The organism is Sphaerisporangium rubeum, from assembly GCF_014207705.1.
GTDB lineage: Bacteria > Actinomycetota > Actinomycetes > Streptosporangiales > Streptosporangiaceae > Sphaerisporangium > Sphaerisporangium rubeum.
The window spans coordinates 6,300,625-6,358,295 of record NZ_JACHIU010000001.1 but is presented as its reverse complement, the minus strand read 5'-3'; the positions used below and the strand labels follow the sequence as shown (position 1 = coordinate 6,358,295).

Sequence of the window (57,671 nt, the reverse complement as noted above, 5' to 3'; positions counted from 1 at the left end):
CTGAGCTGCGCGCCGGAGAACACCGCGACCGCGCGGAACACATTGGCGCGGCTGCAGGCGAGCGAGAAGCTCATGCCGCCGCCGTAGCTGAAGCCCATGGCGAAACGCAGCGAGGGGTCGACACAAAGGTCGGCCTCGACCTGGCGCAGGATGTCGTCCATGAAGACGACGTCCTCACCGCCGTTGTTGGCCCACCCGTTGTTGAAGCCCTGCGGCGAGATGAAGATCGTGGAGTTGTTCGACAACTGCCGCTGACCGTAATAGGACCAGACGGCCCCGCTGCTGCCACCTGAGTCGACGTCGTTCATGTTGCCGTTCAGCCAGTGCAGGCCGATGATCAGGCGGTACGGATTGTTGTTGTTGTAGTTCGCGGGGATCCGCAGGATGTACTGACGATTCTTGCCGCTGGTGGTGATGTTCCGTACGCCGCTGGTCAGCGTCGGATTCTTGCCACAACCCGCGGTTCCGGCGAGCGCGGCGGCCGAGGCGGCCTTCGCGGTCCCGGTCGTGGCGGCGCTACCGCTGCTCAATGCCGCCTGGCTCGTGGCCAGCACGGCGACCGCGGCCAGCGCCACGGCACCGAGGACGGACCTATGCTTCAACATTCGCGATTCCCTTTGCTGGCCGTAGGGGCCGGGCTTGTGATGACGGCATGTTCTGCGTGCCTTTCCATCGGCGGCATCAAAGGCCCGTTTCCGGACGCAAAGCTGATGCGTTAGCGCTAACAGTCGATAGTGAATCTTCAGTACGCCGCTCATGCGCCATGGGGTGTTTGCGAGGGAGCAAATACTCCCGTGATAGCTCCTGTCAAGGTTCGCCGGCCCGCGTCTGCGCCGGATTCACCGCGTCCGTACTCCCTGGCCAGGCAAGGTCCGTGCTCGATCCGACGGCACGGAGATGAAAGTTTCCTCCTCATCCGCCGGTGAGGAACGGGCCGGCGGAACCCCGGTGCGCACGATGATCGCGGCAGGCCATGGTCACCGTACTCCGGCCCGGCACATATGAATTCGGAAAGTTCGCTGATGGCGTCGGACGACATACTGCCGTGCTCTGAGAAGCATGCTTATTCGGTGGTGATTCACGACGCCGGACCCGGGTGGTGATGCCGCGTCCACGCCTCGGCGTGCGAACGGCCGGCCGCGGATTGTTTTCCGAATTCCTCCGGCCCCGGCACGCGGGTGACAGAAATTCATCGAGGAGAACCGCAGGCGCCGTTCGCGAAACCGCCGTCACGCCGCCTCAGGCGCCGTCGGCCGACGTGTGACCCCTCGGCCGACTTGTTTCGGTCCTCGCCAGAAAGTTTCATCAGCCGTGTTCCCCAGGCCACGCCATATCTCCATGGCCTCTGATCAGCCGGAACACGGCCGGCGATCTCCGCGGACAGAGATCATGTTTCCGCGACGTTTCCGAAAGTTGTTGACAGCTTCACTTACTCAGGCGAACACTGTCGCCGTCGGCAGGACGGGCTGCCGGCCCGGGCCGGCCGATCGCGGCCCGGCACACCGGTGGCCGAGCGCACGGCCACCGGAGCACCTTTGCCGCGTCGTACGACGCCGACACGCGGCGGCCTTCTCCCACCCGGCCGCCGGCACACCTGTCGGCTCACGTGACGCCGCCTGTCCTCCCGATCGGCCCTCCGCGAGAAGGAAGCACGGAGATGAACGACGTCCTCGACCACTCGAAACGCCGTAAAAACGGCCGGATCAGGCTGCTCGCGGGCCGGGTGACCGCTGTGGCGGCGGCCGCCGTCCTCGCGATGGTGCCAGGCATCGCCAACGCGGCCATCACGACCAACCAGACCGGCACCAACAACGGCTACTACTTCTCGTTCTGGACCGACAGCCAGGGCACCGTGTCCATGGAGCTCGGTTCCGGCGGCAACTACAGCACCTCCTGGCGCAACACCGGCAACTTCGTGGCCGGCAAGGGCTGGAACCCCGGCACCCGCAGGACGGTCACCTACTCCGGCAGCTTCAACCCCTCCGGCAACGCCTACCTGACGCTGTACGGCTGGACCAGAAGCCCGCTGGTGGAGTACTACATCGTCGACAACTGGGGCACCTACCGCCCCACCGGTACCTTCAAGGGCACCGTGACCAGCGACGGCGGCACGTACGACATCTACCAGACCACCCGGTACAACGCGCCGTCCATCGACGGCAACCAGACGTTCAACCAGTACTGGAGCGTCCGCCAGCAGAAGAAGACCGGCGGCACTATCACCGCGGGCAACCACTTCGACGCCTGGTCCCGCGCCGGCATGCAGCTCGGCAACCACTTCTACCAGATCATGGCCACCGAGGGTTACCAGAGCAGCGGCAGCTCCAACATCACGGTAGGCGGCGGCAGCGACCCCGGCCCCACCTCCTCCCCGAGCAACCCCCCGAGCGGCGGCGGCGGCCAGCTCCGCGGCGTTGCCTCCAACCGCTGCGTGGACGTCCCCAACTCCAGCACCTCCGACGGCACCCGCGTCCAGCTGTACGACTGCCACAGCGGCAGCAACCAGCAGTGGGCCTCCAACTCCTCCCAGGAGATCCGCGTCTACGGCAACAAGTGCCTCGACGCCGGCGGCTCCAGCGCCGGCGCCGGCATCCAGATCTACTCCTGCTGGGGCGGCGACAACCAGAAGTGGCGCCGCAACTCCGACGGCACCATAGTCGGCGTCCAGTCCAACCTGTGCCTCGCCGCCGTCAACAACGGCACCGGCAACGGCACCCAGCTCCAACTGGCCTCCTGCCAGAGCGGCAACACCAGCCAGAGATGGAACTTCTCCGGCTGACCCCGCACGACGACGTCCCCGGCGCGACCCGCGCGCCGGGGACGTTCGCGTCACCCGGTGGACGGCGTGCCGATGACCGAGGTACCGAGGACGAGCTGGACGGCGGGGTCGCAGCCGAGAAGCTCCTCAAGGATCTGGTCACGCAGGGCCGCGGTGAACGTGATGTGCAGCCCCGCCGCGGTGGCCAGCAGGTAGACGGTCTGGCTGAGGTGGCCGACGTCCATCATCAGGCTCCGGTAGACCCGCGGGAAGCTGTACTTCCATTGGTTGCGTGCGATGACGCTCGTGTAGACGATCAGCGCTCCGGCCCTGCCGACCCAGTCCTGGTCGCCGACCGCGGCCACGAGCCGCTCGTCGTCCAGCCGGCGGCCGAGGAATTCCAGCGTGTGGCCGGCGGCGGCGTAATGGTAGGCCCCCGGTGCCAGACCTTCCACGTTACGTGCGTAGAGGTAGATCTCGGTGGGATGGCGCGCGCCACCCGACGGACTGGTCTTGAACACCCTCTGCCAGGAGTCGGTCAGCACCCCGCCGGGGTCGAGCGTGACCCCTTCCTGGGTCAGCGGCCCGTCGACCCGCCGCAGGGGACCGGCCGCCGTCTTGAGCAGCGCCGCGACCGTCTCCAGCGGTAACGCGGCGGTGCCGAAGTACCGCCGGGTACGGCGCCGGTGCAGCACGTCGATCAGGTCCCGATGCCGCCACACACCAGGGTCGGCGTCGGGTAACGCGACCCGGGTGGTGCCTGGCAGTGACCAGAACGCCGGCGGCGGCGGATCGGTGACAACCTTGGCCTCGAGTTCCTCGTTGTCCTGCTCGGCCGTACGCATGGCGGTCCCGGCGTCGGACCGGGTGGAGAAGTGGTACGCGCGCGCCAGCGGCCCCCACGGTCGCCAGGCCTGCTCGACCGCCTGCTCACGCCGATGACGCGGCCCGTCCTCGGCGATCAGGATGTCGTTCTCCGCCAGCACCGTAGCGATCTTGTGCCAGCCGGCGGCCTCGTCCGGGTCGTCCGACATCTCACGCACGGAGTCCAGCTCACGGAACACGGTGAACCACCGCAACACCCGCTCGACCCCCTCGGCCAGAGCGAACTGCCGATGGCCGAGATAGTCGTCCCAGACCAGCTTGCCGGCGTCCCACATGAGCGCGCCGCAAGCAGACAGGCGTACGTTCACCGTGACCTCTGTTCTTCCGTGTGAGCTGTGTCCGTCAGGTTCGCCGATTCGCGGATTCGCCGATTCACCGGATCCGTCAGAGCCATCAGGCGCCGTCGGCGGCGCGATCTGCCGCGAGCCCGGCCGCGGTGGCCGCCTGGCCGCGGCGGGCCGCCGCGAGATGCGGATGATCCGGCGCCACCCGCTCCAGCACCTCGGCCGCACGGCTGTAGCAGGCGTGGGCCCGTCCAGGCTGGTGGAGCGCGCGATGCAGCGCACCGAGATTGATCAGCGTGATCGTCGACTCCGGGTGACCCGGCCCGAGCACCGCGTCCTTGACGGCCAGCGCACGGGTGTAGTGCGCAAGAGCCGTCTCCAGATCACCCCTTCGATGCGCGATGGCGGCGAGATTGTGCAGCGCCGCTGCCACATCATGGTGCCAGGGCCCGTACGCCGCCTCGAAGACCACGAGAGCCCGCCGCAACAGCACCTCAGCCTCATCCGGACGACCGCAGCCGTCCACCAGTGCGGCCCAGGCCGCGAGATCCGCCGCCACCCTCGGATGATCCTCGCCGAGGATCTCGGCACGCACCTCCGCCGCACGCCGTCCCCACGGCTCACCACCGTGATGATCGCCACGAGCGTGAGCGAGCCCCCCCAGGTTGTGGCACACGGTGGCCACATCCTCATGCTCACCCCCGCGCACCGCCTCCAGAATCGTCAAAGCCCGCAGATAAAGCCCCTCCGCCTGCTCGAACCGGCCGGTGTACTTCCCCCATACCCCCCATTCATTGCACACCGTCGCCACCTGCACCGACGCAGCCCCGAAAACCCGCTCCGCCACCGGAAGCGTCAAGGCGAACAACAACCCCGCTCTGCGATAACCCCCACGCATCCGCCACAAACTCGCCAGCTCACACTGCGCGAGAACCCTCCCCCCGTCCGACCCGTCCCGCCGAGCCCGCGCGACAGCGTCGACAAAAGCCCGCTCCGCCACCTCGAAGCGCTTCTCGGCAACCCGCTCACGTCCGTACCGCAGCAACGTCCCCACCGACCCAGAAACCCCAGCCGGCCGAGCCCCACCGCTCACAACCCCTCCTGAACGCTCCCCCCGCACGAGCCCTCCCGTAACACACCCCACCGGACGACGCCACCGGCGATATACCGCCTCCCAGGACCACACTGGCCTGGGAGGCAGGCCTGAAGTCGCACTACGACAGACCTGGAGCGCCACGGTCATCCCGCGGAACCCCGTCCGTCCGCAGGCTCACACCTCGATAAGAACCTCGTTGTGGTTGAGGTTGAGGGCGGACTGCGGCGCGTCGTAGCTGTCCTCGTGGTTCTCGAAGACGGCGCTCTCGTTGTGGTTGGAAGTGAGAGCGGACTCCAGCCTGTCGTAGGTGTCCTCGTGGTCCTCGAAGACGGCACTCTCGTTGTGGTTGTGGTTGAGAGCGGCCTGCGGCGCGTCGTAGGCGTCCTCGTGAACCTCGAACACCTCGGACTTCTGCTGAGACATGACTGTGCCACCTTTCTTAATTGACCGCGCACAGGCAGGGATTGACAGCACGTTCCGCTGCTCCGGCACTGACTTCCGAACGATCTCAAACGCGTGGTCGCCGTTTCAAATGTATTTCGCGTGTTGAGATTGACGGCGAATATACCGGCGTATGTCGTCCTGGATTCGGATGATCGCTGCCCCTATTGCGGCTCACCCAAAAAAGACCCGTCCGCTCGCGATGCGGAATAGCGGCTGGTGACGCCGCCTTATCTGCCGGGGTAAGTGACAAAGCGTTGTGGCTGGTCCAGGACGGCGGCGGCTCCCGCGAAGTCCGCCAGGCGGACGGCCAGAGTCCGCTCGGCCAGGCGAGGCGGCAGCGCGGCGCCGAACTTCAGACCCTCAAGCGCCTTGGCGTCCGGAGTGGGGAGGGTGAGGCCCTGAACCGCGTCGCGGACGGCGGATGACCAGGCCTGCGGGGTGATGTCGGTGCGTAGACGGAGGTAGGCGTCGGTGACCTGCTGTCTCGGGTCGGCGACGGAGGCGAAGGTGCTGCGGAGCGTCACGTTGGCGCGGTACCCGGCCCAGGTCCACCAGCGGACGTCGTCACCACGAGCGATGATCGTGCCGCCAGGGTGGACGACGTCCAGATGGTCGTCCCGGGCCTCGGCCAGGGCCTTCTCGGCACGATGGGTGAGCCGTACAGGAGGGTCGGCGCCGAGCAGAACCTCACGCATGGCCTGCACCAGCGCGTAGGACCCTCCGTAGGACCGGTCGGCCGACTGCCACCGGGCCCGGCCGCCGCGTTCCACCGCCTCGACATGGCACCGGCGTCGCTTCCAGTCGACCCACGTGACCCGCCAGCTACGTCCCGCCAGCAGCAGAAGGCGTGGCCCTTCCTCGCGGTCGCACAGCAACGACGGATCGGTACGGCCGATCTCCGTGCGGCCGTGGAGCACGGTGAACTGCGGTGCGGCGGTGAACACCGTGGTGAGCGCCATGAAGTGCCGCGTACCGAACGCGGCCTCGGCCGCCGGGCCGATGAACATCATGCCGTCGTCGGTGTCGATGTAGCCGGCCGCGACCAGATGGTTCAGGATCGGTGCCGCCGCCGGACCGAACGGTTCCAGTCCGGCCCACCACTCGGCCCAGGAGCGGTCCCCGACCCGGAACTCCTGCAGGCACAACGCGAGAAGCTGCTGAGCGACGATGTGCCGCGGCTCAGGAGGAGGGGTGACCGGTTCCACCCAGTGCCGACCCCACAGCAGCAGCAGGCCCGCCGCCTGGACGAGCCCGGCGTGGTCGAGCGCGAGGAACAGGCAGTTGCGCCTGGAGCCGGGCCGCCTGCCGGTACGGCCGACGCGTTGCAGAAACGCCGCGACCGTGGCCGGCGCGTCGATCTGGATCACCCGGTCGAGGTCCCCCACGTCGATGCCGAGTTCCAGCGTGGACGTCGCGACGATCACGCAGTCGCGTTCCTCGCCGAACGCCTGTTCCGCGCGCCGCCGCTCCTCGGCCGACAGCGAGGCGTGCGACAGGAACGTCGTCACCCCGAGGGCCCGCAGGTGCGCGCCGAGCTCCTCGACCAGCCGCCTGGAGTCGCAGAAGACCAGCCGCTTCTCACCGCGGTGCAGGCTCGCGACGACCTTGGCCGCGTTGGCGACGGAACCGACATGATCCAGCTCGACGTCACCCGGCGGCGGCCGGTCCAGGGCCTGGCCGGACGGCTCGGGCTCGACGACCCGTGCCGCGCGGCGACCGCGGCTCGACCCCTGGAGCCAGTCGAGGAGTTCGACCGGGTTGCCGACCGTCGCCGACAGGCCGACCCGCTGGATGGGTCGCCGTGTCACACGGGTGAGCCGTTCCAGGACGCACAGCAGATGCCAGCCGCGGTCGTCCCCGGCGAACGCGTGGACCTCGTCCACGACGACGGCCCGCACCCCCGCGAAGACGACGGTGTGGTCGACCTTCGTGCTGACCAGCATGGATTCCAGCGATTCCGGTGTGGTGAGCAGGATGTCGGGGAGGTCGCGCAGGATCGCGGCGCGTGCGGCGGAGGTGACGTCCCCGTGCCAGAGGGCCACACGCCGGCCGAGCCATCCCGCGTACCGCTCGACCCGGGGAAGCAGGTTGTTCAGTAGCGCCTTGATCGGACACACGTAGACGACCGAGACGCCGGTCCACTGGTGCCGGGCCATGGCGGACAGCAGAGGGAACAGCGCCGCCTCGGTCTTGCCGCCTGCGGTCGGCGCGAGCAGCACCGCGTCCTCTCCGTCGGCGAGCGGCCGTAGCGCCTCGCGCTGCAGAGGACGCAACGACGGCCATCCGAGAGTGTTCACGACGTGATGCGCGAGCGTCGGATGCAGAAGCTCCAGGTCGCTCACAGGTCCAGCTCCACCGAGTCCGCCGAGGACGGCGAGCCGTGACGTGCGGCGTTACGCTCGACGGCGGTCAGTTCGCCGGCGGCCAACGTGAGCGTGTAGTGCTCACGCGGGACGAAGTCCTCGAACTGGTCCACCCGGTCCAGGACGTCGACGAGCTTGCGCAGGAACAGCCGAGGCGCCACCCCCACCAGCCCGCCAAGTTCACCGCTGACGGCGTGCGCCAGCTCCGCGACGTAGGCGTCGTCCACCACCGCGCCGACGCGCGGGGACACGGCCCGGCCGCTCGCGTACAAGTCGCGCACCTTGATTCCGAGCTCGGTCAGCGAGGCGAGCGTGAACCCCGGCAGCCGGATCTGGATGGCTCTCGGATTGTCGAAACGCGGGTCGGCAAGGAAGTCGGTCGCCAGCCGTTGCGCGAGCGGCGCGAGCCGCGGCACACCTTGCGGGCCCTCGAAGAAGGCCGGCGTGCCGGTGATCAGCAGATACAGCCCGGGGAACCGTCCCGAGTGGACCTCGTCGATGAGTTGCCGCAAGGAGTTGAGTGCCTTGTCGCGAGCGTCGGACCGCACCCGTTGCAGGGTCTCCACCTCGTCGAGGACCAGCACCAGGCCCGGATGGCCGGAGTCCCGCAGCACCGTCAGCAGCCCCTGGACGAACCCGAGCGCACCGAAGTGGTCCAGGTCGCCGCGGACCCCGGCCGCGCGCCGTGCGGCGGCCGCGACGTTCGGCTGACCACCGAGCCACGCCATGATGGCCTCGGCGGTCGCGGTGTCACCGGCACCGGAGGCCTCCCGGTAGCCGCGCAGCGCCGCCGCGAACGTCGGTGCCGACCGGCTCACCTCGGCCAGGCGCTCGTCGAGCAGCTCCTCGACGGCCGCGCCGAGCCCCGCCGGGTCGGCGCCTGCGGCGAGAGCGTCCTCCTCAAGGACGTAGAACCACGCGTCCACGACGGGCCGCAGCGCGCTCGGCGGATAGCTCGACGTGCACAGTCGCTCGGTGAGCCGCCGGTAGACGGTCTCCAGTCTGTGCAGAGGTGTCTCGTTCTCCGACACCTGCACCTCGGCGGTCGCCATGCCTCTGCGCTTGGCCGCCTCGGCGAGCCACCGGGTGAGGAAGGTCTTCCCCGAGCCGTACTCACCTCTGATGGCCTTGAACACCGACCCGCCGGACGCCAGGGTGTCCAGCTCGTCGCTCATGGCCTTCTCGAACCGGCCGAGACCGACCGCCAGCAGGTCGAGACCCGCCTGCGGTACGGCCCCCTGCCGCAGCGCGTCGATCACCGCACGCCTGCGGGCCGCGCTCACCGGCATCCCGGCCGTCATGCCGTGCCTCGCCGTCCCGCGGACCGCAGCCCGAACTGCTCACGCAGCAGATGAGGATTCAGCCGCACGCTGCGGCCGTTGTCGGTGACGGCGAGCACCGGGTAGTTGTCGACGTTGAGTATCCGCTGCAACGTCGCCACCAGCCCCGCCGCGCGCACGGCGGGCTCCTCGGCGCTCTCGGCCACCACCGGCAGCGGCAGCGGGCCACCGGCGTCGAGCAGTGCGAGCAGCACGGAACGGATTTTCACTTTGGGGATCCTGCGCGGCGTCATCTGGTGTTGCGCCGCGAACAGCTCCCCGGCGAGCAACTCGGCGACCAGCGCCTCGTCCGGGCTCACGGCGGCCGCGGCGAGCGGCACCCCCGTCAGCAGAGCGGGATCGGGTTTCTCGTCGAACAGCGTCGGCGCGTCACCGGCCGGTTTCCTGCTCCTGGGCCGCGCCTTGGCCGGTGCCGGAGCCGACGGACGGTCATCGGCGACAGGAGCCGCGAGCGACCACCATTCCGGCTCCTGGTGAGGCAGCGCACGCCACCCCTCCGGCGCCGACGACCCGAGCGGCAGGAACGCCAGCAGGGGGATGGTCACCTCCGCCAGGGACGCGCCGCCGTGATAACCGGCCTTGCTCGGCAGGTAGCGCACCGAGGGGTCCCACAGCGCCACGAGCCGGCCAACTGCCACCCGTGGCCCGGCCAGCTCCACCTCCCCATCACTCACCGAACCCCCCGCTTCCCGGTGCCGCGCCGACAACGCGCCGGGAAGGCCGCGCAGCTCACCGCCGCGTTCGAGCACATGTCCGTGATCGCTGGTCAGGATGACGGCCCGGCCCTGCAGCCGCGCGTAGTGCAGCAAGGTACGCAGCACCCCCACGTCCGCGACGGCCCACACGTCGTCCACACGTCCCCTGCCTTTGTCGAGCGCGTCGTCGATGGCGTTCAGCACCACACCGACGTGGACGGACTCGTCCTCCAGCGCCGCGGTCAGCTCGTCACCGAGAGACCGGCCCGCGTCACCCTCCAAACTGTTCTTATGGAACAGTCTGACCTGCCGTCCCCGCCAGAACGCGTGGTTCTCGAACGCCTTGCGCTCCTCGGCGGGACCACCGGTGGTGAGCCGCGCGGCGAACATGCTGGCGCGCGACACCCGGGTCACCGTGGGGATCGCCGCGACCACCGCGCGCCGCCGAGGCCGTCCCGAGCCGCCAGGCACCGGGTCGTACTCCTCCCAGTTCTGCCGCCGCAGCTCCTCGGCCAGCTCGCACGCCACAGCGGTGCTCATCCCGTCCAGCACCACGAACAGCACCGGACGCGACGGTCCATCGGCCACCAGAGGCGCCACGACGCGCGGCAGCACACTGTCCACGGTCAGCAGGTCGCCGGGCCCGGTGGCGGTCCAGGCCGCGAGCCTCGCGGCGAACGCCTGGTTCAGCCGTCGTCCTCGTTCGCGCACGGACGCGTGGAGTGCCTTGTACGCCTCCTTCAGCGGCTCGTTGTGCGGCTCACCGATCCAGATGTCGTCACGCGCGCGGTCCACCCACCCCCACTCGTCGACCTGCGCCTGTACCGCCGGCCCCACCCCGCCGACCTGCCGCTCGGCGTCGAAGGGACGCACCAGCCACTGCAGGAGCCGCTGCGCCATCTCGGCGCGCCGCACCCGGTGCGCCTGGCTCTCGGCGAGCGCGTGCGCACGCAGCCGCGCGACGGCGCCTGCCAGCACGGCCAGGCTCCGCGGTGACCGTTCCCCGGTGGCGGACGCCAGCGCCGCCGCGACGTCACCGACGCGGTCCTCGAACCCGGAACGCAGCAGGCCGCTGAACCGCGCCGCGGGACGCGCGCCGAACTGCACGACCAGGTCCTCGGCGCGGTCCAGAGCCGCGTGCGCCGTACGGCCGGCGTTCTCGTGCAGCGACCGCGTCACGGTCCGCTCGGCCTCTGCGGCGAAACCGCGGATCGTCGCGTCGTCCAGCGACCCGCGTCCCTGTCCACCGGCGAGCGCGGAGACGTACACCAGCACCCCGCCTTGCGACCGCTGCGCCTCCGGACCCGCCTCCGGGGCCCACAGCGCGCCGCAGAGCAGCCCGAGCGCGAGCGCGTCCCCTGCGCGGCCTCCGTCGGCGAGCCGGAACACGACGTCCGCCGTGCTCCCCGCGACCTCCGCCAGCCACGCGCGAAGGCCCGCGCGTTCCTCGTCACGCAGCGCGCCGAACGCCTCCACGGCGGCCGGGTCGGCGCTCCACAGCAGCAACGCGGCGCCGTCGAGATCGTCGGCGCCGAGGCCGAGCCGGTCCAGGCGCAGCCGCCGCGCGGCGAGCTGCCTGAGCGCCACCTCGCGGGTCAGCACCGCACCGGTGAGCCGCGGCCACCCGCCTGGCGGCATGGCGTCGATCAGCGCCTCGGCGGCCCATCCCTCGGCGAGCAGCCGGGGGTCGGTCTGCTGCGCGCCGAAGCTCTCCTGCACCAGCAGCCACGGCTCCACCACGAAGATCCGCTGCCGGATCACCCTGCTCAGCAGTCCCACGCCGAGTGTGTTCTCGGCGGCGTCGGTGAGCACGACGAGCACCGCGTCGCCGTCCCGCTCCAGATGCCTGCTGACCTGCTCCATCACCGCCAGCGGCGACACGGCCGCCACGACCCGGACCCGCCGGCCGTTCAGCACCGTCTCCTCGGGCCCCGGCCACGCAGGCTCGGCACGCAGCAGCAGCACCCGCTGGTCACTCTTGGCGTACTTGCGCAGCAGCCGTCCGGCCTCCTGTTCCAGCGCGGCGGTGGTCAGCGGCAGGGGCCTCGCCGCGGCGGGGGCCGCGCTCACCGGCGCGGGACCGGTCGGATGGAGATCTCGACGTCGGCCTCCGGCGACGCCTCGGACAGCTCACGCGCGTGGACCAGCAGGTCCGACAGCCTGCGCTCCAGCTCGGTGTCCGGCTCGGGAAGGGCCCGCGCCTCGGCGATCAGCCGGGACAGCCCGTCCTCCAGCAGCGACACCGGCCCGCTGTACACGACCTTGGCCGCAGGTGGCGGCGGAGGTGGCGGCGGCGGTGGCGGTGGCTTCACCGCGTCACGCAGCAACTGCGCCGCCGCCGACGCGGCGCTCGTGAGGGCCGGCGCCAGCGGAAGGGTCAGCTCGTCCACGGCTGCCACCTCGCGGAGGCGGCGCAGGATCAGATCCGCGCGCTCTCTGTACGGCTCCGCCAGCTCGGCGATGATCGTGAAGTTGTCCCACCGCGCGGCCCGCAGCGCGGCCACCACCGAGGCGGCGCTCTTGACGCTTGTGCCGACCCGTTCCGCCGCCTCCCCGAGATCGGCGGTCGCCAGCTGATCGATGATCTCCAGCTTGGCGTGCCGCGAGGTGAGCCCGTCCAGCAGGTCGGCGGCCCTGCGTGCCGTCTGCAGTCGTCCCTCCGCAGCGTCCAGTTCGAGGCCGAGCAGGTCCTTGTGGTTCTCCAGCTCCGCGACGAGCTGGTGCGCAGGGTCGCGGTAGCGGCGCGCGTCGTCGGACAGGGCCCTGGCGAACAGTCCGGCCAGCCGGGCCCGGCGCGCCGCAGGGGGATTGTGGCCGAACACCGTCATCGCACGCGACCGCGCCGTCTCCCACGCCTGCTCGCTCGGCGGTGTCTCCTCGCGCAGCGCCATCTCGTCCCTGATCTGCGAGAGCTCGGGGTTGACCGGCCCGCCGTGCTGCACCCACGTACGGTCGGTCTGCTCGGCGAAACACGCGATCACCAGGTGCACGACGAGCTTGTCCATGCCGCGCGGGTCAGGCCTGCCGTCGATCCATCCGGCCAGCACCTGCACCTTCAGGTCGCCGTCCACCCCGTCCTGCGCCATGCACTGGTGGATGTGCCGGCGCCAGTGGGTGCCGAGCACGAACGCCGCCTCGTGCATCTCGCCGAGCAGCAGCGGGTTGGCGATCCGCCGCACCGTGGCGCGGTGCGGCCGGTCCACCTCGACCCGGTTGTCCGGCGCCTCGACGGCTCTGCGCACGTAGTCGAGCACCAGCCTGGCGTCGGCCGGCTTGACGACGGCCGCGGCCCCCGCGCCGTCGGGGTCGAAGTCGGGGTGCGCGGGGAACTGCGCGGTCAGCATCTGACCGGCCAGCCGGTGCATGGCCTCGGCGAGTGACGCGCCGGACGGCAGCCGGGGCCGCAGCTCCTCCGCCAGCGGCAGCAGATGGTCGTCGAACCCGGTGACCACGTCACCCTGCTGCTTGATCGTCAGCCCGTACGCCTGCCGCAGCGTGTCGGCGAGCCTGCCGTGCAGCACGTCCCGCTGGCCGCTGAGCGTCTGCCGCGCACGGTGCCGGTCGGCCGGGCCGAGGTCCTTGGCCAGCTCCTCGAACCGCTGACCGTGCAAGGCGTACTCGATGGTGACGAGCTTGCGCAGGTCCTGTGTGCGCTCGGTGGACAGCGACGCCGGGACCCAGCACAGCGTGCGGTCACGGAAACCGTTGGCGAACATCATCTGGACGCGGTTGCGGTCGTCGGCCGGGGTGTAGTCCCCCTCGTCGAACGGATAGTCCACGATGAGGCGCCAGCTCGTCGGATCGGCCGGATGGAACGCGGTGTCCCGCAGCTCGTCCTGGTCGCGGACGTTGCCGAAAACCACCTCCACCGACCGCTTGCTGCCACGCCAGGCGAATTCGTACCGGTCCCCGCCGACCTGGCCGGTCTCGGTGACCCCCAGCTCCTTGTACAGCAGCTTCCGCACGAGGTTCTTGCGCGTGCCGGTCGTGTCGGCCCCCGCGTTGCGCGCGTTCTCCAGGATCGAGTCCACGTCCACGCCGACGAGTTCCAGGCCGACACCGGGGTCGTCCCCCTTGGTGAACTTGATCTCGTTGAACCGGCCGGCCCACTCCTCGACCTTGCGCGCGACCTGCGCGACCTCGCCGCCGGGGATGGGACTCGTGACGCTGCCGTGGTTGAGCGCGGCCAGCCGGCCCGCCGTGAGGTTGTGCAGCGCCGGCACCGTCGGCGCGAGCGCGGACAGCAGCAGCGTCTTGACCAGCCGGTCGTCCCCGGTGAAGGCCCGCACCCGCGCCACCACCCGCGCGTCGGCCTCCGCGCCGCGCCGCACTCTGGCGATCTCGTCCTCGCCGAGGTCGCCGTACTGGGACAGCAGGTACGGCCGCAGCTTGGTCGCGTACAGCTTCTGCGCCGCCTCGAACTCCACCTTGAGCTTCTGCGTGAACGGCTCGTCGCCACCCTCGGCGATCACGTCGTACAGATCCCCGAGCGGGATCAGCTCACCGAGCCGCAGGTCGTCACGCCGCCGGATCAGGATGCGCCGCATGAGCTTGAGCGCGGTACGCGACCGCTGGAGCGCGCTGGAGATATGCACCAGCGTGTCCATGAACGCCGGGCTGAACGGGTAGGTCTTGCGGAACGCGTCGATGTCCGCGCCGGTCGCGTCCCCCGTGCCGAGCAGCGTGTCCCACACCTCACGCCGCACCTTGCCGGTCTGCTCGAACGCACGCGCGACCGCAGCCGCGGCCTGCTCGTCCTTCGGCGTGAGCAGCCGCCGCCGCGCGATCTCCGGCAGGTCGCGGTCCTCCAGGGTGATGGTGTCGAACCGGCCCTTGGCGAGGTCCAGGGTGTCCTGGAACCCCAGCTCCACCGCGCCGATCACCTCCTCGCCGACCAGCTCACGCAGGTCCCGCTGCCGCGCGATGAGGCTGACCACCGGCACCGGCCGCGTCGCGTCCCCCGACTCGACGAAGTTCGTGATCTTCTGCACCTCGCGCGCCACGAACTTCGAGTCCCCCACGGAGTTCGCCAGCCACAGGATCAGCTCGTCCAGGAACAACACCAGCGCGTCGTACCCGAGCTCCTTGGCGTGCCGGCTGATCTCGAACAACCCCCGGTCGAGCGAGACGTACCCCTCGGCGTCCTCCTTGGCGTTGGTGAAGAACCCCTTGTTCCAGCTCTGCAGCAGATCGCTCACCAGCCGCCGCCGTAGCCGGTCCCCGTCGGTGAGCACGATCAGATGCTCGTCGTCCCCGTCAGAGTCGTCCGCGTGCGACCCGCCGAACGCAGCGTCCAGCCGCTCCGCGGTCCAGAAGACCTCGGTCTCACCCCATTCATCAGGCTCACCGGGCTCGTCACCCCCCGGCAGCCCTTTGATGAACGCCACGTCGCCTATCTGCTCCCGCAGATGCCGCGCCTGCTCCAGCAACGCGTCCGTGCGGTGGACGGCCGGAATGGGGGCCTCCGGCTCGATGGACCGGACATAGTCGACGTACCGGCCGAGCACCCGGTGCTCCAGCGACTTGGCGTCCAGCAGGTGGAACGGTACAAGCAGGAACCGCCTCCCCACGAGCCAGTCGTGCTTGGCCAGCAGCCCCGCGAACTCCGTACGTTCCCGCGCCGCCTTCTCGCCGCGCAACAGTGCGTGCAGCACCGCCATGAAGTGCGATTTACCGGCACCGAAAGATCCATGCAGATACGCCGCCTTGGAACCGTTCCCAGTGACCGCGGCCTTTATCAGCCCCAGCGCTCGGTCGAAGTTGTCGACCAGGTCATCGGTGATGACGTAGTCCCGGAGGGTCGAGGACGCATCGGTCACCCCCTCGGCGAGTTTCAGCACGAAATCGCTGTCGCTCATCTCCTCCGGGATCTCGATGAACTCCCGGAGTAATGGCTGCCGGACCGGCGTCGTCATGGCTCCCACTCGTTTGACCTGCGACTGACGAACTGTTGAGCTCATCAAGGTAGTCGTGCGGCCGTGCATGACGAAAGTGCGAGCCCACCACTGGAGATGTTGAGTATTAAATGAGCGGTATGTCGGTTTTGTTCGCTTAATGCCTGACGGGTAACCGGAATTTCCCCGTCAACAGCACGAGGCTCGCGTACAGTGGCCGCCGCTCGTTCATGCGGTTCTGCCTCGATCACGAGGTGGAAACCAGGTGTTGAGGGAGGTGGCCAGGACGATGCTGCTGAGTTTCCGCGTTGCCAACCACCGCTCCCTTCGCGCCGAACAGCAGTTGTCGCTCACGCCAGGTGACGGCCTCGACGGCTCGATCGATGCCGGTTACGAGGTGGTTCCGGTGGCCGGCGTCTTCGGCCCCAACGCTTCAGGCAAGTCCAACGTCATCGACGCGTTGATCTACATGCGAGACCTGGTGCGAGGTTCCCTACGGCAAAGCGAGCCGGACGCGGGTATCCGCCGGTATCCCTTCGCCTTGGACACCGTCGTACGTGACGAACCGTCCACGTACGTTGTCGATCTGTTGCTCGGTGGCGTCCGGTACACCTACGGCCTGGCCGTGGACGACACGCAGGTGGTCGAGGAATGGATGTACCGCTATTCAGAGCGGAAGAAATGCACCATCTTCCACCGAAAGCTGGATGTCTATACGTATGGCGAGAAGTCGCGGCCGTCGATGTCGCGGGTAGCGGAGATCACAGCGCCGAACGTCCTCTATCTGTCCGTCGCCGCGAGGTCCAGGCAGGAGCTGGTCCAGCCGGTTCACGAGTGGTTCGACGGAGTCCTTGATCGCGGGCCGGAGGGTATCCGGCCTCCTGGCGGTGCTCTCTCCGGAGACTCGCGACGGCATGCGCCACCTTGAGCGGCTGACGAGGCTACTGCAGGCCGCGGACACCGGCATCGAGTTGGTCGAGTTGATCGAGCGGACGCACGCCGAGCAGGTCGGACAGCACGCCGGAGGGAGAGCCCTTGATGGCCTTCAGGTGTCCCCGAGCGAGTATCCGATCTTCAAGCACCGGGGCCAGGACGGCACGTTCGCTCTCCGATCGCAGGATCAGTCCCTCGGTACCCATGCGCTGTACGAGATGGGTCTGGCTGTCTTCTCATCGCTGGACCAGGGTCGCACTCTGCTCGTGGACGAACTGGACACCAGCCTGCATCCGTACCTGTCCGCGCGGTTGATCCGGCTGTTCGCCGAATCGTCGACGAACCCCCGGAGGGCTCAGCTCATCTTCACCAGCCATGACGCCGCACTGCTCGGACGGATTCAGGGTGAGGAGGTGCTGCACCGAGATCACATCTGGTTCACCGAGAAGAACGAACATGGTGTGACCGAGTTGTTCCCTCTCTCCGATTTCGAGCCGCCTGTGGGTGAGGATCGAGAGCGGAGATACCTGGCCGGCCGTTATGGCGCCGTCCCCGTCATGGTTGAAGTACTCCAGGATCGAGCCGCTACATCCTGACGGTCGGCGTGTCAGGTGTTCTCGGAGGCGTCGACCGTCTGAGGGGACAGATGCCATCGGCACCAGACCGTCTTCCCGTGGCCGTCGGGGAGTGGGATGACGCCGGTGTCGTGGACGAGGGACCTGACGATGGTGAGGCCGCGGCCGTGGACGGCCTCGATGTCGAGGTCCAGGTGGCGGGGGAGGCCGGGGCCGTGGTCGGTGACGCGGACGCACAGGTCGGCGTTGGTCAGCCACAGGGAGAGACGGATCGGCGGATGGCCGTAGGTGACGGCGTTGGCGAGAAGCTCACCTACGGCGAGGATGACGTCGTCGGCGAGGTCGGACAGCGTCCAGGTCGAGAGGACCTCTCTCACCATGGCGCGGATCTTGCCGATCATCGACGGGTCGTCGGTCAGGTCCCAGCAGGCCGTGCGCAGGTCGTCGTGGTGCGTCTCGGACATCGGTGCTCCGTGCGGCGTGAGGTGGGGAGTGTGGGCGGGCCCGGAGACGGGGCTCGCGTCGACGGCCGCGTCCGGGGTGGTGGTGCGGGGGACAAGGAGGTACGGGGCCGTCCGCTCCGCCTCACGCATCAGGTGGCGGAGTTCCTCGGCGGTGCTCGCCGCGAGGAGCAAGGGGTACGGCGACGACCAGGTGGCGACGGCGTAGAAGCGCCGCGAACCGACGCCGTACCAGATCGACCACGCGGGTTCCATCAGGTCCAGCCCCTGAGCCGCGGCCCTCTGGTCCGTGTCCCACGGCCGCGTGGGTGACTGAACACGTACCGTCCCCCGCCGATGCCGTCCTCGTGAGCCGGCCCTTGGAGTGCCGACGACAGGCTTCCTGGAAAGTGATACCTCTGTATCTTGCCGATAGGGCATTCCTGCGAAAGCGACAGAAGATCGCTGTCGATTGATCTTCATCATGCGCCTCCTTGTCCGGATATGTCTGGCATATTTATCCGCTAACTCGCAGCACATGAACGCGTAGAAGGCGGCATCGGTTCTGCGTCGCTCGGTGCTCTTCACAGGTTGCAGGCAGGCAGTTATTTTTTGCGTCCATATCGCGCCACACTGCAGGGACACTTCGTAGCAACGGTGTGCCGGACTCTGTGCCGGTGTAGCTTTCGGCGACGGACGGGGATGACGATGATGACGTCTCATGAGCAGAAGACGCCTAAAGAGACTCTCGACTTCTTTGGTACAGAGCTACGTAAGTACCGGCAAAGAGCCAATTTCTCTCAGGACGAGCTGGCTGCTGCCACCCGATTCAGTCGTAGTCTGCTTGGCTTCATCGAGCGAGGTCAGCGGACGCCGAGCCGTGACCTGGTCGAGCGGTGTGACCAGGTGCTGGAGGCCGGCGGAGAGTTGATACGCCTCTGGGTCCATCTGAGCGGGGACGTGAACCCTCTATGGTTCCGTGGCTGGCTCGGTGTCGAGCAAGAGGCACATACGCTCCACTCCTGGCAACCACTCGTGGTTCCGGGACTACTGCAAACCGAGGACTATGCGCGGGCCATCCTTCGGGGCAAAGCTGGCATACGCGAGCATGAGGTTGAAGGATACGTATCTGCGCGAATGGAGCGGCAGGCGATTCTCGCTCGAGACCTGCCACCGATGCTTTGGATTGTTCTGGATGAAGGGGTCCTGGATCGTCCGGTAGGTGGACATGAGGTCATGCGCCATCAAATGGAACGGCTTCTCGCTGCGGCCATGTCTCCTAGGATCGCCATCCAGATACTCCCGAAGGCTCTGGGGGTCACAACGGGGGTTCTTGGTGGCTTCGTCATCGCGCAGCTTCCCGGTAGCCCGGATACTGTGTACCTCGAATCTGCGCTAAACGGCCAAGTCACTAATTGTCCGGAGGATGTCGAGGCTATCCGCGCCACATACGACACAATTCGGGTGCAGGCGCACCCACGTCACGTGTCCACTGAGTTGATCAGAGAGGCGGAGAAACTATGGACCTAAACGACGAGCTGCGGAGTGCGGCGTGGCGCAAAGCGATCAAGAGTGGCCCCAACGGCGGGGACTGTCTTGAGGTGGCCCCGTTGTCGGGGGGACGGGTGGGGCTGCGGGACACCGAGGCTCCGGAGAAGGCGCCGTTCGTGGTGAGTGCGAGTGTGTGGGACGCGTTCATCGACGGTGCGAAGAAGGGGGAGTTCGACTTCTGACAGCACAGAAGTCGTGCGGAGCGGCCCTTGGTGGGGACGGTGACCAAGGGCTGCTCGGCTGAGGCGGTACGGGTCAGCGTTCCTTGAGGGTTTGCTGCCAGGTGTGGATGGACTGCTTGTATGGGTCCGGCATGGGGAGGGACGGGATGTCGGCGTAGTCGAAGAGGCCGAGTTGCTTGTGTTCGTTGCTGCTGCATGGCTGTCGGCGGCCGGTGTAGGTGGTGCCGTAGGTGACGATGAACGCGTGTCGTAGTGGGGTGATCTCGTAGACCCAGGTGTCGATGATGTCCTCGACGGACACGGTGAGGTCCAATTCCTCGAACACCTCGCGGCAGACGCACACCTCGGGGGTCTCGCCGACCTCCAGCTTGCCGCCGGGGAGTTCCCACTCGTCGCGCTCGTTCATGAGCAGCGGGATCTTGCCGGCCATGTCGATGACGAGCTTCACCGAGATCGGCAGTTGGTACTCGAAGTAGCCGGGGTTGCGCTCGACAAGGTACTCAGGCATGCCGTTGCTGCGGAGGCGGTCAGGACCGTCCATGGTCAACTCCTGTTCTCGTGGTCAAAAGGACGGCCGCCACGTCGTCGGCGCTCTTGAAGTGCGCACCTGTCGCGCCGGCCGGTCGCCGGGCCTCGTGCCGCCGGATCAGGGACGTGACGCTGCCGAGGCCGTCACGCCGCGCGTGCAGGCCGAGGCTCTGCCAGTCGGTGAAGAGCCGGTACTCGTTGACGGCCCGCGCGAAGCCGTCGGTACACAGCAGGACGGTCTCGGCCTGCGAGGACGGGACGGTCCGCCGGTGGACCTGAACGACGCCGGCGGGGTGCGCGGAGAAGACGGACTCCTCGTGGACACCCCTGATGTACTCAAGGCGCCGTTCGAACATGTCGGCCACGACCTGGTCCCGGGTCTGCGCGGCCGACCTCGACCGCTGGACCGCCGCGGCCTCACGCCGGTCGAAGAAATCGGTGCTGACCTCACAGGTAAGGCGATCTCGCCCGAACGCGAGCAGCACCGCGTCACCGATGCGGCCGAGCTCCACGGCCTCGCCGTCGGAAGCGGCCAGGCCGATCGAGCAGCAGGGATGGTGACGCAGGTCGTCGGTGCCGACGGCGGCCAACTCGTCGCGTACGGCCTTGCCGAGAAGACCGAAGACCTCGCTCACGTCGGTGACCTCGCCGAGCGCGCCGATGTCACGCAGAACGCGGTCGACGACGTCCACCAGCCACTGGACGTTGGAACCGCCGGGAAGCGTCATCTCACCGGTGAAATCGGTCGCGCCGTCGATGACCCACGCGAGGTTGCCGGCCGCACCGGCCCTGTCCTCACTGGGCTTGGCGGGAGAGCCGGGGCTCTCGGTGATGTCGAGAACTTCCACCGGGTCACCGTCCGAAAAGGTGCGGGATGAGAATCAGGGCCAGTCCCACGGCGAACGCGGTGAGCACCCGCCACATCGACCGTGACGCCATCAGCGAGAACGCGGCGAACACGACGACGACCGCTCCGGCCATGACCTCGATGAGGACGATGCCGGCGGAGGGTTCGCTCTGGCTCGCGATGTTGGCTCCGGCCGCGATGAGCGCGACCACCGCGGCGAGCAGGCCGAGAAGCTGGAGCTGCTGGTTCTTGAACTCGGTCAGCTCGCGCTTGTTGTTCTCCTGCATCTCGTGCCAGCGCGCCTGCTGCTCGACCAGATCGATGCGCATCCGCGTGGTCTGGTACTGCATGAGACGGCGGTGGTAGTCACGATTGCGGCGCGGCTCCAGCTCGATCGCACGGGTGAGGGCTATGCGTGCGGAATCGAACTCATTCCTCAGCGTAAGAATGCGCGCTTTTGTCTCGTGATAATGGGAGATCCGTCCGTTTGTCGACGTTATCGCCGCGTCCACGCAACGCTCCGCTTCCTCGATCTCATCGACCGTCGGAGGTTCCGCTCTTCGTTCCAAATATTCTGCCATGAAAGCGGCCACCTGATGGACCACACCGGCGACTTCCGGCATGTCGGCGGCGGCACGACGCGAATATTCGACGGCTTTCCTGAGACTTGCCACATCTCCTCGGTTGCGCTCGATTATCGCGAGGAACGTGGGGAAATAAGGCTCTTTCTCGAACCGCTGCGCATGCCGGACGACGGTGTGCTCGTACTCGCTGTGGCGTTCCTCTCTGCGCAGCCGGAGCAGCAATCCGTACAAAGCGCAGAATCTTATGGAATGGTCGAGTCGTGGTAGTTGCAGAATGCTCCGCAGGGTCTCCTCCGGGTCGGAGATCTGCTCGATGACATCCCGGATGGCCTGGGGGAACTCCGGAGAGGTCTGCTCAGGCAGGGCCTCCATCCGCTCGATCAGCTGGGTGTGGCGTCTCGACTCGCGCAATGTCAGTCCTCGATGTCGCCGGTGTGCCGGCGGGTAAGTGGAAGCCTTCGTTCAGGTACGCGTAGCCGGATGACCGGGTGACGGTCGCCAGCACGCGTACCGCGCGGCGGTCGCCGCTGAAGGCACGTCGGCCGTGCAGTACTCGGAGGTTGTGGATCAGGTAGCCCTGGCCGCCGGCGAAGGCGTAACCGTCCGGCGGCGGCAGTTCGTGCAGCAGGTTCAGCAGTGGCTTCGCGCGGACGGTCGCGGCGTGGGGCCGGGCCAGCGCGTCACTGCGGTACCTGATGCGCCACAGCGCCGAGCCGCGGCCGGTCGTGATGACGGGAAGCCACGGATGACCCGGCGCCAGCAGGACGACATTCCCCGCGTCGGCCAGGAGACGCCTCTCCATGGCCGCCTTGATGACGCGCACGCCGTCCAGGAGAAGGGACTCACCACCTGTGCGGGCCTGCGCCGTGTAAAGACAGCCGACGATGGCCGGTTGCGCCGCGACATGAGCGCGATCGGTGTGCAGCGGTAATGATCGGCTGGTGAATCCCGCGTTGTTCTCGCCGTCACGGAAAGGCGTGGAGTGAATGACGGTGATACCAGGGCTGTTCTCGTGCGGATGCCGATACGGCTCGGTCCAATCACGCAAAAAGGACCTGACATCGGCGACCGTGGCTTGATCGAGAAATAGAACACCGGATTTTGCCAGCCGCTCGACCGCTTCCGACGCACTGAGCCGTCGACCGGCCGGTGTCAGCAGTCTCATGCCGCGACCTTCGCCATGGGGGAGTGCCGGATGGGAGCGCTTCCACGACAAGTAGAACGCATATCCGGATCCTTCTCTATGGCGAGAAGGCTCTAAGAAGTACATCGTCGGAATTACGCCTTCCGACGGCCCCGAGAAACTTTCGGCGGACGCCAAGCGATGAGATCGTCATCGGTGAGCCACAGGCGGTCGCGACGTTCATTAAGGAAGCCTTCGTAGGCATCCGCGGGGCTGCCGGTGTACATCGGATCGTCCTCGCCATGCCACTGCCGCACCCACGGCAGCACCTCGCGTAACCCCGCCAGTAACGGAGCCAGTCGCTCCGCCGACCACCCGTGGTTCTGCTCACGATCCACGAACACGGTCGCCAACGCCTGCGCCTGCTCACGGTGATCCCATCCGGCCCAGCCGATCAGCAGCGTGGCGTCACCGTCCCGGTTCGCGTGCGGATAGGAGATGAAACGCTCCTTGGGTACGTCCAGCTTCCCGCGATGACGCCAGTAGGAGTTCTTCAGGAAGTCACCAGAGGTGTATTTCGGCGGCACCGGAATCGCGTCCCTGATCCGAGCGGCCTCCTCCTCGGACTCCGCCGCATCCTCGGCCCGCTGCCGCTCCCACACGTCCTCCCAGTCGGCACGCTTGGCCAGCCCCGAGTCCTTGTACCGAAGCTGAGCGAGATAAGGCACGTGCTCGTCCGCGACCAACTCGGCCACGACGACATCCAGTTCCTTGCCGGGTGAGTACAACTCCGCCACCGAGACGAAGTCCACATCCGGCCGTAGCAAGTCGGTGAGCTGCGCGGTGCTGAGCAGCCGAGGCTGATCTGGTAGTCCGTCCACGTCGTGGAACCACAGGTCCCGGGCCTCACACCTGTCCAGCAACCAGTGCCGTAGAGCTCTCGCCTGTAGCGTGTCCCAACCTTCTGTGACCCATCGCCGCTTGTATTCAGGCCGTTCGATGAGGCCGATGTTCTTGTTCATCTCGATAACAGAGATCCGCGTCTCCACTACAGCTCTGTACTCGGGAGACCAGTGTTCTGGTAACTCAATGATCGGCGTTGAGCCATGTCGCATGAACCACTGGGTCTCAACCTCGCCTTGTGCCACTCTGCGAGCTAATACGATTTCAAAAGCCCGTTCGCCGAGCCGGAGCTCCGGAATAGTATCCACTGGGGCAGTTAGTTGCTGATCTAATAATCCGTAACGATGATAGATGTCCCAGTCGAGTTCTTCTTGAAAGGCTATCATCTTAGCGCGAGTGGAATGCCAGGCCGTGGAGCCCGCGCGTAAGCGATCTTGTATATCTCCGTCTGCGGCCAGGATGCTGTATGGCGTTTGTGAGTCCAACTTCTGGGCTAATTGATCCAGTTGTCTTCCGAGCTTGGCGGGGTATTTTTTCGGTAGTGGGATTCGTGTCAAGTTTGCACTATTGAGTTGATAGAATCGTTCCCATTCGTCGCTGGTTATCCCACCTCCTTCGCCGCGGATGCCTTTGTCGTGACACATCTGCTTCATCCAGAAGCACACGGTAGAGCTGTTCAGGGCACTAAGAAGTTCAAGAGAAAGTTCTTCTGGCGCCTCTTGAGGTAGTAGAACGACGAGAGCCGTGTCTTTAAAAACTCGTCGGTATCGATCCAGAGAAAAATGATTATGGGTAGCCACGGTTGCAGTTGAAATCACATGAGGGTGGCCATAGCGTGAACGAAAGAACATCGAAAACTCGTACCAGGCCAGGCCTCGATTAACCTGTGACTTGCCAAACGCGATACGGCTGGCCAGTATCTGGCGATACGGCCACAGAAGTACTAGCGAAGCTCTATCTTGACGAGCTTCGAGGGTCTCATGATCGTAGGGCCAAAGAGAGACGATAGGATTTGCTATGCCCCAGTCGCGAATAGTTTCGCCTTCAACCAGTGGACGCTGCATTTGATCTGATACACGATGTCTTTGTAAGGTGCGGAAGCCAAGCATGTAGGCAGAGTCTTCTCGTGTAACAGCACCGAAGCCTATGTTGGTCGCAATAGTGCCGATTCGCTCGACTCCTGCTCTTTCGAGTATTTGCAGCAGGTCTCCAGCACCGCCGCCACTAAGGCTCCAGGGGTGGCTGCTTAACCGGGTCCGGGGAAAGTCTGCAACCGACAGCCACTCGGATTCGCTACCGGGTTGGTTTGTCTGTAGCAGAATTGCCTGCCAAACTTTTCCTAGAGCGGCCACTTTGGGTGGACTAGGTTCGCCGCGGACACTCATTACTAATCGAACTGTGTCTTGACGATTCCACTTGCGGTTGCGTCCAAATAGGATCGTGGTTGGTGTCCCGTGGCCGGGAATGTAGGCGCCGGAGCTATCAATTACATGTGTTAACTCCACTTGTTTCGCAAAGAACTCGCCTATTAGACTTTTGCCGAACTCCCGCTTCATGAAGGAGTTCGAAGTGATTTGGCCGACATATCCAGCTCCGCGAGCATCGTTGTCGGCTCGTTGTGCCAGTTCGAAGAATCGTTGGGCGAAGGGTACCGAAAGCGCGTAGGCTCCAGCGCAGGCACTGTACAGTTCGCGATACAGATGGTTTAACCGTCTATCCTTGACGGTGATGTACGGTGGATTTCCTACGACCACGTGATAGCTGCTGGCATTCAGGATTCCCGGGTATGTGTGGACATCCTCGGTATCGTAAGCGAAAGAGGCCAGTTCGTCGATAGTGACGTGACGCTCGACATCCTCGTAGGCATTAAAAAGGTCTGTCTGCTCGGTGGACGTCCCGAAGAGGGTGCCTTGATGATCGGCGCCATAATTTATTGAAGATTCAGACTCCATTCCAGGTAGGGCAAGCTGGCGTGCCTTGATCAAGGAGTCGCCGATAGCAAGGTTTAAGGTAAATTCGTAGTTTTGTGCATCGCTGAAGGTGGTGAAGCTGGAAGCCTTCAAGGCCGCGATGAACAGCCGGAACCGAGCAATGGCAATGGCGAACGGGTTGAGATCAACCCCGTGCACGGACTTCAAGGCACGGCTGACCAGTTCCCGCCTATCCCGTGTAGGCGAGTGCCGGATCCACTCGTCCAGCAGCCGATGAAAGGCCCCCAGCACGAAGTGACCCGAGCCGCAGGTGGGGTCGATCATCCGAAGCTCTTCGTGACCGAACTCGGCGATGGCAGGGGTCAGAGTGTGGTCGAGGATGAATTCCTCGACGAATTCCGGGGTCTGGAGCAGTGCGTACGTCTTGCGGGCCGCTTCGGAAAGGTCCTGGTACAGGTCGCCGAGGAAGCGGGTGTCCCAGTCGTCGGAGACGAAGTCGTGGACGAGGTGGCCGGTCTCGGTGCGGCGGCGCCAGAAGGTGATGAGGTCCTTGGCGGCGTCGTGGGAGACGGGGATCTGGTACAGCGGGTTGTGCTTGCGGTCGAAGAGCAGCGCGCCGGCCTGGGAGGCGGCGATCTCGGCGAAGGCGGCGAGCAGCCAGCCGCGGTCGGTCTCGGCGGGGTTGCGGTGGAAGAACTCCTCCTGCGCCTCTTCGGCGAGCACCATGCGGTCGTGGGTGGGGCCGGCCAGGTACGGCGAGGTCAGCAAGCCGTTGTCCTCGCAGAAGCGGACGAAGACCGTGCCGAGCACCCATGCCACAGCGGCCTGGGTGACGCGTTCGTCGCGCCACGCGGCCCAGGTGGCGGCGGTACGGCCGAGCTTGAACGCCAGGTCGTACTCGGCGCGTAATCGGTCGCGGACCTTGCGCGGGGGAGTGGCCGTGCCGGACGCGGGGGTCGTCTCGACGGCGGTCTCCGCCTGGCTCCTGAGATCCTTCTCCAGTTCCTTGACCTGCTTCTGGAGGTCGGACAGCAGGGCCTTCCTGTCGATCACGATGCTCGCGCTCCACTTCGGTGCTCGTTGGCCACCCAGGCGTCGGGTAGCTTGATCCATTCGTTGGGTAACTGTGCGGGGGTCAGCGTGCCGTCGAGGTTCGGGGAACGGCCGGGGTCGGCCATGGGGCACAGCAGCCAGACCGCGGGGCCGCCGCCTCGGGCCCGGTCGGCGAGGCGGCGCAGCACGCTCATGCCGTCGTACCTGGCGAGCGGCGCCGCGTCGTGCAGCAGCACCGGGCCCTCGGCAGACTCCGTGTCGAGACGGGGGCCGGCGAGCGTCCACGCCTCCCTGACGTACTCGGCGAGCTTCAACGCGCCACGGCTGCCGGGTTCGGCGAGGTCGGCGCCGAGGATCGTCTCCCACTTCGGCAGCGGTTTCGGGTCGATCAGCTCGTGCAGCGCCGCGAGGAACAGGCCGGTGACGTTCACCGAATGCGCGGCGAAGCGGGTCACCAGCTCACGGCGGGCCCGTTCGTACCCGGCCATGCCGACGGTCATGGCACGGAAGCCGCCTCGCGCCGCCGAGGTGAGACGTTCCTCCGCGCGCAGCGCCTCGGCCAGCTCAGGAGTGGCGGCCGTCCACCGGGACGCGGTGGTGCGGGTCGACCGGCGCCGGATGACGGTGCCGGACACCGAGTCGGGGGACTGCGGCCGTACGTACCGGCCGTCGCGCCAGCGGACGTCGAAACCGGCGTCACGCAGCAGCGTGTCCAGACGCGGATGGCCGGGGAGCGGAGCGAGCGCGGGGAAGCGCGCGTGGACCCGTTCGTGCACCTGCTCGGGCCGCAGGCCGCCGGGGACGCCACCGGGGCCGAGCGGGATCAGGCCCGCCTGGGTGAGCCGCAGGGCCCGTACCGGGTCCAGGTCACGCGGGTAGATCTCCAGGCGGGACGTGGCGGCGGCCCGCTGCGAGGCGGCGGCGGCGAGCCACACCAGGCGGCGGTCCTCAAGCGCGGGGACCCGTCCCTGTACGGTCACCGCGCGCAGGTCGGCGAGCACGGTGGCCGAGGTCGGCAGCACCTCCTGGCCGGCGAGCCGGTCGGCCGCCTTGCCGAGCGCGTCGGCGTAGTCGAGCAGCGCAGGCGCGGCCGGGGTGTCGGGGGAGTCGTCGGCGCCGACCTCCAGCGCGACCATGACCAGGTCGCCGTGCCGCCGCAGCGTGAGCCGCGGCTCCTCCGGCTCCTCCACGACGGCGTCGATCTCGACGGCCGCGCGTACGGCGGCCAGCGCGAGCGCGCGGCGCAGCCTCGGGTCGCTGCGGCGGGTGCCGCGCGCGGCGAGCACGGCGTCGGCCAGCTCGGTGACCGCCATGACGCGTCCGCTGTCGGCGAGCAGCCGCAGCACCTCGGCGCGCACGCTGTGCACCACCGGCTCGGCACGCCACCGGGTGCGCTGCCTGACGAGCATCTGCGCGACCCGGCCAGGTGTCACGCCGACCGCCGTGGCGACCAGGGGATGGCGGGGCCACGGCGGCAGGGCCGGCAGCGTGCCGCTCGGGTCCGGCAGGCCCAGCAGGAGCCGGGTGGCCTCCGCCTCGTTGGCGTTGCGGCCGGTGGTGTCGGGGACCAGCAGCGCGGCGATCGTGTCGAGTCCGACGCGTGCGTGCGCCTCCTCGTCGCCGCCGGTCACCGACGCGGCCTCCTCGCGCGCGGCGGCCTTCTCGACCGAGGTGATCGGCTCGTTCTCGCCGAGCCGGAACCGCCAGTCGCGGATGCGGTGCTGCAGCTCCTGCCGGGTCTTGGCGCCGAGCCCCGGCAGGCTCATCAGGGTCTTGGACGGCAGCGCGAGCAGGTCGCCGACGGTGGTCGCGCCGAGCCGGTGGGCCGTGGACACCGCGCGCGGGGTCAGGCCGGCGCTCTCCAGCACGGTCGCGCGGGTCGCGGCCAGCGCGGCGGCGTCGCGTGCCTCGTCGGCGGTGACGTCCTCGGCCGGCAGGTCGCCGGGGTGCGACGGCCGTACCGGTGGGACCGCGTCGGAACGCCGGAACACCTGCGACCAGGCGGTGCGCATGTCCTTCAGCGACTCGAACCGCTGTTTGGCCTCGCGGTGCAGCGCGCGCAGGAAGAACTCGATGAGGCCGTCCCTGATGGCGGGGTCGAATGCCTCTGCCGCCAGGGTCGGCGGCCCCTCGGTGTACCGGGGCTCGGTCGCGCCGTCCCCCCACACGGGAAGCTCGCCGGACGCCATCTCGTGCAGCGTCACCGCCAGCGCGTACCGCTCGGCGTGCGCGTCGTACACCGTGCGTTTCGCCGTGCCGAGGAACGGGTCCAGGTAGTGCGGCGTGCCGGCCTCGATCTCCTTGACCGAGATGCCGGCCAGGGAGAAGTCGAACAGGACGAGCTGCCGGGTGCGGTTGGGCCGGACCCTGATCGCGATGTTGTCGGGTTTGATGTCGCGGTGGGTGACGCCTTCGCCTTCGAGGAAGTCCATCGCGCCGAACAGGTAGTCGCTGTAGGTCTCCAGCTCGTCCGGCGTCAGCGCACCCTGCTCGCGGATCTTGCGGGCCACGGTGTGCTCGCCGGCGTGCTCCAGCACGATGCAGGTGCGTCCGCCGACGCGGATCGGCTCGGGACGGGTCAGCTTGATGACCCGCGAATCGTCCCGTAGGTCACGCAGGACGGACGCCTCGTGGTCGAGCCTTCCGGCCTTCTCGTCCGACAGTGCGACCTTCAGCACCTCCGGCTTGCCGGTCTGGAGGTTCTCCACCAGCAGCGCGCGGGACGTGGAGCCGGTGCCGAGGCGTTTGTCCACGCGCCACTCGCCGCCGACCACGTCGCCGGTCCGCGCGTCCAGCGGGTCGAGGTCGTCGTCGCGGTCCGCGGCCGGGTGGACGGTCTCCGGCGCGGTCGCCTCCTCCTCGACGACCTCCAGCATCTCAAGGAACTCGGCCACGCTGGTCAGGCGCTGCGCGGGGACCGGGGCCGTCGCGGCCTGCACCAGCTCGTCCATGAAGCCGGTGACCGAGTCGGCGACCGTCGAGGGACGCAGGCCGTTCTCCTTGGACAGGCGTGCCAGCAGCTCGGCGCGCCGGTCGCCGGGGGGCTGACCGGTGAGGAGTAGATAGGACAGCGCGCCGAGGCCGAACACGTCGAGTGCCACCGGGTCGGGGCTCGGCGTGGTGAGCTCAGGAGCGAGGTAGGCCTGAGCGGACGCCTCCATGTGGTGGCCGGCGTGGCTGCTCGAACTCATGCGCAACGCGGTGCCGTCGGTGTCCTCGCCGCGTGTCGCCGCCTGCCAGTCGCTGATCTGCAGCTCCGGGACGAGCCAGCCCTGCTCGGGGGCCGCCTTGGGGGAGCGGCCGGGGGTGACGAGCACGCTGCGGGCCGACAGCGCGCGGTGGTGCAGGTGACGGCGGTGCGCGTACGACACGGCCTCGGCGAGCTGGCGGATCAGGCCGAGCCTGGTCAGCAGGTCCAGGCGTGTGCCGTACTCGCCGATGTAGTGGTCGAGGCGCTTGGCGCGCGGGTCGTGCCGGAAGATCAGCGCGGGCCCGGCCTCGTGCTGCTCCATGGTGTCCACCCGCACGATGCCGGGGTGGCTGATGCCGTGCAGCGCCAGCACCTCGCGGCGCGCCGCGCGGGCCATGCTGGCGCGCATCTCCTCGTCGGCGTTGCGTTCGACCAGGTAGATGCGGACGCGGCGCTTCTCGGCGGTGATCTGGCCGTGCGTGGCCAGGTGGTCCTCCCAGGTGGGGCCGACGTCGAACGGCCGGGGGTCGAGCTGCCACGCGCCGACCTGGAGATGGGAACGGCTCTTGGCGATGCCGACCCTGCGCAGCCAGCCGTCGAGCTGCTTGGAGACCGTGGACGCGAGGCGGTTGCGCTCGTCGTCGGGGCCCTTCAGCAGCAGGTCGGACAGGATGCGCGGCAGGCGGCCGTTCTCCGGGCCGTACACGCCGTGGAGGTGGTGGTCGGGGAGGTCGACGTCGAGGGAGGGGACCGACAGGAAGACGGCGGCGTGGATGTAGGGGATGCGGGCCCGGTGTCCTGCGGCCTTCTGTAGTAGTGATTTGAGTTGTTTTGCCTTGGAATCGGCTAGATGTAATGGATTGTCGAAATATCGGGTGTTTCTGCCGGTGGTCTGGACCCAGTTGGATCCGCTCGCGCTCAGCCGGCCGTGCAGGCTCTTGATCTCGATGAGGAAAAGGCCGCCGTGGGTGGCCACGAACAGATCGACCTCGCGTACGTGGCCGGTATTGGCGGTGAACGTGAAATTGGACCAGGCGCGATAGGGCTCGGCGTCGGGGAGGGCCGCGCGCACGTGTTCGAGGGCTTCGCGTTCGTGCTGGTACTGCGAAGACGTGATCGTGGTCCAACGGCCTTCGCGCACGTCCGGATCTCCAGGGCAGTGAGGGGCTGCTGCGTGGTTCCGGGTCAGAATAAATGGCGCCTCGGGGTAATGACTACTATTGCGGTAACGGACCGATCACGCAAGAGACCGCCGGGAATGCGTCGCGTGCAGCGATGCGCCGGCGGTCGGTTCGTGCCGTTTTGAAAGTTTTCGGAGTTCAGTCCTTGTGGCCGGTGCTTTCGATTACTTCGAAGGACCAGAGTTCTGAGCCGGCGGCTGCCTGGCCGTGGCCGTGGCCTCTTCCTTCGGCGGCGGCCTGTGCGTGGCCGGCCTGGAAGGCCTGGCTTTGCTGCCAGTTCTGGAAGTCTTCCTCGCTGCGCCAGCGGGTGTAGACCAGGTAGCGGTCGGTGCCGTCCAAGGGCCGGAGCAGTTCGAACCATTCGAAGCCGTCGGAGGACTCGACCATGCCGGCGCGGCCCGCGAAACGGCGTTCGAGTTCTGTGCGCATCTCGGGGGGGACGGTCAGGACGTTGATCTTGACGACCGAGGGCACGTGGACCTCCTGCGGGTAGGCGGGTTCCGGACAAGCTTATGATCCGCCGGGGGTGGGGTGGTGGACGGCGTGGCTGGGAGGTTCTTGGACGGGACTAGCCTTGGAGGGTGCGTATCGCGAGGTTTTCCACGGATGACGGGGCCGCTTTCGGGGTGGTCGAGGGGGCTGCGGGAGCGGAGTTCGTTTCCAGGATCGACGGACATCCGATCGGGGAGGTGCGGTTCACCGGGGAGCGGTATCCGATCCAGGAGATCCGGCTGCTGGCGCCGATCATCCCTAACAAGATCATCGCGATCGGGAAGAACTACGCGGAGCACGCGCGGGAGATGGGTGGGGAGCCGCCGGCGGAGCCGCTGATCTTCGGTAAGCCGTCCACTTCGGTGGTGGGGCCGGGGGATTCCATCGCTTATCCGCACAAGTTGTCCGAGCGGGTCGACTTCGAGGGGGAGTTGGCCGTGGTGATCGGACGGTTGTGCAGGGAGGTGCCGGTCGAGCGGGCCAAGGAAGTCATCTTCGGGTACACCTGCGCGAACGATGTCACGGCGCGCGACCTGCAGCGCAAGGACGGACAGTGGACGCGGGCCAAGGGGTTCGACACGTTCTGTCCGCTCGGACCGTGGATCCAGACCGAGCTCGACCCCTCGGACCTCGCGATCACCACGACCGTGAACGGCGAGCTGCGGCAGAGCGCGCGTACGTCGCAGCTCGTGCACGACATCCCTAAGCTGATCTCGTACATCACCGACGTCATGACCCTGCTGCCGGGGGATGTGATCCTCACCGGCACCCCGGAGGGGGTCGGGCCGCTTGAGGACGGCGACGAGGTCAGCGTCGGCATCGAAGGCATCGGCACTCTGACCAACCGGGTGGTTCCCCGTGACTGATCTCCGTGTGCGTTTCGCGCCGTCCCCAACCGGCATGTTCCACGTGGGTGGGGCTCGTTCGGCACTGTTCAACTGGGCTCTGGCGCTCCAGTCCGGTGGCCGGTTCGTCCTGCGCATCGAGGACACCGACGCCGCGCGTAACCGGCCCGAATGGACCGAGGGGATCATCTCGGCGCTGGCCTGGATCGGCATCAACGGCGACTCGCCGCACTTCGAGGGGCCGTACTTCCAGTCGGCGTACGAGGCGCAGCACCGTGCGGCCGCGGCCACGCTGGTGGCCGGCGGCCTGGCGTACCACTGCACCTGCACCCGGGACGACGTGAAAGCCCGCACAGGGTCCGACTTCCAGGGGTACGACGGGTTCTGCCGCGAGCGAGGACTCACCGAAGGGGCCGTGCGGTTCCGCACCCCGGGCGACGGGGTGACCCTGGTGGACGACCTCGTGCGAGGCAAGGTCGAGTTCCCCAACCAGGCCATCGAGGACTTCGTGATCGTCCGCGGCGACGGCTCGCCGCTGTTCGTGCTGGCCAACGTCGTGGACGACATCGAGATGCGGATCACGCACGTCGTCCGGGCCGAGGAGCACCTGTCCAACACACCCAAGCAGCAGTTGCTGTGGGAGGCGCTCGGCAAGACGCCGCCGGTCTGGGCTCACGTCCCGGTCATCGTCAACGAGAAGCGGCAGAAGCTCTCGAAGCGCCGCGACAAGGTGGCCCTGGAGTCGTACCGGGACGAGGGCTACCTGCCTGAGGCGATGGTCAACTACCTGATGCTGCTCGGCTGGGGCCCCGGGGACGACCGCGAGATCATGCCGTGGTCCGAGATGGTCCCCCTGTTCTCCCTGTCCGACGTCAACCCGTCCCCGGCCTTCTTCGACGAGAAGAAACTGCGGGCCTTCAACGGCGAGTACATCAGAGCCCTGCCACTGGACGTCTTCATCACCCGCTGCCGGCCATGGCTCGACCCCGACTGGGACCTCGACACGTTCAGCCGCCTCGCACCCCTGGCCCAGACCCGCATAGCCGTCCTGTCCGAGATCACCTCCCAGGTCGACTTCCTCTTCCTCACCGACCCCGTCTTCGACCAGCCAAGCTGGGACAAGGCCATGAAACCCGGCGCTGCCGACATCCTCCGCGGCTACCTGTCCCGCCTGGAAACCGTCTCCTTCGACCCCGAGTCCCTGAAGACGGCCCTGGAGGAAACCGGCGCCGAACACGGCCTCAAACTCGGAAAGGCCCAGGCCCCCGTCCGCGTGGCCGTCACCGGCCGCACCGTGGGCCTCCCCCTGTTCGAGTCCATCGAGGCCCTCGGCCGCGAACGCACCATGGACCGCCTCCGCGCGGCCCTGACCCGCCTGGAGTCCTGAAGCGAGGGGAGTACGCCACCCGCATAGCCTCCTCGGGCCTGCGCGGCACCTCGCACTCGCCCTATCTGATCTCTCCCCGGCGCCGACGCGGCGGGGAGTGGTACGGCGAAGTCGGCGCCTTCTTACGCACGTCAACCGGCAGCACGGCAGGGTGCTGGCCCTCCGCGTCGTGATCCTCGCCTCCAGGCGCCAAGGCGCCTTCCGGCTCGGGCTGTGCCTTCCCGGGGCTTCGCCCCTTCCTTTGAAAACCCCACTTCGGCTGCAGTGACCCAGCCCACCCATCAGAGCCGACCCACCCCAACTCGGCCACCCACCCAACCTCCACCACGTCTCGACCGGCACGTAGCCGACCACGCGAGACGAGACCGGGATTCGAACTCCGCTACGACCACCGCAGACATCCCAGCGCACCCATCAGGCCGGACCCACTCCAGCTCGGCTACCTAGCCACCCCCACCACGTCTCGACCGGCGCGTAGCGGCCCGTGCGGGAAGCTCTCAGCGTCGATCAGGCGGGTCGCTTCGCGACTTTGCCATGCACGAAGAGTGTTCATGCGATAACTTAACGTCATGCCTACTGCTTCGCACGAGGCATTGCACAGGATCTTCCAACGACACACCGAGCTGTTTACTCGCGTCCTCCGGAACGAACTGGCAGTGCCTCTGCCTGATCCCATCAAGGTCGAGATCATGAACGTCGATCTCACCGACCTTGAACCCGTCCCACGCTGGGTCGACACCCTCCTCAAACTTCAGTACGAGGACGGCCAGGTCATAGCCGCGATCGAATCGCAGACCGCCAGGTCCGAGCAGAAGCGGCGCCGCTGGGCTCGCTACCTCGCTCACCTGCACGACACCTATGAGTGCGACGTCCTGCTCATCGTCACCTGCGCCACCGCCGACACCGCGTCCTGGGCCCGCAGCCCTTACGACATCGGTCCGGGTCGCTGGCCCACGATGACACTGCGACCCCTGGTCCTCGGCCCTGACAACATGCCTCCGGTCACCACTGAGGCCGAAGCCGCGCAGGACATCCACTACGCCATCTTGTCCGCGGTTGTACACGCCAAGTCACCCAACGTAGATGTCATACTGGACGCACTGTCCGACGCACTGGGCCACCTCGACAGGAAAGAAGCCGCCGGCCTCGCCGAATTCACCGAATCGGGCCTCGGTGCAGGCCCTGCACGCAACCTCTGGAGGACACTGATGGCCACCAAGACCCACACCTACATCTCGGAGATGCGCGCCAAAGGCCGGGTGGAAGGCTGCGCGGAGTCTGTTCTGGTGGTGCTGGAGGGGCGAGGTCTGACAGTCACTGACGCTGAGCGCGAGCGCATCATCGGTTGTACGGACACCGACCAGCTTCGGCAGTGGCTCCTGCGGGCCGTGACCGCCGCGAGTGTCGACGAACTGCTCGCCTGATTGCGCGAGGGTAAGGCCATGTACGCAGCCTCTGGAGGACGTTCATGGCCGCTGAGGCCCATACCTACATCTCTGACATGCGCGCAAAAGGCCGTGCGGAAGCTTATGCGGAAAGTTACGCGGAAGCCTATGCGGAAAGCTTTGCGGAGGCATATGGCGACGCTGTCCTGCTAGTGCTGAAGAAGCGTGGTCTGACGGTTACCGATGCCGAGCGTCAGCGCGTCGCCGGTTGTGTGGACATCGACCAGCTCGAGAAGTGGCTTGATCTAGCGGTGACCGCTGTGAGAGTCGAAGAAGTGTTCGCCTGACCAGGTCAGGCGGAGGGGTTTCACGCCGCGTCCCGCCGTAGAAGTGGTCCTGCATAGAGGGTCGGTACGGCGGGAGGGCGGCGGGGTGGGGGAGAGGGTTAGAGGAGGCCGCGGCGTTCGAGCAGGGGTTCTATGCGGGGGGTGCGGCCTCGGAAGGATTGGAAGGCGGTCATGGGGTCTACGCTGCCGCCTTTGCTGAGGAGTTTCTGGCGGAAGGTGTCGCCGTTCTCGCGCAGCAGGCCGCCGTTTTCGTTGAACCAGTCGACGGTGTCGGCGTCCAGGACTTCGCTCCAGATGTAGGAGTAGTAGCCGGCACTGTAGCCGCTGGACCAGATGTGTGCGAAGTAGGTGCTTCGGTAGCGCGGGGGGACCAGGGGGAGGTCCACGCCGGCGGTCTGGAGGGCTTGACGTTCGAAGGTCAGAGCGTTGTCGGGTGGGGTTTCGAAGGTGTGCCAGGACCAGTCGAGGAGGGTGGCGGCGAGGTATTCGACGGTTTTGTAGCCCTGGTTGTACTTCTGGGACTCCAGCATGCGGTCGAGGAGGTCCTTCGGCATGGGGTCGCCGGTCTGCCAGTGGCGTGCGTAGTTGGCGAGGATGGACGGCCAGACGGCCCACATCTCGTTGACCTGGGACGGGTACTCCACGAAGTCGCGGGGGACGGCGGTGCCGGAGAAGCGGGGGTAGTGGACCTCCGAGAACAGGCCGTGGAGTGCGTGGCCGAACTCGTGGAACATCGTGTTGACCTCTTCGAAGGTCATCAGGGTCGGCTCGCCGGCGGGGGGTTTGGCGATGTTGAGGTTGTTGACCACCACCGGCCTGGTGCCCTCAAGGGTCGACTGTTTGACCAGGCTGTTCATCCAGGCGCCGCCGCGCTTGGACGGTCGCGCGTAGTAGTCGCCGAGGAACAGGCCGAGTTGTGAGCCGTCCTCGTTGAAGACCTCGAAGACACGGACGTCGGGGTGGTAACCGACGAGGTCGGGTCGCTCGGTGAACGTGATGCCGTACAGCAGGGTGGCGGCGTGGAACACGCCGTCGCGTAGGACGCGGTCCAGCTCGAAGTACGGCCGCATCTGGCGGCCGTCGATGGCGTACCGCTCCTTGAGGACCTTTTCGGCGTAGAACGACCAGTCCCACGGCTCCAGGTCGTGGCCGGCCTGCTCACGCAGCTCCTCGGCCTCGCGGTGCGCGTTGGCGACGGCGGGTGGGGTGAGTTTGCCGAGCATCTCGGTGACGGCCTCGGTGGTCGGCGCGGTCTGGTCGGCCACGACGTACGCCGCGTGGGTCGGGTAGCCGAGGAGCTTGGCGCGCTCGGCGCGCAGCGTGGCGATGCGGACGATCAGCTCTTCGTTGTCCGGCACGCCGCGCTGGATGGAGGCGCGGTGGATGCGCTCACGCAGCGCGCGGTCGGTCAGCTCGGCGAGACCGGGCTGACCGGTCGGCAGGACGAGCGGGATGACGTACTTGCCGGGGAGGCCGCGTGACTTGGCGGTCTCGGCGGCGGCCTTGACGGAGTCCTCGGACAGGCCGTCCAGCTCGGCCACGTCGTCGACGATCACGGCGGAGGCGTTGGTGTGGGCCAGGAGGTTCTGCTCGAAGCGCGTGGACAGCGTGGAGAGCTCCTCGTTGAGGGCCTTGAGCCGTTCCTGGTCCTCGGCGCCGAGCTCGGCGCCGGCGCGCACGAAGTCGGTGACGTACCGCTCCAGCAGCCACGCCTGCTCGGCGTCGAGGCCGTCGGGGGAGATCTGCCTGATGCGCGCGAACAGCGGCCGGTTGAGGTGGATCGCGTCGCCGTGCTGGGTGAGCTTGGGGATGATCTGTTTCTGGATCTCCTGCACCGTGGGGTTGGTGTCGGAGGAGGACTGGTTGAAGAACACGGCCGACACGCGGCTGAGCACCTGGCCCGAGCGCTCCAGGGCCGCCACGGTGTTGTCGAACGTCGGCGCCTCGCTGTCTCCCGCGATGGCCTCGACCTCGGCCAGCTGCTCGGTCATGCCGCGCTCGAAAGCGGGGACGTAGTGCTCCTCCCGGATCTCGGCGAAAGGCGGCAGGCCGTAGGGCAGGGCACTCGGGGCGAAGAACGGGTTCTCGCTCAAGGCGCGGGCTCCTCTCGTGGAACGGGCTCTGACCAAAAGTCAGCCTCGCACATCGGCCCACCACCCCGGCACCCCCTGTGGACGGCCTCGGGATGTGACCGTCGAGCTGGGTGTTCACCAATCGTTTTGGTCCTCACCGCCAAGCTGGGCTATTCTTTCGAAGGCGCAAGCGGGCCGCTCCGCAAGGAGCTCCGTGAAGCCGATGGGGTATGGGGTAATTGGCAGCCCGGCTGATTCTGGTTCAGCTAGTCTAGGTTCGAGTCCTGGTACCCCAGCAGGTTGCCAGCGCGACGCGGATGTCCGGAAACGGACGTCCGCGTTCGTCGTTCCACGCGGGTTTCCAGTCCCCGGGTGGCCCGGCAACCGGTTTGGCCGTGCTCTCACGGGTGCGGTAGAGTAACGCCCGTTGCCGAGGCGTCCGAGAGGACGCCTCAGTCGGTTCGGATGATCGGGCCGGCAGGCATTTCGCGCAGGGGTCCCGTCGTCTAGTGGCCTAGGACGCCGCCCTCTCAAGGCGGTAACGCCGGTTCGAATCCGGTCGGGACTACCACTGCGCACCCGGCTCGCACCGCGAGCCGCACGGCTCCGTCGTCTAGTGGCCTAGGACGCCGCCCTCTCAAGGCGGTAGCGCCGGTTCGAATCCGGTCGGGGCTACACCTGGTGTAGTCGAACCCTCGGACGTCAACGTCCGGGGGTTTCGTGTTTCTCCGCGGGCCCGCCGCACCCCGCCGGGGACGGCCGGAGCCGTCCCCGGAGGAGCTAGTGGCCCGAGTGGCCGGAGTTGCCTGAGCGGACCTTGAACAGGCTGCGCCTGGCCGCCTTGGACACCTGGCGGTCGGGGTGCGAGTCGCCGATCATCTCCAGCAGCTCCTCGACGTGCGGGTGCGGCACCTTCCAGATCACGTCGAGCAGGTTGCTCAGCACCGGCGCGGGGCCGATGTCGTGCAGGCTGCTGACGAACTCCGGTGTGCCGAGACCGGCGGAGATGGCCCACATGTCCAGGATCAGCCAGTGTGTGTCGCTCTGGCTGGGCTCCGGAGCGTCCGGCACGCCGAGTTGGGTGAGGTGGGTCGCCGCGTACGGCCGCAGCGACGGCTCGTCGAGCGCGGCCTTCCAGGCGGGGACGGCGACCGGGCCGAGGGTGCCGACCAGGCTGGCGGCCTGCACGCGGATGAGCGCGTCCGCCTCGTCGTCCGCGGCGGCCTCCAGAAGCTCCTCGGCGGCCGTGGCGGGCTCGCGCAGCTTCATCCAGGCGGCGAACTCGGCGTCGGCCTCCTCCTCGGGGAGGTCGGCGCTGAGGGACAGCAGGTCCAGCGCGCTCATCGCGTCGATTGCGGGACGCGCGTCCACCTCGATGTCGTCGTCGTCGAGCAGGTGGACGACGCCTTCGGTGCCGAGCGGGGTGAGGCGCACGACACCGCCGGACACCTCGGCCATGCCGTACCCCGACAGCCACTCAAGGACGGGCTCCAGCGGGTCGCCGGCCTCCTGCCAGGCCTGCGCGCCGAGGTCGTCGAACTCGGCGGCGGCCTCGGCGAGCTCGTCGCGCAGCTCGTCGACGGACCGCTCGCCGCCGGCGATGAGCAGGCGCACCAGCAGGCCGCGGGTCAGGCCGGACAGCGCCAGGGTGAGGTCGTCGTCGTCCAGCTCGGGGTCGCCGTAGTCGACCGAGTGGAGGCCGAGCATCCAGGCGTCCAGGACGTCCTCGTCGTTGTCGAACGGCCAGGCGGCGGTGTCCTCGTCGACGCTGACCGTGTCACCCTGTTCGCTCTCGTCGTCGGGGGTGAGGAACTCCAGGTCCACCGCGAGGTTCCACAGGTTCCACAGCGCGGGGACCTCGTCGGCGAGCGGTTTGGCGGCGGGCTCGGGGAGCCCCACGACGGTGAGGGCCTCGCGGATCTCGTCGTCGCTGAGCAGGGTCTCGGCGCCGACCGTGCGGGAGGCGCCGACCCAGACGGCGAGGTCGCGGGCCTTGGCGATCAGCGGTACGGCGCGTGCGGCGGCGGCCAGCTCGGAGTCGGGCCGCAGCCTGATGGTGGGAAGGTCGGCGATCTCGTCGGCGAACGGCTCGAAGTCGCCGAGACCCTCGACCTCCTCCTCGTCGAGGTCGTCCTCGTCATCGTCGTCGTCCCACTCGCGCTCGCCGAGGACGTCCTCCATCGCCTCGTCGAAGTCGTCCTCGATCGCGTCGAGCTCGTCGAGCAGATCGCCGAGGGAGTCGGAGCCCTTGGCGAGGCGGCCGGACTCCGACAGGAACGTCAGGTAGGCGCGGACGGCGGCGAGCATGCCGTCCGCCGCGGCCTCGGCGTCCTCGACGACCTGCGGCATGCGCTCGACGAGGATGGGGCGGAGGTCGCCGCGGCGCCACAGGCGCACGTCGTCCCGCAGGGTCAGGCGGTGCCAGAGAGCGACGGGCCCGACCAGATCGGGGTCACTGTCCGGTGCGTTGTCCGGTGCCCACAGAATGAACTCTTGCAGGAGAGGACGCAGCTCGGACGCGGCTGCCTCGATGCGATCTGTCACCCCGCCAGGCTAGTGCTTGGCGGCGGCGCTCTCTAATCAGTTAGCCCTTGTCGTGGGCCCTGATGACCGTCGGATTCAGTTGTTGCGGCGCATCGACTCGGTGATGCGCTCGGCGGCGGCCACGACCGGCGCGGCGTGGATGCGGCCGGGGGTGCGGGTGAGCCGCTCGATCGGGCCCGACACCGACACCGCGGCGATCACCTTGCCGCCGGGCCCGCGGATGGGGGCCGACACGCTCGCCACCCCCTGTTCGCGCTCGCCGACGCTGTGGGCCCAGTTGCGGCGGCGCACGCTGGCGAGGGTGGCGGCGGTGAACTTGGCGCCGCGCAGCCCGCGGTGCAGGCGGTCGGGCTCCTCCCAGGCGAGCAGCACCTGTGCCGCCGACCCCGCGGTCATCGGCAGCGAGGAGCCGACGGGCACGGTGTCGCGCAGGCCGCTCGCGCGCTCGGCGGCGGCCACGCAGACCCGCTCGTCGCCTTGCCTGCGGTACAGCTGCGCGCTCTCGCCGGTGATGTCGCGCAGGTGGGTGAGCACGGGGGAGGCGACGGCGAGCAGGCGGTCCTCGCCGGCCGCTGTGGACAGTTCGGACAGCCGCGGGCCGAGCACGAAACGTCCCTGCGTGTCGCGGGTGACGATGCGGTGGTGTTCCAGCGCCACCGCGAGGCGGTGAGCGGTCGGCCGGGCCAGGCCGGTCGCCTGGACGAGCTGGGCCAGGGACGCGGGACCCGCCTCCAAGGCGTTGAGCACGAGCACGGCCTTGTCCAGCACGCCGACTCCGCTAGAGTTGTCCATACCCCGATACTGCCGTCTCGCTATCCGAGATGCAACTGGCTTGTGAGCGTGGAGCGGGTAGGCTGTCCATATAACGATATGTCCGTCTTAGAGATTGAGACGATCCGGGGCATGAAACGCAAGGAGGCGTTCAGAGCATGGGTCGCACACTGGCCGAGAAAGTATGGGAGCAGCACGTCGTCCGCCGCGCGGAAGGCGAACCCGACCTGCTCTACATCGACCTTCACCTCGTCCACGAGGTGACAAGCCCGCAGGCCTTCGACGGCCTGCGCATGGCCGGACGCCGGGTGCGACGTCCCGACCTCACCATCGCGACCGAGGACCACAACGTCCCGACCGTGCTCGGCCCCATCGCCGACCCGGTGTCCAAGGCGCAGGTCGAGACCCTGCGAAAGAACACCGCCGAGTTCGGCATCAGGCTGCACCCGATGGGTGACGACGGCCAGGGGGTCGTCCACATCATCGGCCCGCAGTTCGGCCTCACCCAGCCCGGCATGACCGTGGTCTGCGGCGACTCCCACACCTCCACGCACGGCGCGTTCGGCGCGCTGGCCTTCGGCATCGGCACCTCCGAGGTGGAGCACGTGCTCGCCACGCAGACGCTGCCGGCGTACCGGCCGAAGACCATGGCCATCGAGGTCACCGGCGAGCTGCCGTTCGGCGTCACCGCCAAGGACCTCATCCTCGCCATCATCGCCAAGATCGGCACCGGCGGCGGCCAGGGCCACGTCGTGGAGTACCGCGGCGAGGCGATCCGCGCGCTGTCCATGGAAGGCCGCATGACGGTCTGCAACATGTCCATCGAGGCCGGGGCCAGGGCCGGCATGATCGCGCCGGACGAGACCACGTTCGCCTACCTCAAGGGACGTCCCCACGCGCCGTCCGGCGCCGCCTGGGACGCCGCGGTGGAGTACTGGCGGTCGCTGCGCACCGACGACGACGCGGTGTTCGACACCGTGGTCGAGATCGACGCCTCCACCTTGTCGCCGTTCGTCACCTGGGGCACCAACCCGGGGCAGGGCCTGCCGCTGAACCAGAACGTGCCGGCGCCTGAGGAGACCGACGACCCGGCCGCCGCGCGCCGGGCCCTCGAGTACATGGGGCTCACCGCCGGCACGCCGCTCACCGGCATCGAGGTGGACACCGTCTTCGTCGGGTCCTGCACCAACGGCCGCCTGGAGGACCTGCGGGCCGCCGCCGACGTCCTGCGTGGCCGCAAGGTCATCACGCGCACGCTGATCGTGCCGGGTTCGATGCGGGTGAAGGCCGAGGCCGAGGCCGAGGGTCTGCACGAGGTGTTCACGGCCGCGGGGGCCGAGTGGCGGGCCGCCGGGTGCTCGATGTGCCTCGGCATGAACCCCGACACGCTGGCGCCGGGGGAGCGCAGCGCGTCCACCTCCAACCGGAACTTCGAGGGTCGCCAGGGCAAGGGGGGCCGCACCCATCTGGTGTCACCCGCGGTGGCCGCCGCCACCGCCGTCACCGGCCGTCTCACCGCGCCTGCCGACCTGTAGATCAGGAGTCTTTCGATGGAAGCCTTCACCACCCACACCGGGACCGCCGTGCCGCTGCGCCGCAGCAACGTCGACACCGACCAGATCATCCCGGCCGTCTGGCTCAAGCAGGTCAGCCGCACCGGCTTCGAGAAGGGCCTGTTCGCCGCGTGGCGCGAGGACCCGTCCTTCGTGCTGAACGACCCCGCGTACGCCGGCGCGTCCGTCCTGGTCGCCGGGCCCGACTTCGGCACCGGCTCCTCGCGTGAGCACGCCGTGTGGGCCCTGCAGCAGTACGGCTTCCGCGTGGTGATCGCCGCGCGGTTCGGCGACATCTTCCGGAACAACTCCACCAAGATGGGCCTGCTGCCTGTGGTGCTGCCGGCCTCGGTCGTCGAGGAGATCCAGGCCGCCGCCGAAGCCGATCCGGCCACCGAGGTGACCGTCGACCTCGGGGAACGGCAGGTGCGCTGGCCCGGCGGCACCGCGTCGTTCGAGATCGACGACTACACCCGCTGGCGGCTCATGGAGGGCCTCGACGACATCGGGCTGACCCTGCGGCACGCGTCCGGCATCGAGACGTACGAGAATGGTCGGCAGTCATGGCTGCCGACGACCGTCTGACCCCCGAGGGTCCGGAGGAAGATCTGGCGCGGCGGTTGCGCGAGGCGCACCGCCGCGTCACCGCCGTACGGCTCCCCCCTGCCGAGAAAGAGCGTTTCGCCCGCCGTTTTGTGGCGATCTGTGAGGTCGCGAAGCGCGATCTGGAGCACGCGAAGGCCCGCCTGGAGACCTTCTTGGCCGATCTGGACGGCCACTCCGACACGCCGCGTAGGTGAAACATTGCGGAATGTGATTGAGTCCTGGCTCTGTGTCCCCTAATTTCAAGCGGGTAAGGGGTTTCTGACCGTTGACTGGTGGTTGCGTGCCGGAACCCCGCGCCAGGCAACACCGGGTGAGACGGGGTCGCGCGCCGACGCCGGCGACGCTCATCCTCATGACAGCGGTAACCAGGGGGAGCAAAGCCAGATGAACAAGCGAGAACTCGTAGACGCGATCACCGATCGGGTCGGCGACAAGAAGACGGCGACCGAGGCGGTGAACGCCATCATCGAGACGATCCAGACGGCCGTTTCGAGCGGGGACAAGGTCTCGATCACGGGCTTCGGCGCGTTCGAGATGGCGCACAAGCCGGCCCGCCAGGCCAGGAACCCGAGCACCGGCGAGCCCATCAAGGTCTCCGAGAGCTGGGGCCCCAAGTTCCGTCCCGGTGCCGACTTCAAGGAGCAGGTCAACGCCGCCGGCAAGAAGGCGTCCAAGAAGAAGTAGTCCCGGCCGCGCGCCCGGATCGCGTTCCGGGCGCGCACCCGTTCAGACGGCCTCCGGCGGGACGTCGTCGCGCGCTCTCCGCCAGGGCCACCGGCCCTCCAGTTCGACCTCCAGTGAGGCGCTGAGGAACGTCCTGATCAGCACGATCATGGCGAGCACGCCGACGCCGGCGAAGGTCGGCGACACGGCCACCGAGCGCACGATGTCCCCGGCCACGAGGAACTCAAGGCCGAGCAGGATCGCTCGGCCGAGGCCCTGGCGGTACCGGCGGTAGGTCGCGGGGAACGGTGCGCCATGCGTCAGGCGGTGGCCGAACATCGCGGTCGCCGTCAGCGCGCCGCCGACGATGACCACCACGCCGGCGGCGTCGATCAGCTCGCCGGCGGTCTCGATGAGACCTTTCAGCTCCACGGCACCTCGCACGTGACCGTCCCGATGACGGGGGTCCACCGCTCGCCGTACCCACTCATGGCGGCGGGTGACCCCGCCAGGCGGGGAAGTTAGACTTGCGGCCGTGCAGGCGACGGTGCGGTTCTTCGACGAGGCGAGCCGGTCCGGCTCGGTGTTCCTCGACGACGGCACCGAGATGCCGTTCGGCACCGAGGCCTTCGACGCGGGGCCGTTGCGGCTGCTGCGGTCGGGTCAGCGGGTCAACATCAGGGTCGAGGACGGCGCGATCACCGTGATCACGCTGTCGACCTTCCCTCTCCCCGGCTAGCGAGGCCCGTCGTCGCGCGGGATGTAGCTGGCCAGGCCCCGCAGCAGGATGTCCAGCCCCAGCAGGAACCGGTCGTCGTTGTTCCTGTGGAACATCTGGCCGGAGAGGGCCACGAGGGTGGGGAAGCGGTCGGGTGGCAGTGAGGCGAAGTAGGTCCTGAGCGTGTGGCTCATCTCGCTCCAGTCGGCCGCGTCGGCCTCACGCTGCCGCTCCTGCCACATGCTCTCCTCGTAGGAGAACCCGTCGACGTAGGTCGCCATGATGTCGCCGGCGGTGGCCGCGATCTCGTCGGGGAGGCCGGCGGCGCGGAAGATGGCGAAGAGCTTCTCGGTGGTGGCGAGCAGGTCGGGGGTGAACGGCATCTGCGCCACGGAGATGCGGGCCATGTCGCGGTGGCCGAGCAGGCGGCGCCGCCACTCGACGGCGTATTCCTTGATCTGCTCCTGCCACCGCGCGGGGTCGGGCTCGGGTGGCTCGTGGTCGATGAACAGGCGCTCGTACATCATCTGGAGCAGATCGTCCTTGCTCGTCACGTGCGCGTACAGCGCGGAGACGGCGACGCCGAGCTCGGTCGCGACCTGCCGCATGCTCAGGCCGTCGTAACCCTCGCGGTCCAGCACGACGTACGCGGCGTCCACGATGCGGTCACGGGTGAGGGGGACGCGGGCCGGTGCGGGCCGCTTGCGCGCGCGGCCCCATGGCGGCGGTGGAGGGGACTGGTCCTGACGGCCGGGCTCGGCGTCAGGGGAGTGCGGATCGTCCTGATGTGGACGGCTCATCTCTCACCGCCCCTCGGCGTCCCTGGTGATGGCGTACCCGGAGTCTAGTGCGGCCTGCCGTAGGGCCTGTCCATCCGGGAACTCTGGTGGCAATTTCGCGATATATCTTGTCAGTTCGCATCGACGCGACATATCTTGAGAACATCGCACTTTGCGACGAACACCGTTCTAGTATAGAACATCGCTCGTATCTGATGAACACTGTTCTGTCCCGCCTGGCAGACGCCGGACCGAGGAGCCCCCCATGACGACGACCGACACCTCGACCACGTCAGCACCCCCTGGTCCCGCGCCGTACCGGTGGCGCTGGGCCGCGCTGTTCGTCATCCTCGCCGCCGAGGTGATGGACATGCTCGACGCGCTGGTCACCAACATCGCAGGCCCCACCATCCGCGCGGAGCTCGGCGGCAGCGCGGCCGTCATCCAGTGGCTCGGCGCCGCGTACACGCTGGCCATGGCGGTCGGCCTCATCACCGGCGGCCGGCTCGGTGACATCTACGGCCGCAAGCGTATGTTCCTGATCGGCGCGGCCGGCTTCACCGTGGGCTCGCTGCTGTGCGCCGTGGCGCAGAACCCCGAGCTCCTGGTCGGCGCGCGAGTGGTGCAGGGCCTGTTCGGCGCGGTCATGCTCCCGCAGGGCCTCGGCATGATCAAGGAGATGTTCCCGCCGAAGGAGATGCAGGCCGCGTTCGGCCTGTTCGGCCCGGTCATGGGCCTGTCGTCGGTCGGTGGTCCCGTGCTCGCCGGATGGCTGATCGAGGCCGACTTCTTCGGCACCGGCTGGCGCATGATCTTCCTGATCAACCTGCCGCTCGGCGCCGCCGCGGTGCTCGCCGGCCTGCGCTTCCTGCCGGAGTCGCGCTCCCCGCATCCGCTCAAGCTGGACTTCCCCGGCATGCTGCTGGCGTCCCTGGCCGGCCTGCTCATCGTCTTCCCGCTGGTGCAGGGCCGCGAGCACGACTGGCCACTGTGGTCGTTCCTCATGATCGCGGGGTCGGTCGTGGCGTTCGTCCTGTTCGGCTGGTTCGAGGCGCGCAAGAGCCGCGCCGGCGGCGACCCCCTGGTGGTGCCGAGCCTGTTCCGCAAGCGCGCCTTCACCGGCGGCCTGGTCACCGGCATCGTCTTCTTCTCCGGCATGATCGGCTTCTCGCTGGTGTTCAACCTGTACACCCAGATCGGCCTCGGCTACAGCACGCTCACCGCGGGCCTCGCCATGGCGCCGTGGTCGGTCGGCATGGTCGTCGGCTTCGGTCTGGCCCAGCCGCTGCAGAAGTTCGGCCGCAAGGTCCTGCACAGCGGCACGCTCGTCATGACGCTCGGCGTGCTCGCCATCCTGGTCACCATCAACCTCGCCGGCATCGGCGTCTCGGCCTGGCAGCTCGCGCCGTCGCTGCTGTTCACCGGTATCGGGATGGGCCTGCTGATGGCGCCGTTCTTCGCCATCGTGCTCGCCGGGGTGGAGCAGCACGAGACCGGTTCGGCGTCCGGCACGCTGACCGCCGTGCAGCAGCTCGGCAGCGCCTTCGGGGTCGCGCTGCTCGGCACGGTGTTCTTCGGCCTGCTCGGCGGCAACGTCGCGACCGCCGCGGACGACGTCGCGCCGAAGCTGCGTGCCGACCTCGCCGCCGTGCAGGTCACCGGCGCACGGCAGGACGCCATCGTGACGGCGCTGCGCGACTGCGGCCGTGACCGCGCCGTCGCCAAGGACCCCCAGCAGGTTCCCGCCTCCTGCGTGCGGCTTGAGCAGGCCGCACGTGCGGCGGCCACCTCGCCGCAGTCCGGCGCCGCGATCCAGAAGGCCGTCATGACGGCCGGCGCCGACGCCGGCAAGGAAGGCTTCGGCATCGCGATGAAGACCATCCTGTGGGTGGTGGCCGGCATGCTGCTGCTGACGTTCGCGGTCGCGTTCCTGCTGCCGAAGCAGCCCCTGCCGGAGGACCAGATGCCGCACTGAACGGCCGGACCGAGCGACCGGCCGGCGGTCACGGGGGTCCGCCGGCCGGAGCGGCGCCGATCTTGGGTGCCGTTCGCAGGAACCGGACCAGGTTCCGGTCCAAGTGCCGTTCGCCGGAGCCGCCGGCCTGAGGTTCCGGTCCAGGCGCCGGTCTCAGCGGGGGGCCCACCGTCCGGTGGGCCCCCTCATCGTCGCTGCCACCTCCGCCGTACGGGGCCCGACGCCGAGCGCGAGTGCCTCCAGCAGGTCGGCCGGGGTGTCCACGTCGCGCCGCAGCGACGCGATGCCGTCCACGGCGATCTCCTTGGCCCCCGATCCGAGGTGCCGCGCACGCGACTCGCCGCCGAAACGCGGCAGGAACGGCACGCCGGGCCGCACACCGTAGAACGTGGTCCCCACCTCGGCCGCGTCCGGCACGAACGCCTGGTCGAACTCGGCCGCCGTCGCCAGCGCCACCGACAGCTCCGCCGGCCGCAGCGCCGGCAGGTCCGCCTGGAGCGCACCCACGTGACCCTCAGGCGCCAGCCGTACGGCCGCCGCGCCACCGGCGCGCAACGCGGCGTTCAGCCCCGCCTCCGGGTCCGGCACGACGAGCGCTCCGAGCGCCGACAGCGCGGCGGCGGGCACGGGGTCGGCCGTCACCACCACCACCCGCGCGACGTCGGCGCAGCGAAGAGCCGCGGCGACCGTGTCGCACGCCACGGCCACGGCGAGCGCGGCCCTGTGCGGCCCCGCGGCATCGGCGAGCCGCGTCTTGGCCGCGATGAGCGTCTTCACCGGTACCACGAGGGTCCAGCCGTTCCCCGTCCGGGCACCGGGGACGTCACCATGGGTCTCACCACGCATAGCCTTTAGCATCGCGCCTCGACAGCATGCCGAGCCAACCGGGAGACTGAGGGCGCGCGATGCATGACTGGAGGAGTCAATGAGCCGCCCCGGACGTCCGCCCATCCCGTTGGAAGCCTTTGTCGTGGTGATCGTCAAAGCGTTTCTCTACCTGTTCAGCAAGCGGGACTGGCGGGGCCACGCACACCTGCCACGCACCGGCGGTGTGATCATCGCGGCCAACCACCTGTCGTGGAGCGACCCTCTGTTGCTGGCGCACTTCACCTACGACAACGGCCGCTGGCCGGTCTACCTCGCCAAGGCGGGTCTGTTCGACATCCCCGTCATCGGCTGGATCATCCGCAAGTGCCGGCAGATCCCGGTGTTCCGCGGCAGCACCGACGCCGCGCGCTCGCTGAAGTTCGCCGAGGACGCGCTGCGCGACGGCTCGTGCGTGATCTTCTACCCCGAGGGCACCATCAGCCGCGACCCCGACCTGTGGCCCATGGCCGGCAAGACCGGTGTGGCGCGGCTGGCGCTCGCCACAGGCGTCCCGGTGATCCCGGTGGCCCACTGGGGTGCGCAGGAGCTGCTGCCGTACGGCCGCAAGACGCCGCGGCTGCTGCCGCGCAAGACCTTCCACGCCGTCGCCGGGCCACCGGTCGACCTGTCCAAGTACGAGGGCCTGCCGCTGCGCGGCAAGGTGCTCAAGGAGGCCACCGCCGACATCATGGCGGCCATCACGGCGCAGCTCGCCGAGCTGCGCGGCGAGAAGGCGCCGGACACCCCGTTCGAGCCGGAGGGCCGCGCGGGCTAGGGCTTGCGGGGGTGAACGAGATGCGATCGGCCCGGCCGACGGAGCGTACGGTGAGCACATGACCAAGGCCGTCGTTTTCGGAACAGGTTCGTGGGGCACCACTTTCGCGATGATCCTGGCGGAGGCGGGGACCGAGACCACCCTGTGGGGACGGCGCGCCGAGGTGGTCGAGGCCATCGACAAGCGGCACGAGAACCCCGAGTACCTCCCCGGCATCACCCTGCCGTCCTCGCTGCGCGCCACCACCGACCCCGAGCCGGCCATGAAGGACGCCGATTTCGTGGTCCTCGCGGTGCCGTCCCAGACGCTGCGCGGCAACCTCGCGGCGTGGGCTCCGCACCTCCCCAGTGACGCCGTGCTGGTCAGCCTGATGAAAGGCGTCGAGCTGCGCACGTGCCGCCGCATGAGCGAGGTGATCCGCGAGGTCGCGGGTGTGCCGGCCGAGCGGGTCGCCGTGGTGTCGGGGCCGAACCTCGTCGGCGAGCTGGTGCGCCGCGAGCCGGCCGCCACGGTCGTCGCCGGTGTGGACGAGACGGTCACCATGCGCCTGCAGGAGGCCTGCCACCTGCCGTGGTTCCGCGCCTACACCAACCCCGACGTCGTCGGGGTGGAGCTCGGCGGCGCGGTGAAGAACGTCATCGCGCTGGCCGTCGGCGTGGCCGCCGGCATGGGCCTCGGCGACAACGTGCGCGCGATGCTCATGACGCGGGGCCTCGCCGAGATCTCACGGCTCGGCGCGGCGCTCGGCGCCGACCCCCACACGTTCGCCGGGCTGGCCGGCATGGGGGACCTGGTGGCCACCTGCACCTCACCGTTGTCGCGGAACCGCACCTTCGGTGAGAATCTCGGCAGAGGCATGACCATGGCCGAGACCATCGCCGCGACCAAGCAGACCGCGGAGGGGGTCAAGTCCTGTGAGTCTGTCCTCGACCTGGCCAGGAAGCACGACGTCGAGATGCCGATCACCGAGGTGGTCGTCGGCGTCGTCCACGACGGAATGACCCCGAGCGAGGCGGCCATGTTGCTGATGTCGCGCACCCCCAAGCCAGAACGGTACGGAGTGTGACCCCCTCACGGCGCGCACGCAGGAGGTTCGGCGAGAACACCCGCGCGGTGCACCTGCCGCCGGCCCCCGTGCCGCGTCAGGAACCCATGGGGCTGCCGGTGTGGCGCAGCTCGGCGTGGAGCTTCGGCAGTTCCGCCGAGTACGGCGACGTGCTCGGCGACCGCGCACCCGGGTTCGCCTACAGCCGCGTCGACAACCCCACCGTGGCGGCGTTCGCGTCCGGCATCGCGTCCCTGGAAGGCGCCGCCGCGCCTGAGGACGTCGCGGGGCAGGCGTTCTCGTCCGGCATGTCGGCGGTGAGCACGGTGCTGCTGACGTTCCTGCGCGCCGGCACGCACGTGGTGGCGCCTGCGCCGGTGTACGGCGGCACCTACTCGGTGCTGTCCAACGTGCTCGGCCGGTTCGGGGTGTCGGCGGACTTCGTCGACTACTCCGACCTGCGGCGCGTCCACGAGTCCGTACGCTCCTCCACGAAGATCATTTTTGCGGAGACGCTGAGCAACCCCACCATGGCGGTCGCCGACATCCGGGGGCTGTACCGCATCGCGCGGAACGCCGGCGCGCTGCTCGTGGTCGACTCGACGTTCGCCACCCCCGTCGTGTGCCGGCCGCTCGAACACGGCGCCGACCTCGTCGTCCACTCGGCCACCAAGTACATCGGCGGCCACGACGACTGCACAGGCGGGGCCGTCGTCGGCCGTCCCGACCTGATCGCCAAGATCCGCGAGACCCGCATCGACACCGGCGCCACCCTGTCGCCGGACGAGGCGTTCCTGCTGCGCCGGGGTCTTGAGACCCTGCCGCTGCGCGTGCGCCGCATGTGCGCCACCGCCATGGTGTTCGCCGCCGCCGTCGCCAAGCACCCCGCGGTGCGCCGCGTCGACTACCCCGGCCTGTCCGGTCACCCCGGCCACCAGCTCGCGCGCCAGCTCTTCGACGCGGGCCCCGAAGGCACGCGGTTCGGCGCCTGCGTCACCGTCACCCCGCACGGCGGCTACGAGGCCGGGGTCATGCTCGCCGACACCGTGCGGCTGTCCCGCGTCGCCACGTCCTTCGGCGGCACCCACACCAAGGTCGCGCACGTCGCGTCCACCACGCACCGCCAGCTCGACGAGGCCGCGCTCACCACGTCCGGGGTGGACGCCGGAGCCGTGCGGTTCTCCGTGGGCCTGGAGGACGCCGAGGACCTCATCGCGGACGTCACCGACGCCTTGGACGCGCTGCGCTCGGGGGCCGGCCGGGGCTGACCGGGCCTCACCCGACAACCTGGGACGATGCTCGCGCACGGTAGATTCGGGCATCATGAACGAGCAGCATGACTCCCGGCGGCGTGTTCGGGTCGCGGTGGTGTTCGGCGGACGCAACTCCGAGCACGCGGTCTCTCTCATGGGTGCGGGCAGCGTGCTCGCGGCCCTCGACCGGTCCAGGTACGACGTGATCCCCGTCGGGATCGCCGCCGACGGCCGGTGGGTGCTGGCACCGGAGGACCAGACCTTCCAGATCGAGGACGGCGAACTGCCGGCGGTCGCGGACACCGGCGCGGAGCTCGCACTGCCGTCCGGCACCGGCAGGCTCGTCGCGCTGGACCCCGGCCGCATCCCCGCCTCCCTCGGCGAGGTGGACGTGGTGTTCCCCATGCTGCACGGGCCGTTCGGCGAGGACGGCACCATCCAGGGTTTGCTGGAGATGGCCGGGGTCCGCTACGTCGGCTCAGGAGTGCTCGCCAGCGCCGTCGGCATGGACAAGGCGTACATGAAGGCGATGCTCGCCGCGGCGGGGCTGCCGGTCGGGCCGTACGTCGTGGTGCGTGACCGCGAGTGGCGGCTGGACCGCGACCGGGTGCTCAAGGACATCGAAGGGCTCGGCTGGCCGGTGTTCGTCAAGCCGTCCCGCGCCGGCTCCAGCCAGGGGATCTCCCGCGCGGGGGACGTCGCCGAGCTGGTGACGGCCGTGGAGGCGGCCAGGGAGCACGACCCCAAGGTGCTGGTCGAGGCGGCCATCGAGGGCCGTGAGATCGAGTGCGCCGTGCTGGAGTCCTTCGGGGACGAGCCGCCGGCCGCCAGCATGCCGGGTGAGGTGCTGGTCACCGACGACCACGAGTTCTTTGACTTCTCCGCGAAATACATCGGGTCGGACATGTCGCTCCAGGTGCCGGCCGACATCCCCGTCGCGGCCGGTGAGGAGCTGCGGCAGATGGCGGTGCGCGCCTACGAGGCGCTCGGCTGCGAGGGCCTGTCCCGGGTCGACTTCTTCTACACCCCGTCAGGCAGCCTCATCGTCAACGAGATCAACACCATGCCGGGGTTCACCGCGATGTCGGTGGCGCCGCAGCTGTGGGCCGCCTCGGGCCTGCCGTACGCCGAGCTGGTGGACCACCTCATCAGGCTCGCGCTGGAACGGCCGCTCGGCCTGCGCTGACCTGGCGCGTCAGCCGCCGAAGGCCGCCTTGATCGGGGCGGCCAGGTCCACCAGCACACCGGCGGGCTGATGACGCGCGGAGATCGTGACCTCGACGTACCCGCCCTTGGCCAGCGCGGTGAACAGGGCGGGCCGCGCCGGGTCGTTGAACCACGGCACACCGTCCACCTCGGTCACCTGCTGCTGCGGGTCCATGGCCGCGGGCCTCGGCACACCGCAGCGCAGCGCGATCTCCGCCTCACCCCACACCGCGACGTACGGCGAAGGCGGCTCCGACGGCACCCGCTCGGCGCCGTCGAGGGTGCGCGGCAGCCGTCCCTCCAAGGTGCGGCAGGCCCGCGCGGTGTCACCCTGCGGGTTCGGGGGGTCGACCCGGACCGCTCCGCCGCAGCCCGACAACACGAGCACGGCCAGCACGGCCGGCACGGCCCGGATCAAGGAACCCCCCGAAAAGCGTGACGCTCAGATATGAACGATCGGACATGTAAGGGTACGCGTGATCCCCTCCACCGACTGAATCTGCGCGACCACGAGTTTGCCGAGCTCGTCGACGTTGTTCGCCTCGGCACGCACGATAACGTCGTACGGTCCTGTGACGTCCTCGGCCTGCGTGACCCCGGTGATCGACGAGATAGCCCCGGCGACCTCCGCGGCCTTGCCGACTTCGGTCTGGATAAGGATGTAGGCCTGCACCATCACGTCCTCCCGGCGGGGGCGACTTGCCATGGTTCAAATCGCCCAATCTAGATCAGCGTGCCGAATCGCCACCGTACATGGAACACACCCGGAGGTGTGCTATCACAGTCGCAGATCTTGGCGAATTCGGGATCATTGCACGTATTGTCGGACGCTTGCCACAACCTCCGGCTGTCTTGCTTGGTCCTGGTGACGACGCCGCAGTGCTCGCTGCTCCCGGTGGGAGGGTCGTCGTGACGACGGACCTCCTTCTTGAGGGTAGGCACTTCCGCCGCGATTGGTCCAGTGCGTACGACGTCGGCCGAAAGGCCGCCGCGCAGAACCTCGCCGACATCGCCGCCATGGGGGCCGAACCCACCGCGCTGTTCGTCGGCCTCGGCCTCCCCGGCGACCTGCCGGTCGAATGGCTCGACGACCTCACCGCCGGCTTCCGCGACGAATGCACCCCCGTAGGCGCCGGTGTCGCCGGCGGAGACATCTCCAGATCCGACCGGTTGGTCCTGGGAGTGACCGCGCTCGGCACCCTGGACGGCCGTCCCCCCGTCACCCGCGCCGGAGCCCGCCCCGGCGACCTCCTGGCCGTCACCGGCCGCCTCGGCCACGCCGCCGCCGGCCTGGCCCTCCTCCAGTCGGGCCATCCCGCCCCCCTCCCCTCACTGGTGGACGCGCACCGTCGTCCCCGCCCCCCGTACGCCTCAGGCCCCGAGGCGGCCCGCCTGGGGGCCACCGCGATGGCCGACGTCAGCGACGGCCTCGTGCAGGACGTGGGCCACATCGCGTCCGCGAGCGGCGTACGCGTCGAGATCGACGCCGCGGCCTTCCCCGTGCCGGACGACCTCACCGAGGCCGGCTCCCTGACCGGCGCCGACCCGGTCCGCTGGATCCTCACCGGCGGCGACGACCACGCGCTCGTGGCGACCTTCCCCGCCGCTCCACCGGCCGGCTGGCTGACCGTGGGCCGGGTCGTCGAGGGGGAAGGGGTGCGGGTGAGCGGGTATGACGAGGTGGAGGGGGGATGGGACCACTTCCGGTGACCGCCGGTCGGTGACGGGACTCCTCCGCGGCCAGACGGTGGAGAAGCGGCCGGCCCGCACGTCGGCGACCTGACTACGTGTCCCACCGAGAAGGTGCTTCTGGCCGGCTTGTCCCTCCGCGCAGTCCTGATGCCGGTGGACCGGATCGCCACCGTCGATCGATTGGTGTTCGGCGGGGTGATTGATCGCCGGATCGGGACTGGTGATCGTCCTCGGACACGGATCTCTGCGATGAACGGTCGACGGCAGGGTGGGAAGCTGTGCAGGTCAGGGGGAGTGCGAGGCGGAGGGTGGCTGGGATCACTCTCGTGAATCAGGCGAAAATTGTGACAAAGAAGTATCTAAGGTGTTATGAAGTGTGGCGCCGTAGTTTCTAGCAGAGAGGCGCTTCATGGGACGGGGCCGCCACAAGTCATCCCACGGCCGGGACAACGCCTCCGGGGACACACCGGAGGAAACCTCCCTTCTGCCGGAGTTCCCTGACGAAGTGGACTGGACCGCGGCATACCGTCCCGTCGAGCCCACCCCGGACGGCTCCCCTCGCCGCTCCAGCGCCTGGGACGCCGAACCACCGTCCTGGCCCAGCTCCTGGGACGACCCGCCTCCCACCTCCGCGGAGCCCCCCACCGGCCACACCGCTCACGGCGGACCCTCGGCGCCGCCACCCACGGGTGATGCCGGCACCGGACCCGGGGACACCGGCACGCGGTGGCCGGAGCCCTCCCGGCCCGCGACAGGCAGCCCGTCACCGGCCCCCACCGAACGGCCGACGTACACAGGCATCGACTACAAGCTTCCGATCACCGGCACCGGCGAGCCCGCCACCGGCACGGGCCGTCCTGAGACGGGTCACGGCGCGGCCGTTCGTCCTGAGGCAGGCTACGGTGCGGCCGTTCGTCCTGAGGCAGGCTACGGTGCGGCCGTTCGTCCTGAGGCAGGTCACGGCGCCGCCGCTCGTCCTGAGGCGGGCTATGGCACGGCCACCGGCCGTCCGGGGACCGATGCCGGTCTCGACGACTGGGGGACCGGGCCCGGCACACGTGCCGACGGTCCGGCGACCGGTACCGGCCCCATTAGGTTCGACACCGGTTCCTACGACCCGTTCACCGATACCGGTGCCGACGTGCTGGGAACCGACGGCGGTACCGGTGCTCGTCCTCCCCGTGCCGACAGCCGGTGGCCCGATGGCCGTGCCGAGGACCCGTGGGCCGGTAGCGGTGTTCCCGGTCCGGACGTCGATGACGGCACCCGTGTCGGCAGCCCGGGGATCGATGGGGGCCGCGGTGACCGGGGGATCGGTTCCGGTGCAAGTGCCGGCGATCCGGGAAGCGACGCCGGTGCCACCGGTGAGGAAGGGCTGGAGATCAGGCTCGGCGGGCCGCCTGCGGAGCCGTACGGCTCCGGGGACGGCGAGCCGGCACGCGGCGGTGGCTCGCGGAGGTCCAGGCGACGGCCGAAGGAACGGAACAGCCGGCGGCTGCTCGTGCTGTGCGTCGTCGCGGTCGTGGTGGCGGTGAGCGTCGTGGTGATCGGTCTGCGGCTCGCCTCAGGTCCGCTGACCCTCACCAAGGCCCCCGACTGCGGACCGGACGAGGTCTGCGCCGCGGTCGCCAGCGGCAAGCCCAACAACGGCCTGACCCTCCCCGGTACGGCGGACGCCGACCCGCTGACCACCGACACCCCCGCGGACACTCCGACGGCCACGCCGACCAAGAAGGCCAAGACGGCCGGCACCAGACCCACCCCCCGCGTCACCACGTCCGCTCCGTCCCCCCGTCCGAGCCGCACCACCGACCGGCCTCGTTCCTCCGACCGGCCCACCCCTGAACGCACCATCGCCGAACCCGACCCCGACCCCACCACGGACATCCCCGAACCGTCACCCGACGAGCCCGAGATCACCCCTCCGGTGAGCGACCCCGAGAACCAGCCGCTCACCACCACCGGCCAGGTCTCCGTAGGCTTCACCGTCTCCGACGTCACCCGAGCCGGCTACACCGCACGCGTGACCGTGACCAACACCGGCGACCCCCTGACCACCTGGCAACTCCGCCTCCCCGTCGGCGGCACCGTCACCGGCGCCGACACAGGCGACTGGTTCCAGGAAGGCGCCACCCTGGTACTCGACTCCAGCACCCCCCTGCGCGCCGACGAAACCCTGGTGGTCACCTTCACCGCCGAAGGCACCCCCACCGAACCCACCTCCTGCCGCCTCTCCACCGGCGCCTGCCAGCTCACCGCCACCTGATGACCGGTCAGTCAGGTGCGGCCACCGTCCGGCGGCGTCCTCCGCAGCGGGACCGCGCCGCCTCCGCGCCACCACCTGATGGCCGGTCAAGTACGCCACCGTCCGGTGGCGTCCTCCGCAGCGGGACCGCGCATCCTCTGAGCCATGGCGTTCCTGGACGGAGCCGTTGAGCCATCACGTTTCCTGGACGGAGCCGTGTGCCGATCACAGGACAACGCCTGGTTTCATGGGGTCATGACTCCTCCCCGCGTGCTGACCGTCGCAGGCTCCGACTCCGGGGGAGGCGCCGGCATCCAGGCGGACCTGAAGACCATGTCGGCGCTCGGCGTGCACGGCATGAGCGTGATCGCGGCGGTCACGGCGCAGAACTCCCTGGGAGTGCAGGGGTACTGGGAACTCCCCCCCGAGGCGGTGCGGGCCCAGCTCGACTCGGTGCTCGGTGACATCGGCGCACAGGCCGTCAAGACCGGCATGCTCGCGTCCCCCGCGCTCGTCGAGGTCGTGGCCGAAGTGCTCGGCACCGTGACGGCACCCGTGGTGGTCGACCCGGTGGGAGTCTCCAAACACGGCGACTCGCTGCTGGCCCCCGAGGCCGTCGAGACGGTGATCTCCCGGCTCCTCCCCGTGGCGACCGTCGTCACCCCCAACCTCTACGAGGTGGAGCAACTCACCTCGATCAAGGTCGAGGACGAGACCGGCATGCGTCCCGCCGCCGAGGCCCTGCTGTCCCTAGGCCCGACCTGGGTCCTCATCAAAGGCGGCCACCTCCCCGGCCCCCCCGTGGACCTCCTCACCGACGGCACCGAGGAGTACCGCCTGACCGCCCCCCGCCACGACAACCACCACACCCACGGCACCGGCTGCACCCTGGCCTCCGCCATAGCCTCCCACCTGGCCCTGGGCGACGACATCCCCACCGCCGTCCACAACGCCAAGACCTACGTGACCGGCGCCATCGCACACGGCTACCCACTCGGCTCAGGCATCGGCCCCGTGGACCACGCCTGGCGCCACCGCTCGACCTGACCCGGTCACGTCCACGCTTGTAGGTCGCGCGGTCGGTGCGATTGCTTCACGGTGTCTTCCTAGCGTGGCGGTTCGGGTGCGTGGAGTACACGGCGGGATGGGGTGCGGTGAATCCGGCGCCGTCGTACGGCGGCTCGCTCGGCGGACAGCTCGGTACCGGGTCTCGAGATGTGGTCGTGGAAACACGGCAGCCCGCCCCCTCGCGGGGACGGGCTGGGGAAAAGCCGTGATCGAGACTAGCGGGTGATCTTGCCGGCCTTGATGCAGGAGGTGCAGACGTTCAGCCGCTTCGGGGTGCTGCCCACCATCGCACGGACACGCTGAATGTTGGGGTTCCAGCGGCGCCGGGTGCGGCGGTGCGAGTGGGAGATGTTGTTGCCGAAGATCGGCCCCTTGCCGCAGACGTCGCAGACGGAAGCCACGGTAATCGCTCCTTAGATCAGTCGATCAGCCCGAACCGACTTCGAAGCGGTGGTCGGGCATGCCGGGACAACCGGCTGGCCGTACGAGGATATCCGAACCCCCCAGGTGCACGCGAAACGGAAGCACCACTGACGGGGATAGTCTCGTGGGACCCACCGTACCGCAACACCCGCCACCCCGCTCCCCGAACCGCGGCCTACC

48 protein-coding genes and 3 tRNA genes (1 of these 51 running past the window's edge) are annotated in these 57,671 nt (G+C 68.6%); 25 read left to right on the top strand and 26 right to left on the bottom strand.

Annotated features, from left to right (window positions below; translation table 11 throughout):
• Positions 1-605: the 5' portion of a cellulose binding domain-containing protein gene (locus BJ992_RS33335; protein WP_184985640.1), read on the bottom strand. Its footprint begins 730 nt before the window's first position; 605 of the gene's 1,335 nt are visible here — the first part of the coding sequence; it begins with the start codon at positions 603-605; its stop codon lies off the left edge, out of view.
• A 1,052-nt stretch (positions 606-1,657) separates the two neighbouring features.
• Here BJ992_RS33335 and BJ992_RS26810 point away from each other — a divergent pair.
• Positions 1,658-2,779, top strand: coding sequence for a glycoside hydrolase family 11 protein (locus BJ992_RS26810; RefSeq protein WP_221474996.1), 1,122 nt, complete (start codon positions 1,658-1,660; stop codon positions 2,777-2,779).
• A gap of 50 nt (positions 2,780-2,829) precedes the next feature.
• Here BJ992_RS26810 and BJ992_RS26800 read toward each other — a convergent pair whose 3' ends face one another.
• The 7 genes from BJ992_RS26800 to BJ992_RS26770 all read right to left on the bottom strand — a co-directional run bounded on the left by BJ992_RS26800 (position 2,830) and on the right by BJ992_RS26770 (position 15,780).
• Positions 2,830-3,951, bottom strand: a complete 1,122-nt coding sequence (locus BJ992_RS26800) for a SagB family peptide dehydrogenase (protein ID WP_184985638.1) — start codon at positions 3,949-3,951, stop codon at positions 2,830-2,832.
• 85 nt (positions 3,952-4,036) lie between these two features.
• Positions 4,037-4,825: a tetratricopeptide repeat protein gene (locus tag BJ992_RS26795; protein WP_184985636.1), complete on the bottom strand. Its 789-nt coding sequence runs from the start codon at positions 4,823-4,825 to the stop codon at positions 4,037-4,039.
• A gap of 372 nt (positions 4,826-5,197) precedes the next feature.
• Positions 5,198-5,446 (bottom strand): hypothetical protein, encoded by a 249-nt coding sequence (locus BJ992_RS26790; RefSeq protein WP_184985634.1) that lies wholly within the window; start codon positions 5,444-5,446, stop codon positions 5,198-5,200.
• A gap of 248 nt (positions 5,447-5,694) precedes the next feature.
• Positions 5,695-7,809, bottom strand: coding sequence for a DEAD/DEAH box helicase (locus BJ992_RS26785; protein ID WP_184985632.1), 2,115 nt, complete (start codon positions 7,807-7,809; stop codon positions 5,695-5,697).
• On the bottom strand, positions 7,806-9,131 hold the full coding sequence (brxD, locus tag BJ992_RS26780; protein ID WP_184985630.1) for a BREX system ATP-binding protein BrxD: 1,326 nt from the start codon (positions 9,129-9,131) through the stop codon (positions 7,806-7,808). Before brxD ends, BJ992_RS26785 begins: the two co-directional genes overlap by 4 nt.
• Positions 9,128-11,935 carry a BREX-2 system phosphatase PglZ gene (pglZ, locus tag BJ992_RS26775; RefSeq protein ID WP_184985628.1) on the bottom strand — a complete coding sequence of 936 codons (2,808 nt, stop codon included), beginning with the start codon at positions 11,933-11,935 and terminating at the stop codon, positions 9,128-9,130. Before pglZ ends, brxD begins: the two co-directional genes overlap by 4 nt.
• A complete protein-coding gene (locus BJ992_RS26770; protein WP_184985626.1) occupies positions 11,932-15,780 on the bottom strand; it encodes a BREX-2 system ATPase PglY family protein in 3,849 nt (1,282 codons plus the stop codon). The genes pglZ and BJ992_RS26770 overlap by 4 nt, the downstream gene beginning before the upstream one ends.
• A gap of 268 nt (positions 15,781-16,048) precedes the next feature.
• Between BJ992_RS26770 and BJ992_RS26765 the strand changes: the two genes are divergently transcribed.
• Positions 16,049-16,687, top strand: coding sequence for an AAA family ATPase (locus tag BJ992_RS26765; protein ID WP_184985624.1), 639 nt, complete (start codon positions 16,049-16,051; stop codon positions 16,685-16,687).
• On the top strand, positions 16,674-17,288 hold the full coding sequence (locus BJ992_RS26760) for an AAA family ATPase (RefSeq protein ID WP_184985622.1): 615 nt from the start codon (positions 16,674-16,676) through the stop codon (positions 17,286-17,288). The genes BJ992_RS26765 and BJ992_RS26760 overlap by 14 nt, the downstream gene beginning before the upstream one ends.
• Before the next feature lie 11 nt (positions 17,289-17,299).
• Here the strand turns inward: BJ992_RS26760 and BJ992_RS26755 are convergent, their stop codons facing one another.
• Positions 17,300-17,983: an ATP-binding protein gene (locus BJ992_RS26755; RefSeq protein WP_184985620.1), complete on the bottom strand. Its 684-nt coding sequence runs from the start codon at positions 17,981-17,983 to the stop codon at positions 17,300-17,302.
• A 426-nt stretch (positions 17,984-18,409) separates the two neighbouring features.
• On the opposite strand from BJ992_RS26755, the gene BJ992_RS26750 reads away from it, so the two are divergent.
• Both BJ992_RS26750 and BJ992_RS26745 read left to right on the top strand, forming a co-directional pair.
• A complete protein-coding gene (locus tag BJ992_RS26750; protein WP_184985618.1) occupies positions 18,410-19,237 on the top strand; it encodes a helix-turn-helix domain-containing protein in 828 nt (275 codons plus the stop codon).
• The gene (locus tag BJ992_RS26745; RefSeq protein WP_184985616.1) at positions 19,228-19,440 is read left to right on the top strand and encodes a DUF397 domain-containing protein; all 213 of its coding nucleotides are present in this window, start codon (positions 19,228-19,230) and stop codon (positions 19,438-19,440) included. Before BJ992_RS26750 ends, BJ992_RS26745 begins: the two co-directional genes overlap by 10 nt.
• Positions 19,441-19,513: 73 nt before the next feature.
• On the opposite strand, the gene BJ992_RS26740 is transcribed toward BJ992_RS26745, so the two are convergent.
• From BJ992_RS26740 to BJ992_RS26710, 7 genes are all read right to left on the bottom strand, one after another.
• Entirely contained in the window at positions 19,514-19,981 is a 468-nt protein-coding gene (locus BJ992_RS26740) for an NUDIX hydrolase (protein ID WP_246496779.1), read from the bottom strand.
• The gene (locus tag BJ992_RS26735) at positions 19,968-20,816 is read right to left on the bottom strand and encodes a protein phosphatase 2C domain-containing protein (RefSeq protein ID WP_184985614.1); all 849 of its coding nucleotides are present in this window, start codon (positions 20,814-20,816) and stop codon (positions 19,968-19,970) included. Before BJ992_RS26735 ends, BJ992_RS26740 begins: the two co-directional genes overlap by 14 nt.
• Positions 20,817-20,820: 4 nt before the next feature.
• Positions 20,821-21,810, bottom strand: coding sequence for a hypothetical protein (locus BJ992_RS26730; RefSeq protein ID WP_184985612.1), 990 nt, complete (start codon positions 21,808-21,810; stop codon positions 20,821-20,823).
• A complete protein-coding gene (locus tag BJ992_RS26725; protein WP_184985610.1) occupies positions 21,755-22,564 on the bottom strand; it encodes a TauD/TfdA family dioxygenase in 810 nt (269 codons plus the stop codon). The genes BJ992_RS26730 and BJ992_RS26725 overlap by 56 nt, the downstream gene beginning before the upstream one ends.
• Positions 22,565-22,677: 113 nt before the next feature.
• Positions 22,678-26,409, bottom strand: a complete 3,732-nt coding sequence (pglX, locus tag BJ992_RS26720) for a BREX-2 system adenine-specific DNA-methyltransferase PglX (RefSeq protein WP_184985608.1) — start codon at positions 26,407-26,409, stop codon at positions 22,678-22,680.
• Positions 26,406-30,740, bottom strand: coding sequence for a BREX system serine/threonine kinase PglW (gene pglW / locus BJ992_RS26715; protein WP_184985606.1), 4,335 nt, complete (start codon positions 30,738-30,740; stop codon positions 26,406-26,408). The genes pglX and pglW overlap by 4 nt, the downstream gene beginning before the upstream one ends.
• A gap of 178 nt (positions 30,741-30,918) precedes the next feature.
• On the bottom strand, positions 30,919-31,254 hold the full coding sequence (locus tag BJ992_RS26710) for an antibiotic biosynthesis monooxygenase family protein (protein ID WP_343072863.1): 336 nt from the start codon (positions 31,252-31,254) through the stop codon (positions 30,919-30,921).
• Positions 31,255-31,361: 107 nt separating this feature from the next.
• On the opposite strand from BJ992_RS26710, the gene BJ992_RS26705 reads away from it, so the two are divergent.
• From BJ992_RS26705 to BJ992_RS26690, 4 genes are all read left to right on the top strand, one after another.
• Positions 31,362-32,138 (top strand): fumarylacetoacetate hydrolase family protein, encoded by a 777-nt coding sequence (locus tag BJ992_RS26705; RefSeq protein ID WP_184985604.1) that lies wholly within the window; start codon positions 31,362-31,364, stop codon positions 32,136-32,138.
• Positions 32,131-33,504, top strand: a complete 1,374-nt coding sequence (gene gltX / locus BJ992_RS26700; protein ID WP_184985602.1) for a glutamate--tRNA ligase — start codon at positions 32,131-32,133, stop codon at positions 33,502-33,504. The genes BJ992_RS26705 and gltX overlap by 8 nt, the downstream gene beginning before the upstream one ends.
• Positions 33,505-34,193: 689 nt before the next feature.
• Complete coding sequence (locus tag BJ992_RS26695; protein WP_184985599.1) at positions 34,194-34,928, top strand: hypothetical protein; 735 nt, start codon at positions 34,194-34,196, stop codon at positions 34,926-34,928.
• A gap of 44 nt (positions 34,929-34,972) precedes the next feature.
• Positions 34,973-35,236 (top strand): hypothetical protein, encoded by a 264-nt coding sequence (locus BJ992_RS26690; RefSeq protein WP_184985597.1) that lies wholly within the window; start codon positions 34,973-34,975, stop codon positions 35,234-35,236.
• A gap of 98 nt (positions 35,237-35,334) precedes the next feature.
• Here BJ992_RS26690 and BJ992_RS26685 read toward each other — a convergent pair whose 3' ends face one another.
• Positions 35,335-37,329, bottom strand: a complete 1,995-nt coding sequence (locus BJ992_RS26685; RefSeq protein WP_184985595.1) for a M3 family metallopeptidase — start codon at positions 37,327-37,329, stop codon at positions 35,335-35,337.
• A gap of 203 nt (positions 37,330-37,532) precedes the next feature.
• On the opposite strand from BJ992_RS26685, the gene BJ992_RS26680 reads away from it, so the two are divergent.
• From BJ992_RS26680 to BJ992_RS26670, 3 genes are all read left to right on the top strand, one after another.
• Positions 37,533-37,604, top strand: a tRNA-Gln gene (locus BJ992_RS26680).
• A gap of 199 nt (positions 37,605-37,803) precedes the next feature.
• Positions 37,804-37,879 (top strand) — tRNA-Glu (locus BJ992_RS26675).
• 31 nt (positions 37,880-37,910) lie between these two features.
• Positions 37,911-37,983: transfer RNA gene (locus BJ992_RS26670), tRNA-Glu, on the top strand.
• A gap of 105 nt (positions 37,984-38,088) precedes the next feature.
• Here BJ992_RS26670 and BJ992_RS26665 read toward each other — a convergent pair.
• Positions 38,089-39,852: a hypothetical protein gene (locus tag BJ992_RS26665; protein WP_184985593.1), complete on the bottom strand. Its 1,764-nt coding sequence runs from the start codon at positions 39,850-39,852 to the stop codon at positions 38,089-38,091.
• A gap of 75 nt (positions 39,853-39,927) precedes the next feature.
• The gene (locus BJ992_RS26660; RefSeq protein WP_184985591.1) at positions 39,928-40,644 is read right to left on the bottom strand and encodes an IclR family transcriptional regulator; all 717 of its coding nucleotides are present in this window, start codon (positions 40,642-40,644) and stop codon (positions 39,928-39,930) included.
• Between the two features lie 137 nt (positions 40,645-40,781).
• On the opposite strand from BJ992_RS26660, the gene leuC reads away from it, so the two are divergent.
• From leuC to BJ992_RS26640, 4 genes are all read left to right on the top strand, one after another.
• Complete coding sequence (gene leuC, locus BJ992_RS26655) at positions 40,782-42,158, top strand: 3-isopropylmalate dehydratase large subunit (RefSeq protein ID WP_184985589.1); 1,377 nt, start codon at positions 40,782-40,784, stop codon at positions 42,156-42,158.
• A 15-nt stretch (positions 42,159-42,173) separates the two neighbouring features.
• Positions 42,174-42,761: a 3-isopropylmalate dehydratase small subunit gene (gene leuD / locus BJ992_RS26650; protein ID WP_184985587.1), complete on the top strand. Its 588-nt coding sequence runs from the start codon at positions 42,174-42,176 to the stop codon at positions 42,759-42,761.
• Complete coding sequence (locus BJ992_RS26645) at positions 42,740-42,976, top strand: SCO5555 family protein (RefSeq protein WP_184985585.1); 237 nt, start codon at positions 42,740-42,742, stop codon at positions 42,974-42,976. The genes leuD and BJ992_RS26645 overlap by 22 nt, the downstream gene beginning before the upstream one ends.
• 190 nt (positions 42,977-43,166) lie before the next feature.
• Positions 43,167-43,466, top strand: a complete 300-nt coding sequence (locus tag BJ992_RS26640) for an HU family DNA-binding protein (protein ID WP_184985583.1) — start codon at positions 43,167-43,169, stop codon at positions 43,464-43,466.
• 42 nt (positions 43,467-43,508) lie between these two features.
• Here BJ992_RS26640 and BJ992_RS26635 read toward each other — a convergent pair whose 3' ends face one another.
• Entirely contained in the window at positions 43,509-43,877 is a 369-nt protein-coding gene (locus BJ992_RS26635; protein WP_184985581.1) for a DUF1622 domain-containing protein, read from the bottom strand.
• Between the two features lie 103 nt (positions 43,878-43,980).
• Here BJ992_RS26635 and BJ992_RS26630 point away from each other — a divergent pair, with 103 nt between their 5' ends.
• A complete protein-coding gene (locus BJ992_RS26630) occupies positions 43,981-44,184 on the top strand; it encodes a hypothetical protein (RefSeq protein WP_184985579.1) in 204 nt (67 codons plus the stop codon).
• Here the strand turns inward: BJ992_RS26630 and BJ992_RS26625 are convergent.
• The gene (locus BJ992_RS26625) at positions 44,181-44,963 is read right to left on the bottom strand and encodes a TetR/AcrR family transcriptional regulator (RefSeq protein ID WP_184985577.1); all 783 of its coding nucleotides are present in this window, start codon (positions 44,961-44,963) and stop codon (positions 44,181-44,183) included. The genes BJ992_RS26630 and BJ992_RS26625 overlap by 4 nt on opposite strands.
• A 244-nt stretch (positions 44,964-45,207) precedes the next feature.
• On the opposite strand from BJ992_RS26625, the gene BJ992_RS26620 reads away from it, so the two are divergent.
• Positions 45,208-46,917, top strand: coding sequence for an MFS transporter (locus BJ992_RS26620; protein ID WP_184985575.1), 1,710 nt, complete (start codon positions 45,208-45,210; stop codon positions 46,915-46,917).
• Between the two features lie 153 nt (positions 46,918-47,070).
• Here BJ992_RS26620 and cofC read toward each other — a convergent pair whose 3' ends face one another.
• On the bottom strand, positions 47,071-47,763 hold the full coding sequence (gene cofC / locus BJ992_RS26615) for a 2-phospho-L-lactate guanylyltransferase (protein WP_184985573.1): 693 nt from the start codon (positions 47,761-47,763) through the stop codon (positions 47,071-47,073).
• A 127-nt stretch (positions 47,764-47,890) separates the two neighbouring features.
• Between cofC and BJ992_RS26610 the strand changes: the two genes are divergently transcribed.
• The 4 genes from BJ992_RS26610 to BJ992_RS26595 are packed head-to-tail and all read left to right on the top strand — an operon-like array spanning position 47,891 to position 52,043.
• A complete protein-coding gene (locus tag BJ992_RS26610) occupies positions 47,891-48,559 on the top strand; it encodes a lysophospholipid acyltransferase family protein (RefSeq protein ID WP_343072862.1) in 669 nt (222 codons plus the stop codon).
• Between the two features lie 58 nt (positions 48,560-48,617).
• On the top strand, positions 48,618-49,625 hold the full coding sequence (locus BJ992_RS26605) for an NAD(P)H-dependent glycerol-3-phosphate dehydrogenase (protein WP_184985569.1): 1,008 nt from the start codon (positions 48,618-48,620) through the stop codon (positions 49,623-49,625).
• On the top strand, positions 49,622-50,872 hold the full coding sequence (locus BJ992_RS26600; protein WP_184985567.1) for an aminotransferase class I/II-fold pyridoxal phosphate-dependent enzyme: 1,251 nt from the start codon (positions 49,622-49,624) through the stop codon (positions 50,870-50,872). The genes BJ992_RS26605 and BJ992_RS26600 overlap by 4 nt, the downstream gene beginning before the upstream one ends.
• A 55-nt stretch (positions 50,873-50,927) precedes the next feature.
• Complete coding sequence (locus BJ992_RS26595; protein WP_184985565.1) at positions 50,928-52,043, top strand: D-alanine--D-alanine ligase family protein; 1,116 nt, start codon at positions 50,928-50,930, stop codon at positions 52,041-52,043.
• Between the two features lie 9 nt (positions 52,044-52,052).
• Here the strand turns inward: BJ992_RS26595 and BJ992_RS26590 are convergent, their stop codons facing one another.
• Positions 52,053-52,481 carry a DUF3515 family protein gene (locus BJ992_RS26590; protein WP_221474994.1) on the bottom strand — a complete coding sequence of 143 codons (429 nt, stop codon included), beginning with the start codon at positions 52,479-52,481 and terminating at the stop codon, positions 52,053-52,055.
• A gap of 24 nt (positions 52,482-52,505) precedes the next feature.
• Positions 52,506-52,739 carry an Lrp/AsnC family transcriptional regulator gene (locus BJ992_RS26585; RefSeq protein WP_184985563.1) on the bottom strand — a complete coding sequence of 78 codons (234 nt, stop codon included), beginning with the start codon at positions 52,737-52,739 and terminating at the stop codon, positions 52,506-52,508.
• A 77-nt stretch (positions 52,740-52,816) separates the two neighbouring features.
• On the opposite strand from BJ992_RS26585, the gene BJ992_RS26580 reads away from it, so the two are divergent.
• Positions 52,817-53,773, top strand: coding sequence for a thiamine-phosphate kinase (locus BJ992_RS26580; protein ID WP_184985561.1), 957 nt, complete (start codon positions 52,817-52,819; stop codon positions 53,771-53,773).
• A gap of 639 nt (positions 53,774-54,412) precedes the next feature.
• Here BJ992_RS26580 and BJ992_RS26575 read toward each other — a convergent pair.
• The gene (locus tag BJ992_RS26575) at positions 54,413-54,556 is read right to left on the bottom strand and encodes a hypothetical protein (protein WP_184985559.1); all 144 of its coding nucleotides are present in this window, start codon (positions 54,554-54,556) and stop codon (positions 54,413-54,415) included.
• Positions 54,557-54,896: 340 nt separating this feature from the next.
• On the opposite strand from BJ992_RS26575, the gene BJ992_RS26570 reads away from it, so the two are divergent.
• Both BJ992_RS26570 and thiD read left to right on the top strand, forming a co-directional pair.
• Positions 54,897-56,021, top strand: a complete 1,125-nt coding sequence (locus tag BJ992_RS26570) for a hypothetical protein (protein ID WP_184985557.1) — start codon at positions 54,897-54,899, stop codon at positions 56,019-56,021.
• A 234-nt stretch (positions 56,022-56,255) separates the two neighbouring features.
• Positions 56,256-57,047 carry a bifunctional hydroxymethylpyrimidine kinase/phosphomethylpyrimidine kinase gene (gene thiD, locus BJ992_RS26565; protein ID WP_184985555.1) on the top strand — a complete coding sequence of 264 codons (792 nt, stop codon included), beginning with the start codon at positions 56,256-56,258 and terminating at the stop codon, positions 57,045-57,047.
• A gap of 236 nt (positions 57,048-57,283) precedes the next feature.
• Here thiD and rpmB read toward each other — a convergent pair whose 3' ends face one another.
• A complete protein-coding gene (gene rpmB, locus BJ992_RS26560; RefSeq protein ID WP_184985553.1) occupies positions 57,284-57,469 on the bottom strand; it encodes a 50S ribosomal protein L28 in 186 nt (61 codons plus the stop codon).
• Positions 57,470-57,671: the final 202 nt, after the last annotated feature.

Excerpts from the sequence above, each read along its gene's own strand:
- BJ992_RS26585 (WP_184985563.1), bottom strand. The coding sequence starts at position 52,739 with ATGGTGCAGGCCTACATCCTTATCCAGACCGAAGTCGGCAAGGCCGCG.
- BJ992_RS26605 (WP_184985569.1), top strand. The coding sequence starts at position 48,618 with ATGACCAAGGCCGTCGTTTTCGGAACAGGTTCGTGGGGCACCACTTTC.
- BJ992_RS26770 (WP_184985626.1), bottom strand. The coding sequence starts at position 15,780 with ATGACGACGCCGGTCCGGCAGCCATTACTCCGGGAGTTCATCGAGATC.
- BJ992_RS26755 (WP_184985620.1), bottom strand. The coding sequence starts at position 17,983 with ATGGAACCCGCGTGGTCGATCTGGTACGGCGTCGGTTCGCGGCGCTTC.
- thiD (WP_184985555.1), top strand. The coding sequence starts at position 56,256 with ATGACTCCTCCCCGCGTGCTGACCGTCGCAGGCTCCGACTCCGGGGGA.
- BJ992_RS26810 (WP_221474996.1), top strand. The coding sequence starts at position 1,658 with ATGAACGACGTCCTCGACCACTCGAAACGCCGTAAAAACGGCCGGATC.
- BJ992_RS26695 (WP_184985599.1), top strand. The coding sequence starts at position 34,194 with ATGAACGTCGATCTCACCGACCTTGAACCCGTCCCACGCTGGGTCGAC.
- BJ992_RS26625 (WP_184985577.1), bottom strand. The coding sequence starts at position 44,963 with ATGAGCCGTCCACATCAGGACGATCCGCACTCCCCTGACGCCGAGCCC.
- BJ992_RS26760 (WP_184985622.1), top strand. The coding sequence starts at position 16,674 with ATGCGCCACCTTGAGCGGCTGACGAGGCTACTGCAGGCCGCGGACACC.
- BJ992_RS26595 (WP_184985565.1), top strand. The coding sequence starts at position 50,928 with ATGAACGAGCAGCATGACTCCCGGCGGCGTGTTCGGGTCGCGGTGGTG.
- BJ992_RS26620 (WP_184985575.1), top strand. The coding sequence starts at position 45,208 with ATGACGACGACCGACACCTCGACCACGTCAGCACCCCCTGGTCCCGCG.
- BJ992_RS26575 (WP_184985559.1), bottom strand. The coding sequence starts at position 54,556 with ATGCCTGTGTACGTCGGCCGTTCGGTGGGGGCCGGTGACGGGCTGCCT.
- BJ992_RS26795 (WP_184985636.1), bottom strand. The coding sequence starts at position 4,825 with ATGCGTGGGGGTTATCGCAGAGCGGGGTTGTTGTTCGCCTTGACGCTT.
- BJ992_RS26690 (WP_184985597.1), top strand. The coding sequence starts at position 34,973 with ATGGCCGCTGAGGCCCATACCTACATCTCTGACATGCGCGCAAAAGGC.
- cofC (WP_184985573.1), bottom strand. The coding sequence starts at position 47,763 with ATGCGTGGTGAGACCCATGGTGACGTCCCCGGTGCCCGGACGGGGAAC.
- BJ992_RS26640 (WP_184985583.1), top strand. The coding sequence starts at position 43,167 with ATGAACAAGCGAGAACTCGTAGACGCGATCACCGATCGGGTCGGCGAC.
- BJ992_RS26750 (WP_184985618.1), top strand. The coding sequence starts at position 18,410 with ATGACGATGATGACGTCTCATGAGCAGAAGACGCCTAAAGAGACTCTC.
- BJ992_RS26645 (WP_184985585.1), top strand. The coding sequence starts at position 42,740 with ATGGCTGCCGACGACCGTCTGACCCCCGAGGGTCCGGAGGAAGATCTG.
- brxD (WP_184985630.1), bottom strand. The coding sequence starts at position 9,131 with ATGACGGCCGGGATGCCGGTGAGCGCGGCCCGCAGGCGTGCGGTGATC.
- BJ992_RS26745 (WP_184985616.1), top strand. The coding sequence starts at position 19,228 with ATGGACCTAAACGACGAGCTGCGGAGTGCGGCGTGGCGCAAAGCGATC.
- BJ992_RS26740 (WP_246496779.1), bottom strand. The coding sequence starts at position 19,981 with ATGGACGGTCCTGACCGCCTCCGCAGCAACGGCATGCCTGAGTACCTT.
- BJ992_RS26725 (WP_184985610.1), bottom strand. The coding sequence starts at position 22,564 with ATGAGACTGCTGACACCGGCCGGTCGACGGCTCAGTGCGTCGGAAGCG.
- BJ992_RS26580 (WP_184985561.1), top strand. The coding sequence starts at position 52,817 with ATGGAACACACCCGGAGGTGTGCTATCACAGTCGCAGATCTTGGCGAA.
- BJ992_RS26765 (WP_184985624.1), top strand. The coding sequence starts at position 16,049 with ATGCTGCTGAGTTTCCGCGTTGCCAACCACCGCTCCCTTCGCGCCGAA.
- leuC (WP_184985589.1), top strand. The coding sequence starts at position 40,782 with ATGGGTCGCACACTGGCCGAGAAAGTATGGGAGCAGCACGTCGTCCGC.
- BJ992_RS26790 (WP_184985634.1), bottom strand. The coding sequence starts at position 5,446 with ATGTCTCAGCAGAAGTCCGAGGTGTTCGAGGTTCACGAGGACGCCTAC.
- BJ992_RS26660 (WP_184985591.1), bottom strand. The coding sequence starts at position 40,644 with ATGGACAACTCTAGCGGAGTCGGCGTGCTGGACAAGGCCGTGCTCGTG.
- leuD (WP_184985587.1), top strand. The coding sequence starts at position 42,174 with ATGGAAGCCTTCACCACCCACACCGGGACCGCCGTGCCGCTGCGCCGC.